The organism is Luteibacter yeojuensis, from assembly GCF_000964085.1.
GTDB classification, from domain to species: Bacteria; Pseudomonadota; Gammaproteobacteria; order Xanthomonadales; family Rhodanobacteraceae; genus Luteibacter; species Luteibacter yeojuensis_A.
Map to the genome: position 1 here is coordinate 1 of NZ_JZRB01000007.1, position 56061 is coordinate 56061.

The window sequence follows — 56061 nt, forward strand, 5'->3', positions numbered from 1 at the left end:
TAATCCGCGATGAACCAAAAAAAAACCCCCGCTTTCGCGGGGGTCGGGGGCTTACCCAAACTCTTCCTGGCGCTCAGTCGTGCAGCGCCACGTCCTTGGTCTCGCGGACGAAGAACAGGCCGATGACGAAGGTCATCAGGGCGACCACCACCGGGTACCAGAGGCCGTAGTAGATATCGCCCTTCCACGCCACCAGCATGAAGCCGATCGTAGGCACGAAGCCGCCGAACCAGCCGTTACCGATGTGGTACGGCAGGCTCATCGAGGTGTAGCGGATGCGGGTGGGGAACATCTCCACCAGCCACGCGGCGATGGGCCCGTAAACCATGGTGACGTAGATGACGAGGATGGCCAGCAGCACCACCAGCATCGGGTAGTTCGCCTGCGCGGCATCGGCCTTGGCCGGGTAGCCCGCGGTCTTCAGCTGGTCATCCAGCTTGCCGGTGAACGCCTTGCTCTGCGCCGTGAACGTCGCCTTGTCTAGGCCGGTGCCCTCGAACGAGTCGATCACCTCGTCGCCCACTTTCACCGTGGCCACGGTGCCCGCCGGCGCGGCGGCGTTGCTGTACGGGATGCCCTTCTTGGCCAGCACGCTCTTCGCCACGTCGCACGAGCTGGTGAAGGTGTGCTTGCCCACCGGATCGAACTGGAAGCTGCAGGCATTCGGGTCGGCGGTGACCACCACCGGCGCGTTGGCCGCGGCGGCTTCGATGGCCGGGTTGCCGAAGTGGGTAAGCCCCTTGAAGATCGGGAACATGGTGAGCGCGGCGATGAGGCAGCCGGCCAGCACCACCGGCTTGCGGCCGACGCGATCGGAGAGCCAGCCAAAGAACACGAAGAACGGCGTGCCGATGAAAAGGGCCGCGGCGATCAGCAGGTTGGCCGTGGTGGCGTCGATCTTCAGGCTTTGGGTGAGGAAGTACAGCGAGTAGAACTGGCCCGTGTACCACACGACGGCCTGGCCGGCGGTGGCGCCAAGCAGGGCGAGGATCACCAGCTTCAGGTTCTTCCACTGGCCGAACGCTTCGGTGAGCGGGGCCTTCGACTGCTTGCCCTCGGCCTTCATCTGCTGGAACACCGGCGACTCGTGCAGCTGCATGCGGATGTACACCGATACGGCCACGAGCAGGGCGGAGACCAGGAACGGGATGCGCCAGCCCCAGGCATCGAACGTATCGCCGCCAAGGCCCAGGCGCGTGCCCAGGATGACAAGCAGCGACAGGAACAGGCCGAACGTGGCGGTGATCTGGATGAAGCTGGTGTACAGGCCGCGCTTGCCGTTGGGCGCGTGCTCGGCCACGTAGGTGGCCGCGCCGCCGTATTCACCGCCCAGCGCCAGGCCCTGCAGCAGGCGTAGCAGGATCAGCAACACGGGGGCGGCCACGCCGATCGTGTTGTAGCCGGGGAGCACGCCCACCAGGAAGGTGGAGGTGCCCATGATGATGATGGTGACGAGGAACGTGTACTTGCGGCCGATGAGGTCGCCGATGCGGCCGAACACGATGGCGCCGAAGGGGCGGACGGCGAAACCCGCGGCGAACGCCAGCAGCGCAAAGATGAACTGGCTGGTGTCGTTGAGGCCGGTGAAGAACTGCTTGCCGATGGTGGCGGCGAGCGAGCCGTAAAGGTAGAAGTCGTACCACTCGAAGACAGTGCCCAGGCTCGACGCGAAGATCACGCGTTTGTGGCTGGTGGCGATGGTGCCATCGGCACGCATGCCGGATGCGGTGGTTGCCATGCGTAGCCTCCGTTAGAAACGGTAGTTGCCGTTGAGGGTGAACTCGTTGCCGGAGGTCTTCTGGCGGCCGAGGCCATTGGTCGTCGTCGAATCGAGCTTGGCGCGGATCCATTCCACGCTGTAATCGAACGGGCCCGTGGTGTACTGCAGGCTTAGCGCGTTCTGGCGGGCACGCAGCAGGCCCGCGGTGTTGGCGGCACGCCAGCGCAGCACGTCGTCCTTGTCCGGCTTGCTCACCGAGGCGAAGCCGTAGACCGTCCAGTGAGAATCGAACTTGTAGCCGGCCTGCAGCCAGCCGCCCTTGTCCTTGATATCGCCGAACTGCGAGAGGTCGCCGAACACCTGGCCAATGGCCTTGCCGGTGTACACCGCACCCTTGAGGATGAAGCTGCCCGGGGTCCACATGCCGCCCAGTTCCGCGGCCGTGCTCTTGATGTTGCTCTTGATCGGCGTGATGGTCTCGCCATCGACGCCATGCAGGTCGAGCTTGCTGTAGTGGCCGGCCACGAAGGCCTGCCAGTTGCTGCCCTTGGCGGTAATGCGGGCCTCCACCTGCGGCTTGAAGCCGGCGTTGCCCGCGGTGAGGTAGTTGGTGGTCAGGCCCGGGCCGCTCCAGCTGCCTTCGAACGCGGCCACGTCGAGGCGCCACTTGGTGCCTTCGGCACCGTGGTTGAGGTCCTGCATCCACATCACGCCCGGGTAGCGCCAGCCGATCACGCCGTTGCCGTAGCCCAGCGGGAACGCGATGTGCGACAGCGATTGCGGCACGTAATCCAGCGGGAACAGCAGGTCCCAGAACTGGCCCACGCGCAGCGTGCTGCCGGTGCTGGCATTGGCGATGTCGAAATAGGCCTGGCGCAGGCGCGGCGTGGGCTGCTGCTGCGAGTAGGCACCGGTACCGTTGAATCCGCCGAAGAAGTCCATCTCGATGCGGCCGCTGCCAGCCCAGTTCTCGGAGATCTTCGCGCCCGAGAAATCGAGCCAGAAGCGGGTGTTGCGCACGTCCACGCCGCTCAGCGAGTCGTTCACGTGGCCGGCGTTGCCCGGGATCGGGTATTCGGCGTTGGCGCCGTTACCGTACTGGTACCCCTTGCTCTGGGTGAAGGCGCTGGCGTTGATGAAGCCATGCAGCGCCACCGAGACGCCCGGCGCGGTGCCGGTGCTGAAGGGCGGCTTGGCCGGCACGGCGGCGACGGTCTTCTCGACCTTGGTCACCTTTTCCTCGGTGGCCTGCGATTGCGTCTGCGCCGCCTGGGCCGTGGCCGTGGCTTCGGTGGTGGCCGATTTCTGCTCCTGGATCATCGCCTTGAGCTCGGCCAGCTGTTGCTCCAGCTGGTTCACGCGCTGCTCGAGCTGCGCCTCGCGGGTGCTCGATTTCTTCGTCTTCGACTGGGCGTGCGCGGTGCCCGGCATGGCCGCCATCGGCAGCATCAGTGCGCAGGCAACGCTGAAGGCGATGGCCTTGCGGCCACCGGAATGCGTGGTGTTCATCAAGTGGTCTCCCCAACCCTTAGGCACGCCGAGAATGTGACAGCCGGGCGCGGGCATCCATTCGCCAAAGGTCTAACCTCGACCAAAGTCGTAAACCGGCCGCATAAATATGCTGCGCCGCGACGCTACACTCAGGGCCCACGCCCCACGAACCTTATGTACGCAGGAGCCAGCATGTCCGAGATCCACCCGGTCGACCCCGCCTTCGCCGAAAAGGCGCGTGTCCGCAAGGACGATTACCAGCGCATGTACGCGGAATCGGTCCAGGACCCGGATGGCTTCTGGAAATCGATGAGCGAGCGGCTCGACTGGGTCACGCCGCCCACGAAGATCAAGAACGTCTCGTACGATCCGGCCGACCTGCACATCCGCTGGTACGAGGATGGCGTGCTCAACGTGGCCGCCAACTGCCTGGATCGCCACCTGGCGAAGCGCGGCGACAAGACCGCCATCATCTTCGAGGGCGACGACCCGAACGAATCGCGCACGCTCACCTACCGCCAGCTGCACGCCGAGGTATGCCAGTTCGCCAACACGCTGAAGAACCTGGGCGTGGCCAAGGGCGATCGCGTCGTCATCTACCTGCCCATGATCCCCGAGGCCGCCGTGGCCATGCTGGCCTGCGCGCGCATCGGCGCCATCCACTCGGTGGTGTTCGGCGGCTTCTCGCCCGATTCGCTGGCCAGCCGCATCGCCGATTCGAAGGCCAAGCTCATCGTCACCGCCGACGAGGGCTGCCGTGGCGGCAAGAAGATCCCGCTGAAGGCCAACGTCGATGAATCGCTGACGCGGCCGAACACCAACAGCGTGGAAACCGTGGTGGTGGTGCGCCGCACCGGTGGCGCCGTGCATTTCCAGTCGCCGCGCGATCGCTGGTACCACACGCTGATGGAAGGGCAGAGCACCGAGTGCCCCGCCGAGCCGATGAACGCCGAGGACCCCCTGTTCACGCTGTATACCTCCGGCTCCACGGGGCAGCCCAAGGGCGTGCTGCACACCAGCGGTGGTTACCTCGTCTATACCAGCCTGACGCACGAGCTCACGTTCGACCTGCGCGAGGACGATATCTACTGGTGCACGGCCGACGTGGGCTGGATCACCGGCCACAGCTACGTCGTCTACGGCCCGCTGGCCAACGGCGCCACCGTGGTGATGTTCGATGGCGTGCCCAACTATCCGGATTTCAGCCGCTTCTGGCAGGTGGTCGACAAGCACAAGGTGACGCTGTTCTACACCGCGCCCACCGCCATCCGCGCGCTGATGCGCGAGGGCGACGAACCGGTGAAGAAGACCTCGCGCAAGTCGCTGCGCATCCTGGGCACGGTGGGTGAGCCGATCAACCCCGAGGCCTGGAACTGGTACTACCGCGTGGTGGGCGAAGAGCGCTGCCCCATCATGGATACCTGGTGGCAAACCGAGACCGGTGGCTTCCTCATCACGCCGCTGCCGGGCGCCACCGACCTGAAGCCGGGCTCGGCCACGCTGCCGTTCTTCGGCATCAAGCCAGCCATCGTCGATGCCGAGGGCAAGGTGCAGGAGGGCGCGTGCACCGGCAACCTCGTCATCGCCGACTCGTGGCCGGGCCAGATGCGCACGGTGTATGGCGACCACCAGCGGTTCATCGATACCTACTTCAAGGCCTACCCGGGCAATTACTTCACGGGTGATGGCGCGCGCCGCGACGAGCACGGTTACTACTGGATCACCGGCCGCGTCGACGATGTCATCAACGTCTCGGGCCACCGCATCGGCACCGCCGAAGTGGAGAGCGCGCTCGTGGCGCACCCCAAGGTGGCCGAGGCCGCCGTGGTGGGTTGCCACCACGACATCAAGGGCCAGGGCATCTATGCCTTCGTCACCCTCAACGCGGGCGAAGAGGGTAGCGATGAGCTGAAGAAGGAGCTGATCGCCGGCGTGCGCAAGGAGATCGGCCCCATCGCGGCGCCGGATTACCTGCAGTGGGCGCCGGGCCTGCCGAAGACGCGCTCGGGCAAGATCATGCGCCGCATCCTGCGCAAGATCGCCGAGAACGCGCCCGACCAGCTGGGCGATGTCTCCACCCTGGCCGATCCGGGCGTGGTGAAGAACCTCGTGGAAGAAAGACTGATCAAGTGAGCGACGTCCTCATCGCCGATGACCATCCGCTGTTCCGCGATGCCCTGCAGCGCGCGGTGGTGGCGGCCGTGCCGGGTGCCACGGTGCACACGGCCGATAGCGTGCCGGCGTTGTTCGCGCTGATCGAGACGATGCCGGAGGCCGACCTCCTGCTGATGGACCTGCACATGCCGGGTGCGCGCGGGTATTCCGCGCTCGCCCACATCCGCGGCCAGTATCCCGGCCTGCCCACCATCGTGGTCTCCGGCCACGAGGAAGCACAGGTGGCGCGGCGTGCGCTGGCCCACGGCGCATCGGCGTACATACCGAAGTCGGCGGCGGTGGACGACATCGTCGAGGCGGTCCGGGCTGTGCTCGATGGCGACGTGTGGCTGCCGCACCAGCTGATGGGCGGCACGGTGGAACTGAAGGCCGACGAAGCCGACGTGGCCGCACGCGTCGCGTCGCTTACGCCACAGCAATTCCGCGTGCTGAACATGATCGCCGAGGGCCTGCTCAACAAGCAGATCGCCTACGACCTCGGCGTATCCGAGGCCACGGTGAAAGCCCATATGACGGCCATCATGCGCAAGCTCGGCGTCTCCAACCGCACCCAGGTGGCACTGGCCGCGTCGCACCTCGACGTGGAAAAAGAAGCCATCCCGGGTAACACGGCCGAGCTGTAACGCGCGGCCGACCCGCACCGCACGACCTACCTGTAACGCACGGCCTACCTGTAGGAGCCCACTCTGTGGGCGACAGGTTCTCGCGAGAAAGCTGTCGCCCACAGAGTGGGCTCCTACATTGGCTGTTTTTATGCGGCGTGGGTGCCTGTGCGTTTTGCCAGCGCCACCAGCATCGCGCGTAGCGCCGCGGGTTTCACGGGCTTGTGCAGCAGGGGATAGCCGAGTTCGCGTGCGCGTTGCTTCAGCTCGGTGCTGCCATCGGCGGTGACCATGGCGGCGGGCGGCATGGGTGACACCTCCGTGCCGATGATCTGCAACGCGGCCAGGCCGTCCATGTCGTCGCTGAGGTGGTAGTCGGCCAGGATGAGGTCGACGCGGGTATCGCGCAGCACCGCCAGCGCCGCAGGCACGTCGACAGCCACGCGGCAGTCGACGCCCCAGCGGCCGAGCAAGGCCCGCATGCCGTCTAGGATGGTCTCGTCGTTGTCGAGGCACAACACCGTGAGCGGCAGCTGTTCGCCGCCACCGGGGCGCGCGACAGTAGCGGTGCGCTTGCGTGCCGTGGCCTCGGTGCGCGGCACGCTGATGCTGAAGCAGCTGCCGTGGCCCACGCGGGAACGCAGGCCCAGGCGGTGGCCGAGGATGCCCGAGAGGCGGTCGCAGATCGAAAGGCCCAGGCCCAGTCCTTTCTCGCCCCAGGGCGAGGGATGGTCGATGCGCTGGAACTCACCGAAGATGCGCGCCTGCTGTTCCGTCGCGATACCCGGGCCGCTATCCCACACTTCGATGCGCACATCCTTTCCATCGCGTCGCACGCCGAGTACGGCGCCGCCCGCGCGCGTATAGCGCAACGCGTTCGAGAGGAAGTTGGCGACGATGCGGCGCAGCAGCTGCGCGTCGGAGCGCACGGCGACCGTCGTCGGCACCACGTGCAAGGTAAGGCCGCGCTGCTCGGCCACCACGGCGAATTGCTGCTTCAGCGAATCGAACAAGTCGGCCAGGGCGAAGGGCGCCACTTCCGGCCGGTAGCTGCCGGCATCCAGGCGGGAGACATCGAGCAGGGCGTCGAGCAGGTCTTCGGCGGCGCGGAATGACGCATCGATGCGCTCGGCCAGCAACGTCGCTTCACCATCGAGCCCCGGGTGCTGCCTTAGCGCGGACGTGAACAGGCGTGCCGCGTTCAACGGCTGCAGCAGGTCGTGGCTCGCCGCCGCGAGGAAGCGCGTCTTCGAGGCATTGGCGGTTTCCGCGTCGCGGCGCGCGGAGGCGGTGGCCACCAGCGCGTCGGAGAGCTCCGCGGTACGGTCGATGACGCGTTGCTCGAGCGTTTCGTTCGCCTCGATCAACGCGAGCTCCGCGTGCTTGTACGCGGTCACGTCGGTGAAGGTGGTGACGAAGCCACCACCGGGCAAAGCGCGCCCGCGCATTTCGATGACGGTGCCGTCGGGTCGGATGCGTTGGAAGAGGTGCGGCGAACCCGCGCGCATGTAGCGGATGCGCTTCGCCACGTGCTCGTCGACCTCGCCGGGGCCGCATTCCCCGTGCTCCGCGTTCCAGCGGATGAGGTCGGCGACAGGCAGGCCGACGTACACCATGCCCTCGGGGTAATCGAACAGCTCCAGGTAGCGACGGTTCCAGGCCACCAGGCGCATGTCGCCATCCACCACGCTGATGCCTTGCGAGACGTTTTCGAGGGTGGTGGAGAGCAGCTCGCGGTTGAAGCGAAGTTCCTGCGAGGCTTCGTCCATCAGCGCCATGGCCTCGGCGATGTCGAGGCCGGTGCCGCTCAGCGCACCCATGAGGATGCGCCGTGCGCTGGCCGCGCCGACCGCGCTCGCCAGCAGGCGCTCGGTGAACTGGATCAACGGGCGGTCGGCGGCGTCGGTGGGGGAGAGCGCCACGCCGTGGCGCACGCCATATTCGTGGAAGGCGCGCTGCGTGACACGGTCGCCGACGATGCGGCCGGCGATGGTGCCGAGGTCGCGCACGGTGACGCGGCCGCGCCAGTCGCCCGCGCCGCTGGCACTGCGCACAAAGGGGTCGACGAACAGCGCGGCGTGCAGGCGCTCGGCGACACTGGGCCGGAAGCGCAACGAGATGAAGACCAGGCAGGCCACGTTGACCAGCAGCGACCAGAACGTGCCATGCGTGACCGGTTCCCAGCCCGAAAGATGGAACAACTCGTTCGGCTTGAGCCATCCAAACCCGAAGGGGCCGTCATCCATCCACGCATTGTTGATCCAGCCCGCGCGGGTCATGGCTGGCAGCAGCAGCGTGTAGGCCCACGTGACGAAGCCCGCGAGGAGGCCCACGTAAACACCGACGCGGCTCGCGCCACGCCAGTAGAGCGCCGAGACGATGGCCGGCGCGAACTGCGCGACGGCGGCGAACGAGAGCAGGCCGGTGGCCGCCAGGTTCTCCTGGTCGGCGATGATGCGGTAATAGACATACGCCATGCCCGCGAGGCCGACGATGGCGATGCGGCGGATGGCGAGCACGAGCTGGGAGACATCGCCGCGCTGCTCGAGGCCCAGCGCGCGGATGCGCAGCAATGCCGGCATCACCAGGTCGTTGCTGATCATGGTGGCCAGCGCCACCGCGGCGACGATGACCATGCCCGTGGCGGCGGAGAAACCGCCGATGAAGGCGACGAGCGCCATGCCGTGGTTGCCGAGGGCGATAGGCAGGTTCAGCACCCACGCATCGACGTGGTTGCTGGTGACCGAGGCGTGGCCTAGCCCGGCGCTGACGATGGGCAGTACGCCGGCGGAGATCAGCACCATGTAGAGCGGGAACAGCCAGCGCGCACGACGCAGATCGCGCGGGTCCTCGCACTCCACGACACCGATCTGGAACTGGCGCGGCAGGCAGAACATGGCGCAGAACGCGAGCAGCGTCTGTGCGACGAAGCCCGGTGGCATGCTGCCCTGGTCGATCTGGGCCAGCGGCGCACGAAGGGTCTCGACCAGGCCGGGGCCGTGCAGGTACGCATAGACAGCGATGCCAACGAAGGCCACGAGCTTGACCAGGGATTCCACGGCGACGGCGAGCATCATGCCGTGGTGGTGTTCGGTGGCATCGATGGTGCGCGTGCCGAAGAGGATGGCGAAGATGGCGAGCAGGGCGGCGCACCACAGCGCGGTATCGCCGAACCGCCAGTTGGTGCCATCGCCGAGCACGTTCACCGACATGGCCACCGCTTTGAATTGCAGTGCGATATACGGAATGATCGCCACCACGGCGATGATCGCCACGAGCGCCGCCAGGCCGTGCGACTTGCCGAAGCGCGCGGCGATGAAGTCGGCGATGGACGTGATGTTGCGTTCGCGCGCGACCAGCACCAGGCGCTCGAGCAGGCCGAAACCCAGCACGAAGAGAAGCAGCGGGCCGAGGTAGATCGGCAGGTACGCCAGCCCGGACCGTGCGGCGGTGCCCACCGCGCCGTAGAACGTCCACGACGAGCAGTAAACGGCGAGCGCAAGGCTGTACACCAGCGGGCGGAGCCGCGGCTGGCGGGGGTAGAGTGGCCGGCGGTCGCCCAGGTACGCGATGCCGAACAGCAAGCCGACGTACAACAAGGCGACCAGCAGCAGAAGCCAGCCTGCGATCACGGTAAAGGGTCCCTGTATGGCACGGCGTCAGGCTAGCATGGGCGGATGGCCTTCGACGTTCCCCCGCTGCCCGCCGACGAGATCCACGTCTGGCGCCTCCCCTGGTCCACCGACGCGAGCCAGGCGCCGCCGTTCCTCGCGCTGCTGGCGGGGTATGCCGGCCCGGGCGCTCCGGAGGTGCTCCGCGGCGAGCACGGCAAGCCGCATTTCGGCGGGTCTGCGGGGGCGCTTGGTTTCAGCTGGTCGCATAGCGGCGATACCGCGCTCTTTGCGGCAGGGCGGGGGCCCATAGGTTTCGAGGTCGGCGTGGACGTCGAGCGGGTTCGGCCCCGTGCCCGTGCGCTGGAGCTGGCGGCGCGATTCTTCGCCCCGGATGAGACGGCATGGCTGTCAGGCCTTCCGCCCGAGCGCGTGCTCGCTGGTTTCCTCGCGCTTTGGACCGCGAAGGAAGCGGTGCTCAAGGCCCACGGCGGCGGGCTTTCCTACGGGCTGCACCGCGCGGCGTTCATCCTGGGAGCGGATGGCACGCCCGTACCGCACGCGTTCGACGGCGATATCGCGCCCGCGGCCGGCTGGCAGGTCCAGCGCCTGGCCATGGGCGAAGGCCTCGTGGCTGCCGTCGCGTGGCGCGGTGAGCCGCGCAAGGTCCGCGTCTTCACAATTGCGCTTTGAACCTTTCCGCGCCGGGGCGTGTCTGACTTAGCGTGTGTGTGTGTGTGTGAGCCGTGGAGTGCGCCACAGGGATGTGGCGCGTTATGCTGGGACGACAGTCATTGCGCACGTCGCGCTTGGTGACGTGCGCATTTTTTTGGACCGTCGATGACCCTACTCAGCGTTAACCTGAACAAGATCGCCGTGCTTCGCAATTCCCGTGGCGGCGACGAACCTTCCATCGCCACCGCGGCGAACACCTGCATCGACGCCGGCTGCGGCGGCCTCACCGTCCACCCCCGTCCCGATATGCGCCACGTCACCCCGGCCGATGTCCGCACGCTGGCCGGGCTTCTGCGCGGGCGGGTGGAATACAACATCGAAGGCAACCCGTTCGCCGCGGCGCGCGGGGCATACCCCGGGCTTATCGAACTCTGCCGCGAGGTAAAGCCGACCCAGGTCACGCTGGTGCCCGATGGCGATGGCCAGATCACCTCCGACCACGGGTTCGACCTGACGAAGGACATCGAAACGCTGAAGCCGGTGGTGGCCGCGTTCCGGGAAATCGGCTGCCGCGTCAGCGTGTTCGTCGATGCCGGTGCGCAGGGCTTCGCCGACGCACTGGCCATCGGCGTCCAGCGTATCGAGCTCTACACCGGCCCTTACGCGAAGGCGTTCCACGATGGCGACGCCCGCGCGGAGCTTGCAGCCTTCGCCGATACGGCTCGCCGCGCCCAGCAGGCCGGGCTGGCGGTGAATGCGGGGCACGACCTTAGCCAGGCGAACCTGGGTACGTTCAAGTCGGCGATTCCCGGGTTGGCGGAAGTGTCGATTGGCCACGCGCTCATAGGTGAGGCGCTTTACCAGGGGCTGTCGAGTACGGTGCGGTCGTATTTGCGGATCTTGGCGTAGGGGCATCGCGCGCAAGCGCGCTCCCACATTTGGTAGCTCCCGCATCTAGTGGATAAAAAAACCCCGCCGTGAGGCGGGGTTTTTGGTCTTACCGGACAGACCTGATCGGTTACTGCGCGTTGACGAAACCGATCTTGGTCAGGCCCTGGCCCTTGGCGTCGGAAAGCACGCGTGCCACGACCTCGTACTGTGCCGCGTCATCCGCGTCGATCTGCAGTTCCGGCTGGTTGGACTGCTGGGCGATCACCGCGATCTGGGCGCGGAGGCCCAGCTCGTCGACCGGCGTATCGTTCCAGTACAGCGAACCATCCTGGCGGATCTGCAGCCGGACGGGATCCGGCGGGTTTTCTGGGTTCACGATGTTCGGATTCGGCTGCGGAAGATCGATCTTGATCTTATGCGACAGCATCGGAGCCGTGATCATGAAGATGATCAGGAGCACCAGCATCACGTCGACGAGCGGCGTGACGTTGATGTCGGCCATCGGGCCACCAGAGTTGCCTGAGCTGAATGCCATGTTCGTTACTCCTTGCCAGTCGACATGAAGCCGACGTGGACCATGCCGGCGTCCTTGGCATCGCCAAGGATCTTCTTCACCACCTTGTACTCGGTGGTGCGGTCGGCGCGGATCTGGAGTTCCGGCTGCGGCGACTTCGCCGCCGCAACCGCGAACTGGGCCTTCAGTTCAGCCTCGCTGACTTCGTTGTCATTGAGGAAGTACGTACCGTCCGGCTTGACCGCGAGATCCATCGGCTCGACCGGGGTGTCATCCTTAACGTTCGGATTCGCCTTCGGCAGGTCGATCTGGACCTTATGGGACATCAGTGGCGCCGTGATCATGAAGATGATCAGCAGAACCAGCATCACGTCGACGAGCGGCGTGACGTTGATTTCCGACATCGGCCCACCGGAGTTGCCCCCGCTGCTCATAGCCATGGGTCAATTCCTCTAGCGATTCTTACTTCGTGCCTTCGACACGGGCGCCGGTGGCGAAGAAGTCGTGCAGGTCGTGCGCGAATTCGTCGAACTGGGCGTAGGTCAGGCGGTTCGAGCGCATGAAGAAGTTGTACGCAAGCACGGCCGGGATAGCGGTGAACAGACCGAACGCGGTCATGATCAGCGCCTCACCGACGGGGCCGGCGACCTTGTCCATCGACGCGGAGCCCGAAGCGGCGATACCGATCAGCGCGTGGTAGATACCCCACACCGTACCGAGAAGACCGATGAACGGGGCCGACGAACCGACCGTGGCGAGCAGGGTCAGGCCGCCTTCGAGGCGCAGGCTCTCGCGAGCCACGGCCTGGCGAAGGGCGCGGTCGATGAATTCCGAACGCGACAGCGATTCGGCGAGGCGACCGCCAGCAGCCTGCTGGTGGTGGGCAACGGCCGAGGCGGCGTCGAGCGCGATCTTCGAGAACGGTTCGCCCTTCGGCTGCTCTTCGAGCATGCGAATGGCTTCCTGGGTCGACTGGGTGTTCCAGAAGCCCTGGATCACCTTGTCGGCGCGCGAACGCACCAGGCTGTTACGGATGAAGTTGGCGACGATGAAGTACCACGACAGGATCGACATCGCGACCAGCACCACGAACACAATCCAACCAAGTGCGTCGAAATTGTGGATGAGGTGGTCGAAGCCCATCTGCTTGAGGGCGTCGGCATTGGAGTTACCTGCCGGAGCAGGCTGAGCGGAGGTGTCTTGCAACATAACGCTACCCTTGGGAAGTCAAGCGTGAACTTAAAAAGTTATAAGCCGTGGGGGGCTTACAGCTGGTTTAGGTTGAACGTAACGGGGACACGTGCATAGCCTTCGACGGCCTGACCGCCTCGCTTGCCCGGGTTGAAACGCCAGTTCCTGGCCGCATCCTGCGCTGCCTTGTCCAGTTCGCGGAAACCGCTCGACTGGTCGACCTGGATGTCTTTCGGCGTACCGTCGACTGCCACGAGGACCAGAAGTACCACCGTACCTTCATGCCGCTGGCGAACCGCCTGCGGCGGATACTTTGGCGGGTTGCGCTGACGGTACGACAGATTTTCGCTAGGCGCGATATCCGCGGGCGGAGCCGGGGGCGCGGGAGGCGCCGGCGGCGGTGCCGGAACGGGATTCGAGCTCGCCTCTTCAACAGCCGGCGGCGGCGGAGCCGGCGGCGGCGGTGTCGGCGGCGGCTTCACCTGCTGGATGATTTTCGGCGGCGGCTGCTTCGGGGGTTCCGGCGGCGGCGGCGGGGGCGGCGGGGGCGGCGGCGGCGGTTCGATGAAGTCGACCTGCACAACCTTATCCGTCTTCTTCTCCTGGGACTTGGGCGGCGCCATGGGCGCGACCAAGACCAGGAAAGCGAACGAATGCAGCGCGATGGCTACTGCCAACGCACTTGTGCGCCCCCAACTGAACGGCGCTTGGCCGGTTGATTCGTTACTTGAGGCCATCAGTCACTATCAAGAGCTAATCAAGCGGAAGTGAGCCCGCTGCTTCCCGGCGCTCGGCGGTTGACATTGCCTGAACGCAGGTTTATGCAAGCGGAAAATATGCAAGTTACACCAGCATATGGCGTTTGTATAGCACCTGAAGGGAAGATTTATGGCTTGCCACAAGCCCCCCTTCCGGCACTTACAACGCCTTACTGGTTACCTGCGGTTTTCAACCAGGCGTTGGCCTTGGCAGACGTCTCAGGATCCTGCGCCGCGAGCTTCATGTCCGCGATAGCACCCTGCTTGTTCTTCTGACCACGCTTGGCTTCCGCGCGCACCATATAGGCCTGGCCCTTATGCTGCACGCCCTTGCTGATGGCGTCCGTCGCTGCCTTTTCGGCCGCGGCGTATTTGTTTTCCTGGAGGTTCACGCGGGCCAGCTTGAGGGCTGGCTCGCCGTTCGTCGCGACCTTGGCAGCCTCGGTGTAGGCGCCAACGGCACTGTTCATGTCGTCGCTGGTGACATACGAATCACCCAGCAGGTTGTAGTTGTCGCCGGTCTTCTGGACGACGCCCTTGTCCATGCCTTCCTTGATGATGGCGGCGGCCTTCTGGGCGTTGCCCTTCTGGCGGGCTTCGTTTTCCTGGCCGTCGATCAGGTAGACCTTGGCGAAATTGACGTACTGCTTTTCATCCTTGATGGCGCCGGCCGTGTGGGCCTTCTCCATCAGCGCGATGGCTTCCGGGTACTTCTGCGCCTGGATGAGGGCCGACGACGCGTTGTTCAGCGCGGTGGCATCGTTCGGGTTCTTGGTCACTTCATCGGTGGCCATCTGGGCGGCCTTGTCGCCCTGGCCGGTTTCCGAGTAGCTGGCCATCAGGATCTGGTCCCACGCCGGCTGCGGCTTGGCATCGGGCATCGACTTCGCCTTGGTGATGGCGGCGATGGCTTCCGGGTACTTCTCGAGGCGGTAATCGATGTTGCCCTCGAGGCCGTAGGAATCAGCCGTTTCCTTCTTGCCTTCGCTGCGCCACTCCTGCAGCGACTGCAGCGCCGGCGCGTACTGCTCGTCGGCGACGAGGAACTGGGTGTACATGTACTTGAGCTGGAAGTACGTGTCGTTCGGCATGACGCCGATATCGAGCGCCTGCTTGAGCTGCGCGATGGCGCCCTTAACGTCGCCGTCGTTGTACTTCATGTTCGCAAGGCCCTGCAGCGCGAGCGCCTGGGCGTACTTGCTGCTCGTGCCCGAGCCATCGGCGAGCGGGGTAAGGATCTGCGTGGCCTTTTCCTTGTCGCCATTGTTGGCGGCATCGAGGCCTTCGTTCAGGGCCTTCTGGTCCTTCTCGCTCTTGAGGTCGAGCTTGGGTTCCTGGCGAGTGGCATTCGGATACAGCGCTTCTTTCTTGTCCGCCGGGGCTTTGTCTTTGGCAACGACAGCGCCGCTGGCGAGGGAAAGTGCGATCGCGACTGCGAACGCCAACTTGGAGAAGGAACCCTGTTTCATTGACTGCCCTCGGTTGATTGAGTCGTCGCACCAACGGTGCTTCGGGGGGACTAGAGAGGTTACCCTGTTTTTATTCCTAAGAACAAGTCGCAGTGCGTCAAAAAATAAGAGTCAAAACAATGACTTGTTAGAAAATAGTTGGCGCTTACGAATTAGGGGTGAATTTTGGCCCTTGAAAACCCTGTTTTCATCCACCCTACGCCCCCGCACGTCGTGGATACGAAAACGCCCGGCTTCCTGCGAAGCCGGGCGTTTCTTTTAGCACGATTGAAACCGGGAGGTATCAGATATCGAGGTTGGCGACCTTCAACGCGTTCGATTCGATGAAGTCGCGACGTGGCTCCACGGCCTCGCCCATCAGCATCGAGAACATCTGGTCGGCCGCGACGGCGTCTTCGATGCCCACCTGCAGCATGCGGCGCGTTTCGGGGTTCACCGTGGTTTCCCACAACTGCTCGGGGTTCATTTCGCCGAGGCCCTTGAAGCGCTGGATGGTACGGCCCTTCTTCGCCTCGTCGAGCAACCAGGTGCGCACGTCGCCGAAGCTGGTGACGCCACGCGAACCGTTGCCGCGGCGGACCACGGCGCCCGGCTTGAGGCTGAGCTCGGCAAGTTGTGTAGCGATCGATGCAATAGCGCGGTAGTCACTGCCACCGAAGAACGCCTGCGGCATGATCCAGGTGTGGCTCAGGCCGTGCTGCATGCGCTCCACCTCCACGGCCGCGCCCTGCTCGTTCAGCGCAGGGCGGAAGCGCAAGGCGTACGTGGGCTTGCCCAGGCCGCTCGCGCTGAGGCGCGTGGCGATGCCATCAAGCCATGCCTGCATGGCGCCGGCGTCCTTCCAGAACCCTTCCTCGAGCGGCTTGTGCTCGATGAGCGCGGTGAGCACCGAGCTATCGAAGCGATGCGACATGCGCTCGATCTGGTCCAGCGCGGCCTGGTAATCGCGCAGCAACTTCTCGAGCGTTTCACCGCCGATGCCCGGCGCGCCCTCTTCCGGCTCCAGCGACGCGTTGTCGACGGCGCTCGAAATCAGGAACTCGTTCAGGACGCTGTCGTCCTTAATGTAGAGCTCCTGCTTGCCCTGCTTCACCTTGTAGAGCGGCGGCAGGCCGATATAGACGTGGCCCCGCTCGATCAGCTCCGGCATCTGGCGGTAGAAGAACGTCAGCAGCAGCGTGCGGATGTGCGAACCGTCCACGTCCGCGTCGGTCATGATGATGATGCGGTGGTAGCGCAGCTTGTCGGGGTTGTATTCCTCCTTGCCGATGCCCGTGCCAAGCGCGGTGATCAGCGTGCCGACTTCGGCGGAGGAGATCATCTTGTCGAAGCGAGCCTTTTCGACGTTAAGGATCTTGCCCTTCAACGGCAGCACTGCCTGGGTACGGCGGTTGCGGCCCTGCTTGGCGGAGCCACCTGCCGAGTCACCCTCGACCAGGAACAGTTCGGACAGCGCCGGATCCTTCTCCTGGCAATCGGCCAGCTTGCCGGGCAGGCCTGCGATATCGAGCGCGCCCTTGCGGCGGGTCATCTCACGGGCCTTGCGGGCGGCCTCGCGGGCACGGGCCGCGTCGACGGCCTTCGAAGCGATGTTCTTGGCTTCGGTCGGGTTCTCGAGGAGGAACTCGGCGAGCTTGTCGTTGACGACCTGCTCCACCGCCGTCTTCACTTCGCTCGAAACCAGCTTGTCCTTGGTCTGCGAGGAGAATTTCGGATCGGGCACCTTGACCGAGAGCACCGCGATCATGCCTTCGCGCATATCGTCGCCCGAGAGCGCCACCTTGGCGTTCTTGGCGATGCCTTCTTTCTCAATGTAATTCTGCAGCGTACGGGTCAGCGCCGCACGGAAGCCCGTGAGGTGGGTGCCGCCATCGCGCTGCGGGATGTTATTGGTGAAGCAGAACATCGTTTCCTGGTAGGCATCCGTCCACTGCATGGCCAGCTCGACCGTGATGCCATCGGTCTGCGAGCTGAAGCTGATGACCGTGGGGTGCAGGGCCGTCTTCAGCTGGGCCAGGTGCTGCACGAACGACTTGATGCCACCCTCGTAGGCGAAGATGTCCTTGCGGTCGTTGCGCTCATCCACCAGCTCGATGGTGACGCCCGAGTTCAGGAACGCCAGCTCGCGAAGACGCTTGGCGAGGATGTCGTAGTGGAACTCGTTGTTGTTGGTAAACGTGAGCTTGCTGGGCAGGAACCGCACCATGGTGCCGCGGCGCGAGGTGTCGGCCGTGGCGGCGATGGGTGCCACCGGCTCACCGTGGCTGTATTCCTGGGTCCATTCCTTGCCATCGCGCCAGATCGTGAGCCACAGCGTTTCGCTGAGTGCGTTTACGACCGAGACGCCCACGCCGTGGAGGCCGCCGGAGACCTTGTACGAGTTCGCATCGAACTTGCCGCCCGCGTGGAGCACCGTCATGACCACTTCGGCCGTGGAACGGCCCTCTTCCGGATGCGTATCCACCGGAATGCCGCGGCCGTTGTCGGCCACGCTGGCCGAGCCATCGGTGTGGATGGTGACCGTGACGTAGTCGCAGTAGCCGGCCAGGGCTTCGTCGATGGCGTTATCCACGACCTCGAACACCATGTGGTGCAGGCCGGTGCCGTCGTCGGTGTCGCCGATGTACATGCCGGGGCGCTTACGGACCGCCTCCAGGCCCTTCAGGACCTTGATGCTGCCGGAGTCATAAGCGTTCGAGTTCGTCGGATCGAGAGGTTCGTTCATGCGATGCCTGGTGATGACGCAGGAGGCCCCGACACGCGCAGGACGCAAGGCCGGGACAGTCGGTCGATTATAGCAAAGCCGTCACACCACCCTGTTCCACGTGGAACACTGTGACGGGCTGGTCGGTGAGGGCGTGCGGAACCTCGGTGCCGGTCACCAGCACCTGCACATCGCGCCCGAGAAGTTGGGCAACCACCCACTCTTGATGGGTGCGATCAAGTTCCGAAGCAAGGTCATCGAGGCACACGACCGGCCATTCCCCGCGCAGCGCGGCGTGGAGCGAAGCCTGGCCAAGCAGGCACGCGAGGGCGCAGAGCTTCTCCTGGCCGCGTGACAGGTGCTCACGCAGGGGCGCGTGCTCAAAGGCGATGGAAAAGTCCGCGCGGTGAGGCCCCGCGGTGGTGTGGCCACGGCCAAGGTCCCGGCCCCGGCGCTCATGGAGGGTGGCAGCAAGGTCCATCGCCTCGTCCCACCCGGCTTTGTAGCGGAGCGAAAAGGCGCCGAGTTCAGGAAGCACGTTCCCCATGAAACCCTGGATGTGCGGCACGAGGCGATCAAGATAGCTCTTGCGGTAACCGGAGAGTGCCTCACCCGACAACGCCAGCTCCGACTCCCAGGGATCCATGAGACCCCCGTCCAAGGGTGCCCCAGTTCTCAGGAGCGCGTTGCGCTGCTTCAACGCCCGTTGATAGCGCCGCCACTGGTTAACGAAGCCATGTTCCACGTGGAACAAGCCCCAGTCGAGGAAACGACGCCGCTCGTCGGAGGCACCGGCGATCAGGTCGTGCGACCCGGGCTCGAAGCACACCACTGCGCACTCCTGCACGAGTGAACCAAGCGACACGGCGTCACCATCCACCCTCGCCTGCCAACGACCGCTCTCGCGGCCCAGCCCGAGGCGCCTCGCCCTGTCGTCACCGGCACGGACTTCCGCAAACACCGAGAGCGACGTGGCGCCGCGCTTGAGTAATACATCCCGCGAGCCCGCGCGGAACGAACGGCCATGGGAAAGCAGGTAGGCCGCCTCGAGCACGCTCGTCTTGCCGGCGCCATTGGCACCAACGAACACACTGATACCGGGCGCGGGCGTGATCGCCACGCCATCCAGGCATCGCAAGCCAGCGATACGCAGCGACTCGAACTTCATTGCCCGCCTTTAGCCATGCCAGAACGAACGACGCCGGGGTGTCGAAGACATCCCCGGCGTCGTGGGCCGAACTTTACCTTGCCGAGCGGTCAGAGGCGAAGCGGCATGACCACATGGCGTGCTTCATCGTTGCCCTCCTCCTGCAGGAGGCAACTGGACTGGGCATCACGCAGGTTCAGTCGAACCTTCTCGCCACGCAGGGCCCCAAGCGCATCGAGCAGGTAACCCACGTTGAAGCCCACGGCCAGGTCGCTGACCGCCGTCTCGGCTTCCACTTCTTCCTGGGCTTCTTCCTGTTCCGGGTTGTGAGCCACGATCTTGATGTGGCCCGGCTGCAGTTCCAGCTTGACGCCGCGATACTTCTCGTTGGAAAGGATGGCCGCGCGCTGCAGGGCGCTACGCAGCACGTCGCGCTCGATGGTGGCCGATTTATCGGCGCCGAGCGGGATGACCGCCTCGTAATCCGGGAAACGGCCGTCGATGAGCTTCGACGTGAACTGGACGCCGCCGCGGCGGACGCGCAGGTGGTTACGGCCAAACTCGAGCTCCACCGTGCCCTCGCCCGACTCAAACAGGCCGATGAGCTCGTTCACGCCTTTACGCGGGATGATGATCTGGCGGCGCGCCGACACGGAGCTATCGAGGCGCGTTTCCTTCAGCGCCAGGCGGTGGCCATCGGTGGCCACGCAGCGCAGGGTGTGCTCCTGCAGATCGAGCAGCATGCCGTTGAGGTAATAGCGCACGTCCTGGTTCGCCATGGCGAAGGCCGTGCGCTCCATCAGGTCGCGCAGCACCTCTTCCGGCAGCGTGACGCGCTCGACCAGCTCGATTTCGTCGATCGTCGGGAATTCGGTGGCGGGCAGCGTGGCCAGCGTGAAGCGGCTGCGGCCGGCGTTCAGCGCGATGCGATCGCTGTTGAGCTTGATATCGATCTTCGCGCCATCGGGCAGGGCGCGAACGATATCGAACAGCTTGCGTGCCGGGATGGTGATCTCACCTTCCTGTACGCCATCCGCCGCCGTGGTGGCCACCATCTCGACTTCGAGATCGGTACCGGTGAAGGAAACCTCGCCACCGGAGGCGCGGACGAGGAGGTTCGCGAGCACCGGCAGGGTCTGGCGGCGTTCGACGACACCCACCACCTGCTGCAGGGGCTTGAGCAGTACTTCCCTCTGGATGCTGAATTGCATGCGTCCCCTACTCCTGCTTTTAATGTTTTTAAGATTTATATGGTGGTTGTAGTTAGGGCGGTGGATATCTTGAAAAGTGCTTTTTTCGTCTACTTTTCAATCATTTACTGATTTATATCTACTGCCAAACCACGACGGTTTCATGTGGGTGCTCTGTGGATAACTTCGAGGGTCGAAACCATCCTCTGTCCATGCACCTATTATCCACAGGTTCTCAGCCCGTCAAGATACGGATGAGCTGTTCCCAATCCTGTCGCATACGCACGTCTTTCTCGCAGAAGCCACGGATGGTGCGGCACGCATGCAGCACCGTCGTATGGTCGCGGCCGCCAAAGGCCTCGCCGATCTCGGGCAGGCTGTGCTCCGTCAGTTCCTTGGACAGGGCCATGGCCACCTGCCGCGGACGCGCCAGGGAGCGTACGCGGCGCTTGGAGAGCAGGTCGGACAGGCGCACCTGGTAATAGTCGGCCACCGTCTTCTGGATGTTCGGCACGGTGACCGCCTGCGCGTGCGTGTTCAGCAGGTCGCGCAGGGTCTCTTCGGCGAAATCGGTGGTGATGGCACGGCGATAGAAGTTGGCGCGGGCAGCGAGCGTGTTGAGCGCGCCCTCGAGGTCGCGCACGTTGGAGCGGATGCGGCGCGCGAGCAGCATCGCCACGTCCTCCGACAGCGCCATGTCCTTGTCGACAGCCTTCGAAAGCAGGATGGCCGCGCGCGTTTCGAAATCCGGTGGCTCGATGGCCACGGAGAGGCCCCACCCCAGTCGCGATTTCAGCCGCGGCTCGAGCTTGTCGAGCTCCTTGGGGTAGCGATCGCAGGTGAGGATGATCTGCTGCTTCGCCTCGAACAGCGCATTGAACGTATGGAAGAACTCTTCCTGCGTGGTGTCCTTGCCGGCGAAGAACTGGATATCGTCGATAAGCAGCGCATCCACCGAGCGGAAGCGGCGCTTGAAATCGTCCATGTTCTTTTGCTGCAGGGCCTTCACCATGCCGCTGACGAACTGCTCCGAACGCAGGTAGAGCACCTTCGCACCGGGGTTGTTCTGCAGCAGCAGGTTGCCAGCGGCGTGCATCAGGTGCGTCTTGCCCAGGCCAGTGCCGCCATAGAGAAGGAGTGGGTTGTAGGCGCGGCCGGGGTTCATGGCGACCTGCATCGCCGCCGCCTTGCCCAGCTGGTTCGACTTGCCTTCCACGAATGTCTCGAACGTGTAGTGCGGATCGAGGTTGTGCTGGTGCGGGGGCTCCGGTGCGACCGGCGCGTGCACGGCGGGCGTGGCCATGGGCGCCGCGGCCGCCGGCATGCTCGCGGCCACCGCCGATGCGGGCCGCGCGGGCGCCGGGCGGCCACCGTGCGAGCCCACTTCGAGGCGGACGGGCAGGGGGTGGCCGGCAAGGTGTTCGATGATCGCTTCGATGCGCACCAGGAACTGGCTGCGCACGGTGTCGAGCGAATACGGGTTCGGCGCGTACAGGTACAGGCCCGTGCCGTCTTCCCGGGCCTGCAAGGGCATGAGCCAGGTATGGACGTCTTCGGGGCTCAATTCGCCATCAAGACGCTCGAGACAGCGCCTCCAGAGATCACTCATCGGGTATTCTTTGCCACAGCGTGAAGGGGCGCTTGCGCGCGGGGTGGACGATGAAGTCTACCAGCCTTCCGCCCCGCCCTCGGTGCCTGCCCAGCTCGGCCGCCGCTGTCATCGTCTGGCCAAGCGCTTGACATCCCTCGTGAATGTCCCGCATACTTTTGGGCCAATTTTTATCTTCACCCGGATGTTAGCGCCATGAAGCGTACTTACCAGCCCAGCAAGCTCAAGCGCGCCCGTACCCACGGCTTCCGCGCCCGCATGGCCACGGCCGACGGCCGCAAGATCCTCAACGCGCGCCGCGCGAAGGGTCGCAAGCGCCTCATCCCGTAAGCGGCTCGCCGGTCGTGCGTGCCGCAGCCCTGCCGCGCGATGCGCGGCTTCGCCGCGCCGCCGACTTCGCCGCCTTGCGAAATGTCAGCGGTCGCCTCGGCGGCCGCTGTTTTCTTTTGCGCTTCGGAAATAACTCGGCGGGCACAGCCCGGCTTGGCCTGGCGATCTCCAAGCGCTGCTCCAAGCGTGCCGTCGATCGGAACCGCATCAAGCGCCTCGCCCGCGAGGCGTTTCGTCGTGCCCGGCCCGAGCTGCCGCACGTCGACATCCTCGTCATGGCCCGCGATTGCGCGGTCGAGGCCCCCGGCGACGCCCTCCTGGCGGAGCTCGATGCCCTCCTCCGACGCATCCGGCCGTTGAAGCGCGAGGGTGCCGACGGCACAATCGCGCGTTGACCTCTTTCCTGCCCGTCCTGCCGTCCTCATATCGGCCGCGGTGCCTAACGGATCTGGCTTAAGCTAATGAATCAAACGCGCACGCTCCTTCTCTTCGCGCTCATGTTCGTGGCGTACGTGCTGTTCACGCAGTGGGAACAGGATTACGGCCCAAAGCCGCCCGCCCAGGCCGCGCCCACCGCGCAGGCCGATGGCAAGCCGGCCGCCGATGGCAGCGTGCCGGGCGCCGCGTCGCCCGCCAGCGTGCCGACCGATTCCGCCGCCGCGCCCGCCGCCAAGGCCGAGCTCGTCACCCTGCAGAACGACGTGCTCCGCCTCACCATCGATACGCGCGGTGGCAGCGTCGTGCGTTCCGAGATGCTGGCCTACCCGAGCGAACCGGTCACCCGCAAGGACCCGACCCCGCCGCCGGCGCGCCTCCTCGATGACGACCCGGCCTCGTTCTTCGCCGCCCAGGATGGCCTGGTCAGCAACAACGGCGCCGCGCCCGATCATCGCGCCCTCTTCGCCGCCGCGAAGACGGAAGCCAAGCTGGCCGATGGCGAGAAGTCCGTCAGCCTCGACCTCACCTGGGCCGATGCATCCGGCGTGAAGGTGGTGAAGCGCTACACGCTCAACCGCGCCGACTACGTGGTCAACCTCGACCAGCGCATCGAGAACGGTTCGCAAGCCACCTGGTCGGGCAATGCCTACCAGCAGCTGCAGCGCGCCCCGATGCCGAAGGCCAACTGGTTCAAGTCGTACACCGACCCGGCCCAGCACAGCTTCTTCGGCGCCGGCTGGTACAGCCCGGATTCGAAGTTCGAATCGCTCGGCTTCCTCGATTTCCAGAAGAAGCCGCTGAACCGCGCCATCACCGGCGGCTGGATCAGCATGCTGCAGCACTACTTCTTCGTCGCCTGGATCCCGCCGGCCGACCAGAACATCACCTACAGCACGAACATCGTCGACCCGAACTCCGCGTCGCCCCGCTACCTCGTCCGCGCCTTTGGCCCGGCGATCAGCGTCGCGCCCGGCCAGGCCGCCGACAGCAACGCCCGCCTCTATGTGGGCCCGAAGCTGCAGGGCACGCTCGACGCCATCGCGCCGGGCCTCGACCTCACCGCCAACTACGGCTGGCTCACCATCGTCGCCACCCCGCTGCACTGGCTGCTCTCGCAGCTGCATAGCATCAGCGGCAACTGGGGCGTGGCCATCATCCTGCTCGTGCTCATCATCAAGGGCTTCCTTTACAAGCTCACCGATGCGCAGTTCCGTTCCGGCGCGCGCATGCGCAAGCTGCAGCCCCGCGTCCAGGCGCTGAAGGAGCGCTACGGCGACGACCGCATGAAGATGCAGCAGGCCATGATGGAGCTGTACAAGAAGGAGAAGGTGAATCCGATGGCGGGCTGCCTGCCCATCCTCATCACCTTCCCGATCTTCATCGGCCTGCTCCGCGTGCTGTCGGAATCCATCGAGCTGCGCCACGCGCCGTTCTTCGGCTGGATCCACGACCTTTCCGCGCCGGATCCCTGGTACGTGCTGCCGGTGCTGTACTTCCTGGTCACGCTGCTCACCCAGCGCATGATGCCCACCGCGGGCATGGACCCGACCCAGGCCAAGATGATGAAGGTGATGCCGCTGCTGTTCGGCGTCTTCTTCGCCTTCTTCCCGTCCGGCCTGGTGCTGTACTGGACCGTCAACGGTGCGACCAGCCTGCTCCAGCAGTGGTACATCAACCGTAGCGTCGACCGGGCGCACGAAAAGGCGCGCACCGCCTAAACGCCATGAACCACGGCGCCGACACCATCGCAGCCATCGCCACCGGCGCCGGCGCGGCCGGTGTCGGCGCCGTTCGCGTTTCCGGGCCCCTGGTTCCGGCTATCGCGGCGAGCATGCTCGGCCGCGAGCCCCGGCCACGCCATGCGCACTTCGCGGCGTTCCGCGATGGCGCCGGTGAGTTGATCGACCGCGGCATCCTGCTCTACTTCCCGGGCCCCGCGTCGTATACCGGCGAACACGTGCTGGAGTTGCAGGGCCACGGCAGCGCGGTGTTGCTCGACGCCCTGCTCCGCCGATGTATCTCGCTCGGCGCCCGGCTCGCCCGCCCCGGCGAATTCACCGAGCGCGCCTTCCTCAATGGAAAGTTGGACCTGGCGCAAGCCGAGGCCGTGGCGGATGTCGTCAGCGCAACCTCCGAAGCCGGTGCGCGCGCGGCGTTACGTTCGATGGAAGGTGTGTTTTCCGCGCGCGTGGATGATCTGCTCGGCGAGCTGATCGCGCTGCGCGTGCATATCGAAGCGGCCATCGATTTTCCGGAAGAGGAAATCGACTTCCTTGCGGACCCGGTGATTGGTGAGCAGCTCGCTGCGCTGCGTACGCATCTCGACGAGCTCCTCGTCGAAACCCGCCGTGGTGTCAGGTTGAACGACGGCATCGCCGTCGCCATCGTCGGGCGCCCAAATGCCGGCAAGTCGAGTTTGCTCAACGCGCTCGCAGGCTCGGACCGTGCGATCGTCACCGATATAGCCGGCACCACGCGTGACGTGTTGCGCGAGGCGATCACCCTCGACGGCGTGACGCTGGAGCTCGCGGATACCGCGGGGTTGCGAGAGTCGGATGATGTCGTGGAGCGCGAAGGCATCCGGCGCGCACGTGCGCAACTCGAGCGTTGCGATGTAGCGATCCTGGTGACGGACGAAGCGCATGCTGCTGTGGATGTCGCGTTCTTTGAAGGAACGCCATCGCACGCTGCGCGCATCGTAGTGGTGAACAAGATCGATCTTGGATCGTCGCCTGCGCATGATGAATCTGCCGACGGAGTCGCGAAGCTTTGGCTATCGGCGCTGACGGGCGAAGGCCTCGATGCACTGCGTGGGTTGCTTCGCACGCTGGCAACGGCGGGTGCCGGTGAAGGTGCGTTTAGCGCGCGGCGACGGCACGTCGTTGCGCTTGAGATTGTGCATGAACATCTGACGCGGACCGCAACGGCGTTGCACGATTCGCATGCCGGTGAACTGGCTGCCGAGGAGCTTCGCCAGGCGCAGCAGGCGCTTGGTGAGATTACGGGTACGTATTCGTCTGACGACCTATTGGGTGCGATCTTCAGTTCGTTCTGTATTGGTAAGTAGATAGATCGCGCCGCTCCAAGATCGCGCTTTCCGAATCGATATCGATGCCACCGAGTACTTCAATCCGCCAGCGAAACTCATTGACGAGCTGATGGGTGTGAGCGGGACGGAAAAAGCTCCGAAGAATCTCTACCACCAAGTCCTCCGGATCGCGCCCGGTAATACCCGAAAGGTTGTCGAGATCAGATAGAAGTGCGCCGTCGGTAATGATCATGCGCAAGAGTCTATCGGTCGAACTTGGATGTGAAATAGGCGATCGCCTCACAAACAGGTAGGGCTTCGCCGACATCTGTGTAGGTATTGGATTTACTTGCGATCGATATCGGTCCGTACGGGTGCAGAGATTCGCAATCGGGATATCATCGGGCGCACGTTGCGCCGTGCGCGCAACGAAGCCCTCTTACGAAGGATCGCAGTGCCGTACACCAAAGGATGGAAGAGCTACGCGGATCAGGTCGATCAGCTAGAAGCGCGAGGATTGGAAATCGGAGATCGGGAATCCGCAATCAGGTACATGAAGCGGATAGGCTACTACCGCATCAGCGGATACTGGTTTCCTCTCCGGAAGCGAACCGGACCCGTTGTGCTTCTCAATGATGCTGGACAGCGACCGCAGCGTATTCGCGAGGTACGCATTCCTTTGGATGAATTCCTAGACGGGGCCCGCCTTGCTGATGCCATCGAACTCTACGTGTTCGATAAGAAGCTTCGTATGCTCACGCTGGATGCACTTGAACGAATCGAAATTGCGCTGCGAGTCGATATCTCGCACACACTCGGGGCGATCGACGCTTTTGCTTACTTGCGGCCCGCGTGCCTACACCCAGACTTTAGCGAGTCGATTGATCAAACTAGAGGTGTGACGCGCCATCACGAGTGGCTTGGTCGTCATGCACGCCTTGTAGGACGATCTCGGGAAGATTTCGTTCGTCACAACAAAGAAAAATACGGATTGCCTCTCGCAATCTGGGTAGCCTGTGAAGTCTGGGACTTCGGGACATTGTCGACGTTGTTCGGAGGCATGCGCGAGTCGGAGCAAGACGCAATCTCGCAGCTCTATGGCGTGAAGAATGGGCGAATATTCGCCACATGGCTCCGCAGCCTCAACTACCTCCGCAACATATGCGCTCATCATAGTCGCCTCTGGAACCGTAACATCATCGACCAACCGAAGCTTCCCCCACTCGGAGAGGTCCCGGGTCTTGATCGCTTCCGACACGACGCGCACGCCAGAGCACGTTGTTATCTTCTGCTGTTACTGACGAAGCATCTGATGGACGTCATCAACCCTGGTTCCACCTAGTCACATCGCATGAAGGCGCATCTGGTGACGTTTCCAGCCTTGACGCACTTGGGCATCGATCTACATGCGGCGGGTGTGCCGTCGGACTGGGCAGAGCAGTGGTAAAAAAAACCCCTCAGCGTCTAAGCGCATCCTAAGATGCACCCGGACGAGAGGGGCCGTGTTGAACACATGGTACCGAGTATCTCCGAGCTCGGTCAAATCGACCGTCCCGGCACGTTTAGCCTAGCAATTCGCGTTGCACGGCCCGCCGGCCTGCGCGGCTGTGGCATTCCGTTCGACAGCCACCGACACACCCCAAAGCAGCAAGCCACCCAACGCCAACCCGCTACCGACCCAGCCCGGCGAGGTCCAGCCGTAGCCGTTCGCAATGGCGAGGCCGCCCAGGAAGGGCCCGAGTGCGTTCGCGGTATTGAACGCCGAGTGGTTCAACGCGGCGGCCAGCGCCTGCGCATCACCGGCGACATCCATCAGTCGCGTTTGCAGCACGGTGCCAAGAGCGCCGCTGACGCCGATGAAGAACACGGCGACGCCGAGCGTCCACACATTGCCTGCGGTGAACGGGAAGATGGCGAGGACGATGAGCGCCCACAGCAGCAGTGCACCGGCCGTGCGCATCAGCGCCTTGTCGGCGAAGACGGGTATGACCATGTTGCCGAGCGTCATGCCGACACCGAAGATGCCCATCACCCAGGGCACGGTGGACAACGGCATGTGGGTGACGCTGAGCAGGATATCCGCGAGGTAGGTGTACACCGCGAACATGCCGCCGAAGCCGATCGCGCCGATGCCGAGCGTGATCCACACCTGCGAACGCTTCAGCGCGCCCAGTTCACGCAAGGGGCTGGCGTTCGGGTTGGCGGGCGTGTCTGGTGCGAACGCGAGCACGGCCGTCATCGTCGCGACGCCGAGCAAGGCGACCAGCGCGAAGCTCCAGCGCCACCCCACGAGCTGCCCGAGCCAGGTCGCCAGCGGCACGCCAACGATCGTGGCGACGGTAAGGCCGAGGAACATCTGGCCTACCGCGCGGGTGCGGCGGTTGGGCGGTACAAGTGAGCTCGCGACCAAGGCCGCCACGCCGAAGTACGCGCCATGCGGCAGGCCGGCCAGGAAGCGGAATACCAGCATCCAGTGGTAGCTCGGCGACAGCCCGGTGAGGCCATTGAACACCGTGAACATCGCCATCAACAGCAGCAACAGGCGGCGGCGCGGCATGCGGGCGCCCAGCACGGTGATGATGGGGGCACCGACAACGACACCGAGGGCATAGGCGCTGATGGCATGGCCGGCGGTGGGCGCGTCGATGCCGAGCCCCTGCGCGAACAGGGGCAGCATGCTCATCGAGGCGAACTCGGTCGTGCCGATGGCGAAGCCGCCGACGGCGAGGGCAAGGATGACGAGCCCGACGTGGGGCGCGCGGACGGGCGGGGTGCCCGGATCGAGTGCGGGGGCGGCGGAGGTCATGGGGAGGCCTGGGACGTGGGCGGGCGTCGCGTTGTGCGGCGCAGCAATGGGGTTAGTCTACGCCTCAAGGGGTGGGTGGTGCTAGCGCTTGCAACCGTGAAGTACACCCAATCGCGCGCAAGCGCGCTCCTACAAGGGATTGATCCAAATGACTTTTTAGGCGTGGTCGCGGAGGTATTCGATGAAGGCGCGGAGGGCCGAGGTGACGCGGCGCTGGCGGGGGTAATAGACCATGAAGCCCGGATAGGGCGGGCACCAGTCTTCCAGGACGCGTACGAGCCGGCCCTCGCGGACGTACTCATCCACCTGGTCGTCCAGCACCAGGGTGATGCCCACGCCGGCGATGGCGGCGTCGATGGAGATGCACAGGTCGCCGAAGGTGCAGCGGCCCCGGACGTCGAGCTCGAGCTTGGTCTCGCCTTGCTCGAACTCCCACTTATAAAGACGCCCACTGGGGAAGCGGAAGCGGATGCAGTCGTGCTGCATCAGGTCATAGGGGTGTTGGGGCACGCCGCGGCGGGCCAGGTAGTCCGGCGAGGCGACGCAGGCGCCCTGCTGCATGCCGCCGAAGGGCACGGCGATCATGTCCTCGGGCACGGCCTCGTGGAAGCGGATGCCCGCGTCATAGCCGGACGCCACGATGTCGATCATGCCGTCGTCGTCCACGCCCTCGAAATGGATGTCGGGGTACGCTGCAAGAAACCCCGGTAACAGCGACGGTAGGAAGAGCTGGCCAGCCACCCTGGGCATGTTCAGGCGCAACGTGCCGGCGGGATGCGAGCGGAAGTCGTTCATCTCCTCCAGGGCGTCGCCTACATCGCGGAGGGCCGGCTGCAGCCGTTCGAGAAGCCGCTGCCCCGCCTCGGTCAGCGAGACGCTTCGCGTGGTGCGATGGAACAGCGTGACCCCGAGCCGTTCCTCCAGCCCGCGGATGGCGTAGCTGATGGCCGACGTGGAAAGGGTTAATTCGGCCCCCGCCTTGCGAAAGCTGGCGTGGCGGGCGACGGCGGCGAAAGCCGCGAGATGGGAAAGATTATCTGGCCGCATGATTATCAAGGATACCTCAATGATTCATCCCAATAATCCCGTTGGCGCACTCGATTATTAAGGTTTATGGTTCCCGGCTTTCCCGCACCCCTGTAGAGGATGACACCCATGTTCGAAGTCCACGGTTTTGCCGCCAAAGACGCCACGTCGCCCCTCGTCCCCTTCACGTTCAAGCGCCGCGATATCGGCCCGCACGACGTCCACATCGAAGTCCTCTACAGCGGCGTCTGCCACTCCGACCTGCACCAGGCCAAGGGCGACTGGGGTAACTCCACGTTCCCCATGGTCCCCGGCCACGAGATCGTCGGCCGCGTAAAGGCGGTTGGCTCGGAAGTGAAAAAGCTGAAGGTCGGTGATTTCGCCGGCGTGGGCTGCATGGTCGATTCGTGCCGCACCTGCGAGTCCTGCCAGAAGGACCTCGAGCAGTACTGCACGGTGCATACCAGCTTCACCTACAACGGCACCGAGCAGGACAAGAAGACCCCGACCTACGGTGGCTATTCCACCGACATGGTGGCCGAAGAGCGCTTCGTGGTGAAAATCTCCGAAAAGCTCGACCTCAAGGCCGCCGCGCCGCTGCTGTGCGCCGGCATCACCACCTACTCCCCGTTGCGCCACTGGAACGTGGGCCCGGGCCAGAAAGTTGGCGTCATCGGCCTGGGTGGCCTCGGCCACATGGGCGTGAAGTTCGCCAAGGCCATGGGCGCCCATGTCGTGATGATCACGACCTCGGAAGCCAAGGGTGCCGACGCCAAGCGCCTTGGCGCTGACGAAGTGCTCGTGTCGAAGGACCCGAAGCAGATGCAGGCCGCCGCCGCGTCGTTCGATTTCCTGCTCAACACCGTGCCGGTCAGCCACGACATCCTGCCGTACCTCGCGCTGCTGAAGCTCGATGGCACGATGGTGCTCGTCGGCGCCCTCACCCCGCTCGATGCGTTCCCGGGTGGCGCGCTGATGATCCCGCGCCGCACCGTGGCCGGCTCGGCCATCGGTGGCATGGCCGAGACGCAGGAGATGATGGATTTCTGCGCCGAGCACAACATCGTTTCCGACGTTGAAATGGTGAACATGGCCGACATCAACGAGGTGTACGAGCGCCTGGTGAAGAACGACGTGCGCTATCGCTTCGTCATCGACATGGCGACGATGCCAAAGCACTAAGGCAGTACCTTGTGGGAGCGCGCTTGCGCGCGATGGGGGTTACGATCACCCCATCGCGCGCAAGCGCGCTCCCACAGTTTTTTCTGCCGCATCGAAAAGGAAGCCTGCTGCTTGAAACGGTTCTTGCGGTACCTCGGCTATACCGGCCTGCTCCTGCTTGCCTTCCTGGTGTTTGTCGCCATCAGCGCATGGCCCAACATCGGCACGCTGCCGAAGGGCGAATTCCTCGCCCGTAACGAGCAGTCGCCCGAATGGCATGGCGGGCAGTTCCAGAATCCGCAAGCCATGTTTTCGAACCTGCGCGGCGGCATCCTGCAGATCTTCGAATCGAAGCCGGGCGAAGTACCTGACCGCCCCGTGCCGACCATGGATTCGTCCGCGCTGTACAAAACGCCGCCTGGCAGCGGGTTGCGCGTCACCTGGTTCGGCCACTCGTCGATGCTGCTCGAGCTCGATGGCACGAACATCGTCGTTGATCCGTTCTGGAGCGAGCGCACCTCGCCGTTCGGCTGGCTCGGCCCGAAGCGCTGGTACCCGCCGCCGGTCCCCATCGATCACCTGCCGCGCATCGACGCGGTGGTGATTTCGCACGACCATTACGACCATCTCGACCGTGCATCCGTGCAGGCGCTGTATGCACGCGGTGCGCGCTTCATCGTGCCGTTGGGCATCGCCTCGCATCTCGTCGGCTGGGGTATCCCCGCCGACCGCATCACCCAACTCGACTGGTGGCAGGAAGCGAAGGTGGGCGCACTAACCATCGTATCCACGCCGTCGCGCCACGCCTCAGGGCGGCTTAGCGCGCGTAGCGACCAGACCCTGTGGACCGGCTACGCGCTCATCGGCCCGAAGCATCGCGTCTTCTACTCCGGCGACACCGGCATGAACGACAGCTACGCCGAGGTGGGCGAGAAGTTCAGCCCCTTCGACGTGAGCCTCATCGAATCCGGCCAGTACGATGCGCAATGGCCCGACTGGCACCTCGGCCCCGAGCAGGCCTTGATGGTCCACAAGGAAGTCCGCGCCCGTACGCTCATCCCCGTGCACTGGGGCCTGGTGAAGCTTGCGCACCATGCGTGGACCGAGCCACCGGAGCGCATCCTGGCCGCCGCCCGTTGCGTGGGCGCCGAAGTGCTGATCCCCGAGCCCGGCCAGGCCGTGGAACCCACGATGCATCCCGTGGTCCCACGCTGGTGGCCGTCCCAGCCATGGTCCACGCCGGCGCAGACGCCCATCGTTGCCACGAAGGACGGTGTCGCCAGCCATACTTACACCCAGCCGGCCTGCCACTGAGCGGCCCGGCACCTCATGGAGGGGAAGCCCATGCAGCACCTGTTCGTTCGTCGCGCCACCCTCGCCGCGTTGTTCCTCATGGCATCGGGCACGGCGTTCGCCGATGCGAAGGATGATGCGGTGGCGGCGAAATGCCCCGCCGTGGGTACATGGGGCGAGAAGATGAAGAAGGCGCACCCCGCGCTTTCGGAAGCGGGCATGCAGCGCGACGACGCCGCGGGCGGCTTCTCCGATACCGACCTGCGGGCCGAACTGCTGAAGCGCGTCAAGGCCGACCAGGAAACCCGAAACGCCTGGATCGGCACCCCGCAGGACCAGGCCCGGGCGCAGGCGATGCAGAAAGTGGATGCCGACAACCTTGCATGGATGAAGACGCAGTTCACGCAACACGGCTTCCCCCATGCGAACGCCGTGGGGCTGCGCGGCGTGCAAGCGGCGTTCCTTCTCGTCCAGCACGCGGTTTCCGACGTACCGTTCATGCAGGCGATGTTGCCGCAGGTGATGGCGCGCGGCGAAGCGGGCGAACTGGACAAGGGCAACGTGGCCATGCTGGTCGACCGCCTGCTCCGCCAGGAGGGCAAGCCGCAACGCTACGGCACGCAATACGCAGGGACGAACATGAAGGATCTCTCCGACATGAAGATGGACCCGGTCGAAGACCCCGCCCACCTCGACGAGCGCCGTGCATCGATGGACCTGATGCCGCACGCGGACTATGAGTGCGCGCTGCGCATCTTCTACGCGCCGGATGCGAAACCGGCCACGGCGTCTACGACGGCGCGTTAGCCGCGCGCGAATCGCACCGTCTTAAGCAGGCATCACCAGCCGCATGTTCGCTGCGGTGAGCGCTTCCCCGGTGGTGCGGTCGATCACCACCGGGTCCACTTTCTGCCCCGTCGCGGGGTTCACCAGCTGGCTCAGCTTCCCGGCGCCGTTATGGCGCCGACCCCATTCGCCCAACACCGCGAGGATAGGCAAGAACTCCACGCCGGCCGGGGTCAGGATGTACTCATCACGGGGCGGCCGTTCGCTGTAACGCCGTTTCTCCAGCACGCCGGCCTCGGTCAGGGCCTTCAGGCGCCGCGACAGGATGTTCGGGGCGATGCCCAGGCTCGTCCGGAACTGGTCGAACTGGGTCATGCCACGGGCCGCGTCGCGGAGGATGAGCGCGCTCCAGGCATCGCCGACGAAGGCCAGCGCGCGGGAGATGGGGCAGGTGCCCGACGAAAGCTTCTCGGTGTCCATTGCAAAATGATAGTAGCACCCCTATCGTAGGGCAACCTAGTTACTATCACTATGCAACCTACTACCATGGAGACGCGTCATGAGCATTGATTCCAAAGGGTTTGCGCTGGTTACGGGCGCCTCGTCGGGCATCGGCGAGGTCTACGCCCAGCGCCTGGCCGAGCGTGATTACGACCTGATCCTGGTCGCCCGTCGCCTCGACCGCCTCGAGGCCCTGGGCCGGAAAATCACCGAGCGCACCGGTCGCAAGGTCGAGGCCCTGCAGGCCGACCTGACCCAGCGCGCCGACCTGGCGAAGGTGGAGCAGCGCCTGGCCAGCGACGCCTCGATCACCCTGCTGGTGAACAACGCCGGCATCTCGCTCGACGGCAGCGTGCTCGAGAACGGCGCGGCCAACATCGAGAAGATCCTCGCCATCAACACCATCGCCCCGACGGTCCTCACCGCCGCCGCGGCGAAAGAATTCGTCAAGCGCAACCAGGGCGGCATCATCAATATCGCCTCGGTGCTCGCCTTCGCGCCCGAGATGATGGATGGCATCTACAGCGGCACGAAGGCCCACCTGCTGAACGTGACGCTGGGCCTCGCCTCGAAGCTAAAGGACACGAACGTGCGTGCGCAGGCCGTGCTGCCCGGTGCGACGAAGTCGGAGATCTGGGAGAACTCCGGCAAGGACCCGGAGACGATGCTGCCCGGCATGGTGATGGAGACAGCCGACCTGGTCGACGCCGCCCTGCTCGGCTACGACCGGGGCGAAGTGGTCACCATCCCGCCGCTGCATGACGAAGGGCAGTACCAGGCCTACGACGCGGCGCGCGTGGCGATGGGGCCGAACCTTTCGCGGAAAGAGGTGGCGCCGCGGTATCGGGGTTGAGAGCATCGCCCGCAAGCGGGCTCCCACATCAGTGGTGTCACCACTTTGTGGGAGCGCGCTTGCGCGCGATGTCCTTGCCTCAGGTCTTCGGCATGATCTTCCGCAACATCCCGTCGCCGCCGCCGCGGATGTACCAGATGCTGCCGTTGAACGGGTTCACCTTGATGGCGCGGACGCTGCCGGTATACACGCCATTCGCATCGCGGCCGTAGCGTTCCACGCCGGTGACGTTGCCCGCGGCATCCAGCACCACGCGGTACAGCGCGATGGATGACGTCGAGCCCAGCAACGCCGACCCGCGCCACTGCGGGAACTGCTTGCCCTTGTAGAACACCAGGCCCGACGGTGACATCGAACTGGTGGTCGGGAACCAGCCCCAGTACGCGGACGGCGCCACGAACTGGGGTGCCGTATCGTGGCGGGGATAGGGCTGGCCCGGCATGTAGGCATCGCCGGGGTAGTGGTTGCCGTTGCTCACCAGCGGCCAACCGTAGTTGCCGCCCGGCACGATCTGGTTGAACTCGTCGCCCGAGGCCGGGCCCATCTCCGTTTCCCACAGCTTGCCGTCTTCGCTGAAGGCCAGGCCGTAGGGGTTGCGGAAACCGGTCGCGTAAACCTGGCCCGCCACGCCTGGCGCGGTCGCATTGGGGTTATCCGCCGGCGTGCTGCCGTCGAGATTCAGGCGGATGATCTTGCCCAGGCCGCTGTCGGGCAGCTGCGCGGTGAAGCCGCGATCGCCCTTCGCGTCCGGGATGTCGCCGTCGCCCACCGAGAGGAAGACGTGCTGGCCACCGGGATCAAATGCAATGCGTGCGCCGGGCTGGCCGCGCACCGAATACGCCGACGGTTCTTGCCAGATGATCTTGAGGTTGGTGAGGCGCGCGGTTCCGGGCGTCTCGACGAGGCGCGCGTTTGCCAGCGTCAGGTGGTTGTTGCCATCGGCCGCCTTCACCACGTAGCTAAACCACAGCGTGTGGTCCTTCGCGAAGGTGGGCGACGCGGCCACGTCGTGGAAGCCACTCTGGCCACCACCGCCGTTCGCACCCACCGACGCGGGCACGCCGCTCACCGGGGTCTTCGTGCCGGCGGCGACGACGATATACATGTGGTCGCTCTTCTCGGTGACGACGATGCGGCCGTCGGGCAGGAAGTCGAGCCCCCACGGGTTGTCGAACGGCACCAGGTCGGTGATGACGAAGGGAGCGGGCGGCTCGGTCTGGGCACCGGCGACACGGGCGTTGTACGAATTCGTGGACGTCTGCGCATCGGCAATGGACGCAGCGCAGACGCCAGCGAGGAGGAAAACCGCGGGCATGGGGGGACGCATGGTGGGCTCCGGGGGCGGGTGGTCGCAAAAAGCTACGTCGCCTGCGCGTCCGGTTGTGTGTCGCAATCGCCGTAATCCGTGGAAGCCCGCCGAGCCGCGCACTCTGCCAACCCGGCCAGCGGGTTACGCCACCTTTGCACATCATTTCGCACGAAGGGGCGCTAAACTATCGCATTCGCTCGGTTCTTGCGGTTCGGCATGCTTTCATTCGTGTTCGGCGCCTTCGGGCTGTCCACCCTCTGGCTGCTCCCCCTCCCCTGGCGTGTCGTCGCTGCCCTCATCCGGCGGCGGCGCCCGCCCGCGGTGGGCCCCGGTGCCATCCGCTTCTGGGCGGGCCTTGCCCTCGTGCTGCTGTCGAGCAGCCTTATCGAGGGCCTGGTCGTGGCCCATTACACCGACGACCCGGCCGTGGGCGGCTTGGTGTGCCGCGCGCTTGCAGCGGTGTTCGCGGGTTCGTCGGGTGGCTACGTCGCGGCCGCCATCGCGCTGGGCATCATCGTCGTCGCCCTGCCGTGGTACCTCGGCGTGGGCTGGCGTGCCGCGCTCGCCGGCACGACGACGGTGCTGGAACCGGTCGGCGCGCTGGCCATCGAAGGCGTCCGCCGTCTGTTCATCCGCGGCACCGAGCGCGCCACGGGCCGTCGTGCCGCGGGTGCCGTGCGCCGCGCCGACCGCGCGCCCGCGCGCCGCCGCGCCGCGGTCGCCGCGTCGAAGCGAGTTGCCCCGCCGGCGCCCTCGCCTTCACCCGCGCATGCGCCGCAGCCCGCGCCATCATCGGCATCGTCATCCATCGGCATGGGCACGGTCCGCGGCGAGCCGCTGCACGGCACGCGCGTGCGCCCGTCGGTGAGCACCCCCGTGCCGCCGCGGCACCGCGTGCGCCCCGACACCGTCATCAGCGAGCCATGGCTGGCGCCGCGGGCACAAGGCCAGGCGACCGAGTCGCCTCCTGCGTCCCAGCACGCACCGACGCCCGCCGTAACGGTCGCGTCGCGCACGCCCGTGGACACGACGGCTGGCCATGACGCCGAGCCGTCGTCGCCCATGCTCATCGGCCGGCGCCGCCCGATGGAAAGCCAGGCGTTCCTCGCCCCCACGCAGCGCACGCGACCGGGTGAAACGCGTTCGCGCGCATCAGCCGCGCGTGATGTCGCCGACGAAACCGGCGTGCAGCACGGGGAATCGCCCGTGGCCCGCGCACCTGCCATCCCCACGCCGCCCACCGTCGCACCGGTGTCGCGCTTCGCCGTGGCGGCGAACGACGAATCGCCTGCCGTCGAAGTGCGCATCGAACCACGCATCGAAGCCCTCGTCGTGCCGAAGCCGCCGCGCTCGCCGCAGCCGAACGCGATCAGCCTGCCGCCCCTGACCCTGCTGGCGGCAGCGTCGCACGACGAGCTCGCCATCTCCGAACACGAGCTGGCCGGGACCGGCGAGCTCATCGAGCAGCGCCTCAGCGAGTTCAAGGTGCCGGTGCAGGTCGTGGGTGCGTCCGCCGGCCCGGTCATCACGCGTTACGAAGTCGAACCCGCCGTCGGCGTGCGCGGCAACCAGATCGTCGCGCTGATGAAGGATCTTGCGCGTGGCCTCGGCCGAACCACCATCCGCGTGGTGGAAACGATCCCCGGCAAGACGTGCATGGGCCTGGAGCTGCCGAACGAGCAGCGCCAGATGATCGCGCTGTCGGAGATCCTGGATTCCAGCGAATACCGCGACAGCGATTCGCTACTGACGCTGGCGATGGGCAAGGGCATCACAGGCGAGCCCGTGGTGGCCGACCTCGCGAAGGCGCCGCACATGCTGGTGGCGGGCACGACGGGCTCGGGTAAGTCGGTGGCGGTAAACGCCATGATCCTGTCGATGCTGTACAAGGCCACGCCCGAAGACGTGCGCATGATCATGATCGACCCGAAGATGCTCGAGCTCTCGGTGTACGAAGGCATCCCGCACCTGCTGGCGCCCGTGGTCACCGACATGAAGCTCGCGGCCAACGCGCTCAACTGGTGCGTGGCGGAGATGGAGAACCGCTACAAGCTCATGTCGGACCTGCGCGTGCGCAACCTCGCCGGCTACAACCAGAAGGTGCGCGAGGCGCGTGCCGCCGGCAAGCCGCTGTTCAATCCATTCCCGGCCCACCCGGAGATCCCCGAGCACCTCGACACGATGCCGATGATCGTGGTGGTCATCGATGAGCTGGCCGACCTGATGATGGTCGCGGGCAAGAAGATCGAGGAGTTGATCGCGCGCCTGGCGCAGAAGGCCCGAGCGGCGGGCATCCACCTCATCCTCGCCACGCAGCGGCCCTCGGTGGATGTCATCACCGGCCTCATCAAGGCGAATATCCCCACGCGCGTCGCGTTCCAGGTGTCGTCGAAGATCGACTCACGCACCATCCTCGACCAGATGGGCGCGGAGAGCCTGCTCGGCCAGGGCGACATGCTGTTCCTGCCGCCGGGCACGGGTTATCCCCAGCGCATCCACGGCGCGTTCGTGGCGGATGAGGAAGTGCACCGCATCGTTGGCTGGCTGAAGCAGTTCGGCGAGCCGGATTACAAGGACGAGATATTGCAGGGCCCCGCGAGCGAAGCCAGTGATGGCGAAGGCGGCGAGGACGGCATGGATGCCGAGCTGGATCCGCTCTACGACGAGGCCGCCGCGTTCGTGCTGCGCACGCGCCGCGCATCCATCTCCTTCGTGCAGCGCCAGTTCCGCATCGGTTACAACCGCGCGGCACGCCTGGTGGAAGCGATGGAAAACGCTGGCATCGTGTCGCCGATGGGCATCAACGGCCAGCGCGACGTGATCGCGCCGGCACCGCAGGAATAAGAGCCTTGCCCTGAATGGTAGGAGCCCACCCCCGTGGGCGACAGCTCTTCGCGAAAAGCTGTCGCCCACGGGGGTGGGCTCCTACAGGTGATGCGCGCCGCAGATGCGGCGGCCTTATTCCTTCGTCAGCAGCTTCAGCGGCACGGCGATCGATTTGTCGACCGGCTGCTTGTCGATCAGCTTCTTCGCGGTCTCGACGCCGAGGCGGCCGATCTCTTCCGGCTGCTGGGCGACGGTGGCGGCCATCTGGCCATCCTGCACGGCCTTCTTGCCATCGGGCGTGCCGTCGAAGCCCACCACTAGCACCTTCTTGTTCTTGCCAGCCAGCGCCTGCACGGCACCGAGAGCCATCTCGTCGTTTTGCGCGAAGATGGCCTGCGCATCGCTGTTAGCCTGGAGCAGGTTCTCCGATACCGAGAGGCCCTGCGCGCGGTCGAAGTTCGCCGGCTGCTGCGCGACCACCTTCATGCCCGTCGTGGCGATCTCGTCGTCGAAGCCCTTGCCGCGCTCGCGCGCCGCCGAGGTGCCGGCCACGCCCTGCAGTTCGATGATGTTGCCCTTGCCGCCGAGCTGCTTGGCGAGGAAATCGGCCGCCATCTTGCCGCCGGCGATGTTGTCGGAGGCGATGTGCGAGGCCACTTCGGCGCCATCGACGCCGCGGTCGAGCGTCACCACGGGGATGTTCGCGCGCTGCGCGGACTGCACGGCGCCGGCCAGCGCCGATGAATCGGTCGGGTTCAGCAGGATCACCGAGACGCGCTTCTGGATCAGGTCTTCGACGCTGGAGATCTGGCGGGCGGGATCATCCTGCGCGTCGACGACGACGAGCTGCACGCCGGCGGCGTCGGCGGCCTTCTGCGCGCCATCCTTCAGTTCGACGAAGAACGGGTTGTTCTGGGTGGAGAGCGCCAGGCCCACCACGGGCTTGCCACCGGCGGCGGCACCGCCCGCGGTGCCGGCGGCAGCGGGTGCGGATTCGCCGGGGCCTTGCTGCGAGCACGCGGCAAGGAGGGTGGCCGCGGCGGCGGCGAGGAAAGTCAGTTTGCGCATGGTATGTGCCTCGTGGTGTTCACTGCCGCCTGTCGAGCAGGACGGCGATCAGGATGACGATGCCCTTGACCACCTGCTGGTAGAACGAGCTCACGCCCAGCAGGTTCAGTCCGTTGTTGAGGAAGCCGATGAGCAACGCGCCGATCAGCGTCCCGAAGAGCCAGCCGCGGCCGCCCGCGAGGCTGGTGCCACCCAGCACCACCGCGGCGATCGCGTCCAGCTCGTAACCCGCGCCGGCCGTGGCCTGCGCCGAATACAGGCGCGAGGTAAGCACGATGCCCGCGAACGCGGAGAGAAGGCCGGATAGGCCGTAGATGGCCACCTTCATCGGCGAGACGCGCACGCCCGACAGGCGCGCGGCTTCTTCGTTGCCGCCGATGGCGACGACGTGGCGGCCAAACACCGTGCCACGCAGCAGGAAGCCGCACACCGCGAACGCGATGAACATCCAGATGACCGGCAGCGGGATCAGATGCGCGACGTAGCCACCGCCCATCAGCGCGAAGCCCTGGTCGGTGACCGGGATGGGGCTGCCCTGGGTGTATGACAGCGTGAGCCCGCGCAGCAGGGTCATGGTGCCCAGCGTCGCGATGAACGGCGCGACCTTGCCCCACGACACCAGCACGCCGTTGACCATGCCGAGCACCAGGCCCAGGCCGAGGCCGGCGCCCATGGCGAGCACGATGCCGTGGCCCGAGGCCATCAGCCCCGCGGTGATCGCACCGGTGAAGGCCAGGATGGCGCCGACGGAAAGGTCGATGCCACCGGCTAGGATCACGAAGGTCATGCCGAAGGCGATCAGCGCGTTGATCGACACCTGGCGCAGCACCGTCAGCAGGTTGCCCGTGGTGAGGAAGTCGGGGCTCATCACCGAAAGCACGATGAAAAGCAGCAGCAGGCCGATCACCGAGCCCAGCCGCTGGAGCAGCGTGCCTGCCCGGCTCCAGTTCATTTGCAGCGTCATGTCACTTGCCTCCGGTCGCGGCGGTCATCACGGCTTCCTGGGTGGCGCCGTGGGCATCGAGCAGGGCCGTCGCATGGCCTTCGTGCATCACCAGGATGCGGTCGCTCATGGCGAGCACCTCCGGCAGTTCCGACGAGATCATGAGGATGGCCACGCCCTGCTCCGCGAGTTGGTTGATGATGTGGTAGATCTCGGCCTTGCCGCCGACGTCGACGCCGCGCGTGGGTTCATCGAGGATGAGCACGCGCGGCTTCAGGGCCAGCCACTTGGCCAGCACCACCTTCTGCTGGTTGCCGCCCGAGAGCGCGCGCACATCGAGCTCCATGTCGCGCGTGCGGATCTTCAGCGCGTCGATGAGGCCGGCGGTCTGCTTTTTCTCGCCACCGCGATCGACAAGGCCCGCATGCGCGGGGACACGCGGCAGGCTGACGTTCTCGCGCAGGCTGAGGTCGAGCACCAGGCCCTGCGCCTTGCGGTCCTCGGTGACGAAGCCGAAGCCGGCGTGGATGGCCTCGGTGGGTGTCTTCGGCGTCACGGCCGTGCCATCGAGCGTGACCTTGCCTGATTCGAGCTTGTCGAGGCCGAACAGCAGGCGCGCCATTTCGGTGCGGCCCGCACCGAGCAGGCCGGCCACGCCGAGCACTTCGCCCGCGTGCAGCTCGAAGCTGATGTCCTTCACCATGCCGCCGCTGATGTGCTCCACCTTCAGCCGCACCTCGCGGATGTTGGGCGTGCGCGTTGGGTAGCGCGCATCGAGCGTGCGGCCCACCATCATCTTCACCACCTCGTCGAAGGCAAGGCCGGGAACATCGCGCGTGCCGACGAACTTGCCGTCGCGCAGGATCGAGATGCGATCGCACAGCGCGAAGATCTCCTCCATGCGGTGCGACACATAGACGATGCCGGTGCCCTGCTCGCGCAGTTCGCGGATGAGCTTGAACAGCGTGGTGGTTTCGCTTTCGGTCAGCGCGGCGGTGGGCTCGTCCATGATCAGCACGCGCGCCTTCTGGCCAAGCGCGCGGGCGATCTCCACCATCTGCTGCTGGCCGACGCTGAGGCGTTCGATGCGCGTGGACGGGTCGAGCCTGGACATGCCGACGCGGTCGAGCCATTCCTTCGCACGCGTTGCCATGGCCTTGCGGTCGAGCAGGCCGAAGTGGTGCAGTTCGCGGCCCAGGAAAAGGTTATCCGCGATGCTGAGCGCCGGGATGAGGTTCAGTTCCTGGTGGATGATGGCGATGCCGTGCTTCTCGGCATCGGCGGGCGACGTGATCGACACGGCCTGGCCATCCACCTCGATGCTGCCCGAATCAGGTGCATAGATGCCCGTCAGGATCTTCATCAGCGTGGACTTGCCGGCGCCGTTCTCGCCCATCAGGGCGTGGACTTCACCGGCGCGCAGTTCGAAGTCGACGCCTTCAAGCACCTGCACGGGCCCGAAGGCCTTGTGGATGCCGTGCATGCGGATGAGGGGCGCGGCCATCAGAACGTGACGCCGGCATGCAGGATGATGTTGGCATAGGGCGAGGTTTCGCCCGTGCGCACTACCGCGACCGCGCGGGCCGTGGCGTTCTTGAAGTCGTCGTGGGTGAGTTCGCCGACCGGCACGCCTTCGTTTTCGAGGCGCCGCTTCAAGGCCACCATGGCGGCGTTGTGCGCATGGATCTCGCTGGCCACCGTGGCGCTTTCCACCGCCAGCTCGCCGAACACGGCTTCGAACACCGTGGCGAACGGCGGCGTGCCGGGCAGCACGGCCAGGTCGATGCAGGGCACGCCAGGCGGCACGGGCAGGCCGACGTCGCCGATCACCAGCGTGTCGGTGTGGCCCATCGCCGCGATGATGCGGTTGAGTTCGGCGTGCAGTAGGCCGCTACGTTTCATGCGTGGCTCCCGAGGAAGGCCGCGACCTCGTCGGCGCGGGGCATGCCGCCCTGCGCACCGAGCCGCGACACGGCGATGGCGGCGGTGGCGCAGGCCTTGCGCACCGCCACCTCGAGGCCTTCGCCCAGGTACACCGCGAGCGCGGCATTGAAGGTATCGCCGGCACCGGTGCTATCCACCGCGTCGACCTTGAAGCCGGGCTGGTGGCGTGGCTCGTCATCCATGTCGCGGAACCACGCGCCGTCTTCGCCGCGGGTGAGCACCACCGGGCACGGCGCCTGGCGCATCAGCTCGCGGAAATCGGTATCGGCGGGCGCGCCGAGCACCATGGCAAGCTCGTGCTGGTTGGGCGTGATGAAGCGAACCCGTTGCAGCCATTCGCGTGGCAGCTTCTGCGCGGGCGCCGGGTTCAGGATGACGGGTACGCCCTCTTCCTGCGCGATGCGCAGCGTGGCGTCGACGGCGTCGAGGGGAATCTCCAGCTGCACCAGCAGCGCGTCGGCACCGCGGATGACCTCGCGCGCGGCATCCACCTGCGCCGGCGTGACGCGGCCGTTGGCCGCCGGGATGACGACGATGGCGTTCTCGCCCCCGGCCACCGTGATGCTGGCGGTGCCGCTGCCGATGCCATCCACCTTCGTGACGTGGCTGACATCGATGCCTTCGGCCTTGAGGCCGTCGTACAGCGATTGCCCGAAAGCGTCGTCGCCGATGTTGCCCACCATGGCCACCTGCGCGCCGAGGCGCGCCGCGGCCACGGCCTGGTTGGCGCCCTTGCCGCCGGGGATGGTGAGGAAGCGGTCACCGGTGATGGTCTCGCCCGGGCCAGCGAAGCGCGGGGCCAGGGTGACGAGATCCATGTTGATGCTGCCGACGACAACGATGCGCGTCATGCCACGGGGCTCCCTTCGATGGTCTGGAGTGGGGATGGCGCGCAAATATACGCCTTGCTAGCGCGCGATGCTTTCATGCGCGTGCTGTTTGTTCAGCGTTCGAGGCCTTTCGCTTCGAGCTCGGCAAGGTAAGCGGGCCAGGCGGTGTCGTGAGCGCGCCCCAGGTCGTGCAACGTATCCCAGCCAAAGATGCCGCTGGCATGGCCGTCGTCGAAGCGGATGAGGATGCCGTAATGGCCGGTGGGCTCAATGGCGTCGATGCCGACATGGCGCTTGCCCGCGACCAGCACCTTCTGCCCCCTGCCGTGGCCTTGCACCTCGGCGCTGGGCGAATTCACCCGCAGGTATTCATAGGGAAGGCGGAACTGCTCACCGTTGTCGAAACTGACCTCGAGGACGCGCGAGGCCTGGTGCAAGGTGATGTCGAGGGGGCGCGGGCGGGTCATGATTACCTGGCAGCGTACGTGTAGGAGCCCACCCGTGGGCGACATCTCTTCGCGACAAACCCACAAGCCACTGCTACATCATCGCGAAAAGCTGTCGCGCACGCGGTGCGCTCCTACCTATGCCTGCGTGAAGTGTCCGGATCAGGTGGCGTGGCCGAAGCCGCCGCCGGTACCTTGCTCGAGCGGCGGCGGATCGCCTGCCACGGCCAGCAGCGACATGGCGTAGGCATCTTCCATGCTGACGGTGGAGACTTCATCCCAGCTGAAGAACGACGGCTCGCGCAGCCATTCCGCGTCGGGGGTGATCTCCTGCATGTTGAAGCCGTCTTCTTCCACGCTGACCAGGCGGCCGATGTAGCAGACCTCGGCTTCGTCTTCGCTATCGACATGCACGCCGATGACCGGCGCATGCGCGGAGGCCGCCTTCACCACCTGCGTGATGTCGTCGAGCGGGAAATCCGCCGGCGGCGTGGGCGCGATGCCCTTGAGCGCGAGCGCCTTCACGAGGAAGCCGGCGTGCTTGTCGGGGGCCTCGAACTCGGAGATGTCGCGGTGCCGCATGATGTACATGCCGTCGTAGCTGACACCGTCGCCGATGACCCACAGCAAAAAGAATTCACGGCCGACACCGCCCACGTAGCCGCAGAAGCTGCCGTGTTCGAGTTCGCCGCGCCAGATGCGAACGAGCTGGCCGTTGTCCTGTGCTTCGCGCAGGGACGCCCGCTGGCCGTTCGTTTTGAGTTGGATAACCTTGCCCATAGTGGTCAATAGTTTACCGGAGGGAGGCCCCTCCGGTGTTTAGAGGATGTAAGTTCACAGGATGTAGCGGCTGAGGTCTTCATCCTTGACCAGCGAACCAAGGTTTTTATCGACATATTCAGCGTCGATCACGTAGTTTTCGCCGGATTTATCGGCCGCCTCGAACGAGATCCGCTCCAGCAGGCGCTCCATCACCGTGTGCAGGCGGCGGGCGCCGATGTTCTCGGTGCGCTCGTTGACCTGGAAGGCCACGTCCGCGAGCCGGTCGATGCCCGTCTCAGTGAAGTTGAGCGCCACGCCCTCGGTATGCAGCAGCGCAACATACTGCTTGGTGAGGGCGTTGTTCGGCTCGCGCAGGATCCGCTTGAAATCGTCCACCGACAGGGCATTCAGCTCCACGCGGATCGGCAGGCGGCCCTGCAGCTCGGGGATGAGGTCCGACGGCTTGGCCAGCGAGAACGCGCCCGAGGCGATGAACAGGATGTGGTCGGTCTTGATCGAGCCGTACTTGGTCGACACGGTGGAGCCCTCGACCAGCGGCAGCAGGTCGCGCTGCACGCCTTCGCGGCTCACGCCCGCGCCGCCCCATTCGGAGCGCTGGGCCACCTTGTCGATCTCGTCGATGAAAACGATGCCATTCTGCTCGGCGCTATCGACCGCGCGGGCACGCAGCTCTTCGTCGTTGATGAGCTTGCCGGCTTCTTCCTCGACCAGGAGCGGGCGCGCCTGGCGGATGGTCATCTTGCGCTTCTGCGACTTCTGGCCGCCCAGGTTCTGGAACATCTTGCCCAGCTGCTGGCTCATCTCCTCCATGCCCGGCGGGGTCATGATCTCGACACCCACGTTCATGGCGAAATCAAGTTCGATCTCGCGATCATCCAGCGCGCCCTCGCGCAGCTGCTTGCGCAGCTTCTGGCGGGTGTCGTTGTCGATGGCGGGCGGGCTGCTACCCGTGTCGTCCCAGCCGGTGGGCTGGCGGCGCGGCAGCAGGGCGTCGAGCAGGCGGTCCTCCGCGGCGTCTTCGGCCTGGCTCTTCACCCGGCTCTTGGCCTGCTCGCGGACAAGCTTGTACGACACATCGGCCAGGTCGCGGATGATGGATTCCACGTCCTTGCCCACGTAGCCCACCTCGGTGAACTTGGTGGCCTCCACCTTCACGAACGGTGCGTTGGCCAGCGTGGCCAGGCGGCGGGCGATCTCGGTCTTGCCGACGCCCGTGGGGCCGATCATGAGGATGTTCTTAGGCGTGACCTCGTCGCGCATGCCCGGCTCGAGCTGCATGCGGCGCCACCGGTTGCGCAGGGCGATGGCCACGGCGCGCTTGGCGTCCTGCTGGCCGACGATGAAACGGTCGAGTTCGTTGACGATCTCGCGGGGGGTCAGTTCGGACATCGCTCAGAGCTCTTCGATCGAAACGTTGTGGTTGGTATAGATGCAGATATCGCCGGCGATCTTGAGCGCTTTTTCGGCGACCGTGCGTGCATCCAGCTCGGTGTTCTCCAGCAGGGCCAGCGCCGCGGACTGCGCGTAGGGGCCGCCGGAGCCGATGGCGATGAGGCCGTGCTCGGGTTCGAGCACGTCGCCATTGCCGGAAATGATGAGCGAGGCGTCCTTGTCGGCCACGGCCAGCATGGCCTCGAGGCGGCCCAGGCGGCGGTCGGTGCGCCATTCCTTGGCCATCTCCACCGCCGCGCGGGTGAGGTTGTAGCCGTGCTTCACCAGCTTCTCTTCGAACAGCTCGAACAGGGTGAACGCATCGGCCGTGGCGCCGGCGAACCCGGCGAGCACGTCGCCGCGGCCCAGGCGGCGCACCTTGCGGGCATTGGCCTTCATCACCGTGTTGCCAAGGGTGACCTGGCCGTCGCTGCCGATGACGACCTTGCCGTCGCGGCGGACGCAGACGATGGTCGTTGCGTGCATCGGATCCATTGGGGGGGCTTCGCTGCTGGAGGGGAACGGAAAAGGTGGGGGACGGCGGGGCGGGAAGCAAGAGAGCGGAGATTCTTAGCCCTTGCGCTTCGCCCGCGGGTGCGCCGCGTCATACACCTTCGCCAAATGCTGGAAATCCAGGTGCGTGTAAATCTGCGTGGTGGCGATATCCGCATGGCCCAGCAGCTCCTGCACCGAGCGTAGGTCGCCCGAGGATTCCAGCATGTGGCTCGCGAAGGTGTGACGGAGCATATGCGGGTGCACGCGCTTGGCGTGGCCGCTGGACAGCTTGGCCAGGCGGCTCTGGATGGTACGGGGGCTGATGGGGCCGCCCTCGCGGCCCTTGAACACCGCTTGCTCCGGGCTGGCGCCGCCGGCGGCTTTCAGCGCCGCCAGCGCGGTGACGGCGAAGCGGCCCACCGGCAGGATCCGGGTCTTGTTGCCCTTGCCGAGCACCCGCACCAGGCCGTCGTCCAGGTCGAGGTCGCCCCAGCGCAGGCCGCACAGCTCGGCCAGGCGCAGGCCGCTGGAATAGAACAGCTCCATCATGGCGGTGTCGCGCGGGGCCAGCGTGCCGCCCAGGTTGGTCTCCACCAGGGCCTTGGCCTCGTCGGCATCCAGCACCTGGGGCAGCTTGCGGCGCACCTTGGGCCCGCGGACGGCGGCGGCCGGGTCGTGGCCCAGCTGGCCCTCGCGGCTGAGGTAGCGGAACAGGGTGCGGCACGCCGAGAGCAGGCGCTGCAGGCTGGCGGGCTGGAGGCCATCGGCCTTGCCCTTGCCGCTGCCGCGGTGTGCCCGGGCAACCATGCTGCGCAGGCGGTCAGGCGTGAGGTCGTCGAACGAGCCGATGCCCTCGGCGGCCATGAAGGCCAGCAGCTTTTCGAGGTCGCGCCGGTACGCGGCCAGCGTATGCGCCGAAGGCGCCCGCTCCGCGGCGAAGTGCCGGAGGAACGCCTCGACGCCGTCGCGGGGGGTCACGCGGCCTTCCGGGCCCGTTCGATCGCGGAGCCCACGGTGGTGCTGATCATGTCCAGGAACAGCGTGCCCATGCCCGGGTGGAAGCGGTTGCTGTCGCCGCTGCCGATGGCCAGCAGCGCATCGGGGCCGATGCGCATCAGCGCGGCCGAGCGCACGTCGGGCGCGGCGTCGCCGAACAGGCGGTGCAGCTTGTCGGGGGCCAGGCGCCCGGCGACCGGGTCGCCATGCGCGAGGAACGAGGCGAATTCCGGCAGGCCCGAGGCGCCGCGCGGCTCGCGCAGCAGCCAGGGCTCGTCGGGCAGGCCGGCCAGGTCGCCGAAGAACACCAGGCGCACGCGCTCGGATTTGAAATCGTCGGTGAGGCGGCGCACCACGCTGCGCACCGTTTCCTCGATGTCGGCCGCGCCCAGCAGGGCCAGCATGAGGCCGTGGACGCGCCGCATCAGCGTCTCGTTGTCGCCGGCGATGGACGAGAGTTCACGCAGGCGGGTTTCCAGCTCGGCGTTTTTCTCGCGCAGGGTGCGCAGCTGGTGCACGGCCAGCGAGGCGGCCGGGCCGTTGGCGCTGGGCAGCACCAGCTGGTTGGCCAGCTCGGGGTATTCGGTGAGGAACTCCGGGTGCCGGCGCAGGTACGACGCCACCGTGGTTGGCTTGATGTCGCCGTCGATCGCGGTGTCGGTCATGGCGCGGGTGTCCTTCGTGATGCTTTGCTGCCGCTGAGTGTGCCGCGTTCGCGTGCCCGCGTCACACTTCGCCTTCGAACACGAAGGCGGCGGGGCCGGTCATCCACAGCGTGTGGCCCGGGCCGTGCCACTCGATGGTAAGCGTGCCGCCGGGCAGTTCGACGGCCACGACGGGGGCGGCCAGGCCCAGTGCCTGGCTCACGGCGGCCGCGGCGCAGGCGCCCGTGCCACAGGCCTGGGTCCAGCCCGAACCGCGCTCGTGGACGCGCAGTTTCAGCCGGTCGGTGGCCACGCGCTGGACGAAGCCGATGTTGGCACCCTGGGGGAAAATGGGGTGCGCGGTGAGCAACGGGCCGAGGTGGTCGATGCGTGGGTCGGCCAGGTCATCGACGAACACCACGCCATGCGGGTTTCCCATGGACACGGCGCCGAAGCTCACTTCCTCGCCGCCCGCGTGCAACGTGTAGGTGGCGTGCGGCGCGTGGTCGAGCGGCACGCGCGCCGGGTCGAAGTCAGGTTCGCCCATGTCGACGGTGACGTTGTGGTCGTCGAGCACCCGCACGGTGACCGGGCCGGAGGGGCTTTCGAGCCGCACTGGCTCGTTGCGCTCGATGACGCCATCGCGGTAAAGCCACGCCGCCACGCAGCGCACGCCGTTGCCACACTGCGCCGCGGGCGAACCATCGGCGTTCCACAGGCCGTAATAAAACGCGCACGATGCATCGCGCGAGGGTTCGATGCTGATGAGCTGGTCGAAGCCGATGCCCGTGTGCCGGTCGGCCAGGGCCCGGATGCGGGCGGCGTTAGGCACGCGCCCGGCATCCTCGCGCCAATCCACGATGACGAAATCGTTGCCGATCCCATGCATCTTGGTGAAGCGCGTGGCCATGGCGGGTTACTGGTGGATGATGGGATTGAACGGGGTCATGGACGAGCTGGCCGGGGCCGGCGAATCCACGGTGGACGCGCGCGCCGGCTGCACCGCCGGGTTGGTGGCGTCCTGCAGCGACTGGCCCTGGTGGCCCTGCGGCGCCGGCGTGGGCGCGGGCTTGGCCGTGGTGCCGGGCGCGGGCGGCGGGGGCATGAACAGCGGGCCCTTCTGGCCGCAGCCCTGGAGGCTGGCGGCAGCGGCGCAGGCGATGGCGAGCGGCAGGATCAGTCGGCGCATGGGCTTCTTCCCGGAAACGGAGGCCAGTATAGCCCTGCGTGCCGTCAAAGCGCCTTCTCGAGGCGCAGGGCGTCGGCGCCGTCGCCGTAGTACCTCGCGTACTCGCCAATGCGGTGGTAACCCAGGCGCTCGTACAGGCCGATGGCCACGCCGTTGTCCTTGCGTACCTCGAGCCGGAGCGCGCGGCAGCCCCGCAAGCGCGCGGCATCCTCGGCGGCTTCGATCAGCGCCGAACCCACGCCCTTGCCACGGGCCTGCGGCTTGGTGGCGATGGAATACAGGCGCGCCACGGTGGTGCCCTTGCGGTAGAACACGACGGCGGTACCGAGGAACCGGCGGTGGTTGGCACTGGCCACGAGCACCTGCGCGGTTTCGCTGTCGAGGTGCTTGCGGTATTGGGCGCGGCTGAGGCGGTCCGTGTCGAACGTCGCCTCTTCGAGGGCGACCAGGTCGTCGAGGTCACTGACCTCGGCGCGACGAACGCGTACCGCGGCGGTTACCGGGGGTGGACGCATGCGCTTTGGGGACTCCGGCGCGAAGGGTGGGGGTATTGGGGCAAGCGCGGCACTGTAGACCCGTGGGCACGACGGATCAATGACTTTTTCCTAAACCTGCCCGGAAACGCGCCCTGCGTCGCCTTGTGCGCCGCCACGGGCAGGAACACACTGCGCCACCGGGATACACCGTGGAATTGAGGTCACATGAGCCGGCTCGTCATCGTCGTGGAGAAAGCCTCGGACTGGGGCTCGTACTACCCGTCCGCCGATGTCGTCACCGCCATGGATTACCTCCGCGAGCCGGTGGGTGGCGACGATGAACGCACGCACGTCATCAACCTTTGCCGCAGCTATAAATACCTGGGCACGGGTTATTACGTGTCGCTGCTGGCCGAGGCGCGCGGCCACAAGGTGATCCCCTCGGTGCGCACGGTGAACGATCTGCGCCGCCGTTCGCTGTACGGCTTGCAGATCGACGACCTCAACGACAAGCTCGCCAGCTTCCTGCCCGCCGGCGGCCGCGACACCACCGATTTCGGCATGCTGGTGTACTTCGGCGAAACCGCGCACCCCGACCTGCAGGATCTTGCGCGGCAGATCTTCGATATCTTCCCGTGCCCGCTCATGCGCATCGAGTTCGAGCGCGAGCGTGTATGGCAGATCGCCGCCGTGAAGCCGGTGGGCCTGCACACGCTGGACGACGCCCAGGAAGACGCCTTCGCCGCCACGCTGGAAAAATTCTCGCGCAAGATCTGGCGCCGCCCGCGTGCGCGCAAGCAGTACCGTTACGACATCGCGATGCTGGTCGACCCGAACGAGGCCATGCCGCCATCGAACAAGAAGGCGCTGAAGCACTTCATCGAAGCGGGCAAGCACCTCGGCATCGAGGTGGATCCCATCAACAAGAACGACTACCAGCGGCTCGCCGAGTACGACGGCCTGTTCATCCGTGAAACCACCGCCAGCGACAACCACACCTACCGCTTCGCGCACCGCGCGGAGCGCGAAGGCATGGTGGTGATGGACGACCCCACCTCGATCCTGCGCTGCACGAACAAGATCTTCCTCAACGACTTGATGGTGTCGCGCAAGCTGGCCACGCCGAAGACCGAGATCCTCTACCGCGACGATATCCGCCGCCTGCGCGACCTGCCCGAGCGCCTGGGCCTGCCCATCGTGCTGAAGATCCCCGATGGCTCGTTCTCGCGTGGCGTGGTGAAAGTGGAGACGCCCGAGGCGCTGGAGAAAGCGGCGGTCGACCTGTTCTCGCACAGCGCCCTGCTCATCGCGCAGGAATACCTCTACACGGAATTCGACTGGCGCATCGGCGTGCTCAACCACGAGCCGCTTTACGCGTGCCAGTACTTCATGTCGCGTGGCCACTGGCAGATCTACAACCATGGCGCGAAAGGCACCGCCAAATCCGGCGGCTTCCGCACCGTGCCCGTGCGCGAGGCGCCCTCCGACGTGGTGAAGCTGGCGCTGAAAGCCACGCAGACCATCGGCGATGGCCTCTACGGCGTGGACCTGAAGCAAGTGGGCGAGCGCCCCGTGGTCATCGAAGTGAACGACAACCCCTCGATCGACGCCGGCGTGGAAGATGCCTACCTGGGCGAAGACCTCTACCTGCGCATCATGCAGGAGTTCCTCCGCCGCCTGGAACTAAAGCGCCTGGGCATCCAGCCCTGATAACCCTTACCCTAACTGTGGCCCTACCTGTGGCCCTACGTGTGGGAGCGCGCTCGCGCGCGATTCACTAAAACGCCAGCGCGTGGCTCTGTAGGAGCGCACACCTGTGCGCGACCCCCTGGCCTCACCGCCGAAACAACCCCAAGAGCAATTCAACAGGCAACCGCGGCCGCAAAGCCACCAACACACTCATCGGCGCCAACAGCAGCCAGAACGTGGCCGACCACCCCAGGGCCTCACTGCGCCCCGAAAGCGGCGTAAGCAACAGCAAAAGCATGCCCCCGGCCAGCCAGGCCAGGGCGATGAGGGCGACGGTACGGCGAGGGGTCATCTCGTGCATGGCAGGCTCCGGGCGTGGTGGCATGGGGCGATCCTGACCGCCCCCTGTCTCAGAACCCGCGACCGTTGACCGCGCCTTGATGTGGTTAGTCGCAGCCTGCCCCCATGAACCGTATCCCTGCCGCGTTGATCCTCATGGCTGGCGTCGCCGCGGCGGGCTGCGCGGCCGACGCCCCGCTCAAGACCGTCAATCACGTCGACCTGCCCCGCTACATGGGCACGTGGTACGTCATCGGCGCCATGCCCAACATGTTCGAGAACGGCAAGGTCGCCACGGCGGACGAGTACCAGCTGCGCCCCGACGGCACCATCGACAACTGGTACCACTACCGCAAAGGCTTCGACGCCCCGCCGAAGAAGTGGCACGGCAAGGCATGGCTGCCCGACCCGAAGGACGCCAGCCGCTGGAAGGTGCAGCTGCTTTGGCCGTTCCGCTCCGACTACACCATCCTGGCCCTGTCGGACGATTACCGGGTGAGCCTGGTGGGCCTGCCCTCGCGGAAGCTGCTGTGGGTGCTGTCCAAGGATCCGGTCATCGACGACGGCGCCTACCACCAGTTGCTCGAACAGGCCCGCGCCCAGGGTTTCCCGGTGGAGAAAATGCGCAAGGTGCCGCAGCGGCCGGAAGATGCCGGCAAGCCGGGTTACCTCGAGTAGGCCTTGGTAGAATCGCCCGGCCGGGCACGGGCCCGGCGACGAGCCAGGAGAGTCCATGAGCGCTGAAGCGCAACGTTTCGCCGTCTTCGGTCACCCCATCGCGCATTCGCTCTCGCCCGAGATCCACGCGGCGTTCGCGAAGCAGCTGGGCATTCGCCTTGAATACACGACCGTGGATGCCGCGCCGGGCGAGTTCGACGCCGCCGTGCGCCGCTTCTTCGCCGATGGTGGCATGGGTGCCAATATCACCCTGCCGCACAAGCAGGCCGCGCTGGCCCTGGCCAGTGAGGTGAGCGAAGCCGCCCAGCGCACGGGCGTGGCCAACACCCTCACCCGCCTGCCCGGCGGCGGTATCGCCGCCCACAACACCGACGCCGGCGGTTTCGTCCGCGATATCACCGAGCGCCACGGTTTCGACCTGCGTGGCCACGACGCCCTGCTGCTCGGTGCCGGTGGTGCCGCCAAGGCCGTGGCCTGGGCGTTGATGGATGCCGGCGTACAGACGCTCACCATCATCAACCGCACGCCGGAGCGCGCCGACGAGATCGCCGATGCCATTGGCGAGCCGGCCCGCTGCCATACGCGCTACTGGGACGGCCTGGACGGCGAGTGCTTCGACCTCATCGTCAACGCCACCTCCATCGGCGTCACCGGCGGCGATTTCGACCTGCCGATGTCCATCGTGCAGGACCACTCCACCGCCTACGATCTCTGCTACGGCGCCGCCGCCGCGGGCTTCAAGGGCTGGGCACTGGCCGCCGGCGTGCGCCCCGACTGGTTCCGCGACGGCCTGGGCATGCTCGTGGAGCAGGCCGCCGACGCCTTCGAACGCTGGCACGGCCAGCGCCCGGACACCGACCCGGTGTACCGCGAGCTCCGCCAGCGCTACTGATGGCCCTCGCCTGCCGCCCCGGCTGCGGGGCGTGCTGCATCGCCCCGTCGATCAGCTCGCCCATCCCCGGCATGCCCCACGGCAAGCCGGCGGGTGTCCGCTGCATCCAGCTCAGCGACGACAACCGCTGCAAGATCTTCGGCCACCCCGAGCGGCCGAAGGTCTGCGGCGGGCTGCAACCCGAGGCGGTGATGTGTGGCGCCGATCGCGAACATGCGATGGCGTGGCTGGGGGCGTTGGAGCGGGCGACGGCGGCTTGAGCTAGCCGCGTGGCGCGCGGATCACTTCACCGCGCTGGCATCAAAGTGCGGATTCTCGATGATCCCCACGCGATTACCAAATGGATCCTCGACAGCCGCCACCTTGATGCCGCCACCTACTTCCGTCACCGCATCGATCACGTTTCCGCCAAGCTCGACAAGCCGCGCGAACGCCACGTCGATATCCGCCACGCCCCAGAGCGGCTGTGCACCGGCGGTGCCAGGCTCGCCATCCGGAATCAGGCCCAGCTCGAACCCACCGACGTTGAAGCCCACGTAGAACGGCTCATCGAAGTACGGCTGGCGCTCCAGCACCTCGGCGTACCAGGCCTTCGCCTTCGCCAGGTTGGTAACGGGGTAAATCGCGGTGCGCAGTCCGAGCATCATGGGGCCGTTCCTCGAGGTGGGCTTCGAGTATAGGCGGCCATCGACCGCTTATTGGGGCGCCGCGACCAGCGTGCCGGAACCTTTCGTCGGGCACACATACGTGGCCCGGTATTGATAGCTGGCCTTGTCCCCCTCCTGCTTCGCGAGCAGGAGGGGGATGGTGTCGACGGCGGCCGTCGGGCAATCGTGCCGGGCCGCGGCCAGGCAGGGCGAATCGCTGATCGCGCTTTCGGTGCAGGCCACCGCGATGGCCCCGGCGGCGGGCATGGCCGCGACGGGTTCCGGGGGCGCGGCCGCGCAGCCGGCGAGGCTCGCCAGCAGCAGGGCGGGGCAAAGGACTCGCAGCGGGCTTCGCATCGGGCACCTCCTTGGTGCGGAGGCTAGGGTGGCCCGATGACGCGCAGGTGTCAGCGAACCAGTTGGCGAATCCCAAGCGCCAGGATCACCGAGCCGCACACCCGGTCTATGCTCTTCTTCCACTGCCGGTACCGGGTGGCCACGCGTGGCGTGGCGAACAGCACGGCCACCAGGCCGTACCACGACGACGCCACCACGGCCACGGTGCCGAGCATGCACAGGAACGTGGGCACGTTGACGTGCTGGGGCGCGGCGGCGGCGAACACGGCGGCGAAGAAGGCCATGGACTTGGGGTTGGCGATATTGGTGGCGATGCCGGCGCGGAACGATTGCCACGCCGTGGGGCCGCCCTCGTCCACTGTCGCGGTGCCGCCGGCACCGGCCTTCACGATGAGCCGGCCGCCGAACCAGATGAGGTAGGCGGCGCCCGCGACCTTCACGGCCAGGGCGATCCACGGGAAGGTGGCGAAGACGATGCCCACGCCGAGGATCGAGCACGTGGCCCAGAACAGGTTGACCACGACGATGCCGGCGACCATGGCCAGCGCATCGGCTGTGTGGGTGGAGGCGGCCTTGTGCGCCACGGCCACGAAGTTCGGCCCGGGGATGACCACGCCTACGACGTAGACGGACAGGACGACCGCGATGGCGTGGATATCGAGCATGGGGCGATGGTAACGCGTGCGTCATACGCGCGGGCGAAGATGGCGCGCCCGCAGGGGCCGTCCGACAGGGGGCCGGCCTGGTTGCGGGCCGTGCCACCGGATCCCCCCCATGATCACCGCATCCCGTATCGCCGCGGTTCCCCGCCGCGCGATCATCGTTGTTGTCGTCACCGCCGTGCTGCTGGTGGCGGCCCTTGTGCTGGGCGTTCGCCAGACCCACCAGGCGGCCGAGGCCGATGCCGTCGCGTCGATCCCTGAGCCCACACCCACCACGGGCGCCTCGCCCGAAGTGAAGATCCTCCTCGACCTGGCCCGCGACGCCACCAGAGAGGGCCGGCTCATCGCGCCCCAGGGCAACAACGCCTACGAGTATTACCTCTCCATCCTGCAGCTGGATCCGAAGAACGGCACCGCCCAGGACGCCCTGCGCGAGACGCTGCCGTTCGCGTCGCAGGAGATCGAGCGGCAGATCAACCGCCGCGAGCTGGAAGAAAGCCGCCGCGAGATCGCCCTGCTGCGCGACTTCGACCCCACCAACTACACGCTGATCATCCTGGGTGCCAAGCTCAATGCCCAGCAGCAGGTGGTGACCGCCGAGAACGAGGCGAAGGCCGCGGCCATGCAGCGCCGCGCGGGGGCCTGAGCCGCGCCTGCGACCCGGTTCATGGTCCAGCGGCCAGGGGCGCGCCATAATCGGCGCTCCCCCAAGGCAAGGAGCCTGCCCCATGTCCCGCATCGGTACATTGTTTTTCATGGCCGTCCTCGGCGGCGCCGCCCTCAGCGCCTGCCAGACCGCCCCCGCCTCGTCGTCCGCGGCCCCCGCGCCGGTCAAGGGTTTCGTCACCGATACCAAGGCCTTTGACGCCTTCATCGCCACGAAGCCCACCGCCGACCAGTTCAAGGCGGCCTACCCCGATGTCCTGCTGGTGATGCCGAACACGCCCACCACCATGGAAATCCGCATGAACAACAGCCGCTATTTCCCCCAGTGGGACGCCACCGGCCACATCACCGGCGGCAAATTCCAGTAGGAGCGCACCCCTGTGCGCGACGCCTCTCGCCCCACCGCCACAGGGTGACCCAACCATGGGGGCTACAATGCCCCCATGGCCAACAACATCCGCCCCTTCAAAGGCACCCTCCCGCGCCTCGGCGCCCGCGTCTATGTCGACCCCGCCGCCACCGTCATCGGTGATGTCGAGCTGGCCGACGACGTCTCGATCTGGCCCGGCGCCGTCGCCCGCGGCGATGTCCACCACATCCGCATCGGCGCCCGCAGCAACCTGCAGGATGGCGCGGTCATCCACGTCACCCACGACGGCCCCTACAGCCCCGGCGGCTTCCCCACGATCATCGGCGAGGACGTCACCATCGGCCACGGCGCGGTCATCCACGCCTGCACCATCGAGGACGGCTGCCTCATCGGCATGCATGCCACGGTGCTC

The 56061-nt window shown here is 66.1% G+C and carries 56 protein-coding genes (1 of these 56 only partly in view); 21 read left to right on the forward strand and 35 right to left on the reverse strand.

Annotated features, from left to right (window positions below):
- Positions 1–73: 73 nt before the first annotated feature.
- On the reverse strand, positions 74–1738 hold the full coding sequence (locus VI08_RS03820; RefSeq protein ID WP_045828228.1) for an MFS transporter: 1665 nt from the start codon (positions 1736–1738) through the stop codon (positions 74–76).
- Positions 1739–1750: 12 nt separating this feature from the next.
- Complete coding sequence (locus VI08_RS03825) at positions 1751–3229, reverse strand: carbohydrate porin (RefSeq protein WP_045828229.1); 1479 nt, start codon at positions 3227–3229, stop codon at positions 1751–1753.
- Between the two features lie 174 nt (positions 3230–3403).
- Here VI08_RS03825 and acs point away from each other — a divergent pair, with 174 nt between their 5' ends.
- Together acs and VI08_RS03835 are read left to right on the forward strand one after the other, a co-directional pair.
- The gene (gene acs / locus VI08_RS03830; protein ID WP_045828230.1) at positions 3404–5344 is read left to right on the forward strand and encodes an acetate--CoA ligase; all 1941 of its coding nucleotides are present in this window, start codon (positions 3404–3406) and stop codon (positions 5342–5344) included.
- Positions 5341–6009: a response regulator transcription factor gene (locus tag VI08_RS03835; RefSeq protein WP_045828231.1), complete on the forward strand. Its 669-nt coding sequence runs from the start codon at positions 5341–5343 to the stop codon at positions 6007–6009. Before acs ends, VI08_RS03835 begins: the two co-directional genes overlap by 4 nt.
- 128 nt (positions 6010–6137) lie before the next feature.
- Here VI08_RS03835 and VI08_RS03840 read toward each other — a convergent pair whose 3' ends face one another.
- Positions 6138–9620, reverse strand: a complete 3483-nt coding sequence (locus VI08_RS03840) for a PAS domain-containing hybrid sensor histidine kinase/response regulator (protein WP_045828232.1) — start codon at positions 9618–9620, stop codon at positions 6138–6140.
- Positions 9621–9665: 45 nt separating this feature from the next.
- On the opposite strand from VI08_RS03840, the gene VI08_RS03845 reads away from it, so the two are divergent.
- Positions 9666–10292, forward strand: a complete 627-nt coding sequence (locus VI08_RS03845; RefSeq protein WP_045828233.1) for a 4'-phosphopantetheinyl transferase family protein — start codon at positions 9666–9668, stop codon at positions 10290–10292.
- A gap of 147 nt (positions 10293–10439) precedes the next feature.
- The gene (locus tag VI08_RS03850; RefSeq protein WP_045828234.1) at positions 10440–11183 is read left to right on the forward strand and encodes a pyridoxine 5'-phosphate synthase; all 744 of its coding nucleotides are present in this window, start codon (positions 10440–10442) and stop codon (positions 11181–11183) included.
- 109 nt (positions 11184–11292) lie between these two features.
- On the opposite strand, the gene VI08_RS03855 is transcribed toward VI08_RS03850, so the two are convergent.
- The 9 genes from VI08_RS03855 to dnaA all read right to left on the reverse strand — a co-directional run bounded on the left by VI08_RS03855 (position 11293) and on the right by dnaA (position 21747).
- Positions 11293–11700, reverse strand: coding sequence for an ExbD/TolR family protein (locus VI08_RS03855; protein ID WP_045828235.1), 408 nt, complete (start codon positions 11698–11700; stop codon positions 11293–11295).
- A gap of 5 nt (positions 11701–11705) precedes the next feature.
- Complete coding sequence (locus VI08_RS03860) at positions 11706–12119, reverse strand: ExbD/TolR family protein (RefSeq protein ID WP_045828236.1); 414 nt, start codon at positions 12117–12119, stop codon at positions 11706–11708.
- A 22-nt stretch (positions 12120–12141) separates the two neighbouring features.
- A complete protein-coding gene (locus VI08_RS03865) occupies positions 12142–12888 on the reverse strand; it encodes a MotA/TolQ/ExbB proton channel family protein (protein WP_045828237.1) in 747 nt (248 codons plus the stop codon).
- A gap of 56 nt (positions 12889–12944) precedes the next feature.
- A complete protein-coding gene (locus tag VI08_RS03870) occupies positions 12945–13547 on the reverse strand; it encodes an energy transducer TonB (RefSeq protein WP_428992128.1) in 603 nt (200 codons plus the stop codon).
- A gap of 251 nt (positions 13548–13798) precedes the next feature.
- Positions 13799–15097, reverse strand: a complete 1299-nt coding sequence (locus VI08_RS03875) for a tetratricopeptide repeat protein (protein ID WP_045828239.1) — start codon at positions 15095–15097, stop codon at positions 13799–13801.
- A 283-nt stretch (positions 15098–15380) separates the two neighbouring features.
- Positions 15381–17822, reverse strand: a complete 2442-nt coding sequence (gyrB, locus tag VI08_RS03880; protein WP_045828240.1) for a DNA topoisomerase (ATP-hydrolyzing) subunit B — start codon at positions 17820–17822, stop codon at positions 15381–15383.
- A gap of 67 nt (positions 17823–17889) precedes the next feature.
- Positions 17890–18969 (reverse strand): DNA replication/repair protein RecF, encoded by a 1080-nt coding sequence (gene recF, locus VI08_RS03885; RefSeq protein ID WP_045828241.1) that lies wholly within the window; start codon positions 18967–18969, stop codon positions 17890–17892.
- An 89-nt stretch (positions 18970–19058) separates the two neighbouring features.
- Positions 19059–20159, reverse strand: coding sequence for a DNA polymerase III subunit beta (gene dnaN, locus VI08_RS03890; protein WP_045828242.1), 1101 nt, complete (start codon positions 20157–20159; stop codon positions 19059–19061).
- 214 nt (positions 20160–20373) lie between these two features.
- Complete coding sequence (dnaA, locus tag VI08_RS03895; RefSeq protein WP_045828243.1) at positions 20374–21747, reverse strand: chromosomal replication initiator protein DnaA; 1374 nt, start codon at positions 21745–21747, stop codon at positions 20374–20376.
- 195 nt (positions 21748–21942) lie between these two features.
- On the opposite strand from dnaA, the gene rpmH reads away from it, so the two are divergent.
- The 4 genes from rpmH to mnmE all read left to right on the forward strand — a co-directional run bounded on the left by rpmH (position 21943) and on the right by mnmE (position 25582).
- Positions 21943–22077: a 50S ribosomal protein L34 gene (rpmH, locus tag VI08_RS03900; RefSeq protein ID WP_045828244.1), complete on the forward strand. Its 135-nt coding sequence runs from the start codon at positions 21943–21945 to the stop codon at positions 22075–22077.
- 14 nt (positions 22078–22091) lie between these two features.
- Positions 22092–22472, forward strand: coding sequence for a ribonuclease P protein component (rnpA, locus tag VI08_RS03905; protein ID WP_052697676.1), 381 nt, complete (start codon positions 22092–22094; stop codon positions 22470–22472).
- Positions 22473–22538: 66 nt separating this feature from the next.
- The gene (gene yidC / locus VI08_RS03910) at positions 22539–24233 is read left to right on the forward strand and encodes a membrane protein insertase YidC (RefSeq protein ID WP_045828245.1); all 1695 of its coding nucleotides are present in this window, start codon (positions 22539–22541) and stop codon (positions 24231–24233) included.
- A gap of 5 nt (positions 24234–24238) precedes the next feature.
- On the forward strand, positions 24239–25582 hold the full coding sequence (mnmE, locus tag VI08_RS03915) for a tRNA uridine-5-carboxymethylaminomethyl(34) synthesis GTPase MnmE (protein WP_045828246.1): 1344 nt from the start codon (positions 24239–24241) through the stop codon (positions 25580–25582).
- Here mnmE and VI08_RS21625 read toward each other — a convergent pair.
- Positions 25557–25796: a hypothetical protein gene (locus tag VI08_RS21625; RefSeq protein ID WP_157006316.1), complete on the reverse strand. Its 240-nt coding sequence runs from the start codon at positions 25794–25796 to the stop codon at positions 25557–25559. The two genes, mnmE and VI08_RS21625, sit on opposite strands and share 26 nt — an antisense overlap.
- Before the next feature lie 201 nt (positions 25797–25997).
- On the opposite strand from VI08_RS21625, the gene VI08_RS21155 reads away from it, so the two are divergent.
- Positions 25998–26885 carry an Abi family protein gene (locus VI08_RS21155; RefSeq protein ID WP_198148832.1) on the forward strand — a complete coding sequence of 296 codons (888 nt, stop codon included), beginning with the start codon at positions 25998–26000 and terminating at the stop codon, positions 26883–26885.
- A gap of 225 nt (positions 26886–27110) precedes the next feature.
- On the opposite strand, the gene VI08_RS03920 is transcribed toward VI08_RS21155, so the two are convergent.
- Together VI08_RS03920 and VI08_RS03925 are read right to left on the reverse strand one after the other, a co-directional pair.
- Entirely contained in the window at positions 27111–28349 is a 1239-nt protein-coding gene (locus tag VI08_RS03920; RefSeq protein ID WP_045828247.1) for an MFS transporter, read from the reverse strand.
- Between the two features lie 156 nt (positions 28350–28505).
- On the reverse strand, positions 28506–29396 hold the full coding sequence (locus tag VI08_RS03925; protein ID WP_045828248.1) for a LysR family transcriptional regulator: 891 nt from the start codon (positions 29394–29396) through the stop codon (positions 28506–28508).
- A 108-nt stretch (positions 29397–29504) separates the two neighbouring features.
- On the opposite strand from VI08_RS03925, the gene VI08_RS03930 reads away from it, so the two are divergent.
- The 3 genes from VI08_RS03930 to VI08_RS03940 all read left to right on the forward strand — a co-directional run bounded on the left by VI08_RS03930 (position 29505) and on the right by VI08_RS03940 (position 32636).
- Positions 29505–30557: an NAD(P)-dependent alcohol dehydrogenase gene (locus tag VI08_RS03930; RefSeq protein ID WP_045828249.1), complete on the forward strand. Its 1053-nt coding sequence runs from the start codon at positions 29505–29507 to the stop codon at positions 30555–30557.
- 111 nt (positions 30558–30668) lie between these two features.
- Positions 30669–31850 (forward strand): MBL fold metallo-hydrolase, encoded by a 1182-nt coding sequence (locus VI08_RS03935; protein WP_052697677.1) that lies wholly within the window; start codon positions 30669–30671, stop codon positions 31848–31850.
- 30 nt (positions 31851–31880) lie between these two features.
- The gene (locus VI08_RS03940) at positions 31881–32636 is read left to right on the forward strand and encodes a DUF6624 domain-containing protein (RefSeq protein ID WP_052697678.1); all 756 of its coding nucleotides are present in this window, start codon (positions 31881–31883) and stop codon (positions 32634–32636) included.
- Between the two features lie 21 nt (positions 32637–32657).
- Here the strand turns inward: VI08_RS03940 and VI08_RS03945 are convergent, their stop codons facing one another.
- Positions 32658–33095: a winged helix-turn-helix transcriptional regulator gene (locus VI08_RS03945; RefSeq protein ID WP_045828250.1), complete on the reverse strand. Its 438-nt coding sequence runs from the start codon at positions 33093–33095 to the stop codon at positions 32658–32660.
- Positions 33096–33174: 79 nt separating this feature from the next.
- On the opposite strand from VI08_RS03945, the gene VI08_RS03950 reads away from it, so the two are divergent.
- Positions 33175–33969 carry an SDR family NAD(P)-dependent oxidoreductase gene (locus VI08_RS03950; RefSeq protein WP_045828251.1) on the forward strand — a complete coding sequence of 265 codons (795 nt, stop codon included), beginning with the start codon at positions 33175–33177 and terminating at the stop codon, positions 33967–33969.
- A gap of 79 nt (positions 33970–34048) precedes the next feature.
- On the opposite strand, the gene VI08_RS03955 is transcribed toward VI08_RS03950, so the two are convergent.
- The gene (locus VI08_RS03955) at positions 34049–35296 is read right to left on the reverse strand and encodes a PQQ-dependent sugar dehydrogenase (protein WP_084621240.1); all 1248 of its coding nucleotides are present in this window, start codon (positions 35294–35296) and stop codon (positions 34049–34051) included.
- 198 nt (positions 35297–35494) lie between these two features.
- On the opposite strand from VI08_RS03955, the gene VI08_RS03960 reads away from it, so the two are divergent.
- Positions 35495–38122, forward strand: coding sequence for a DNA translocase FtsK (locus VI08_RS03960; RefSeq protein WP_045828253.1), 2628 nt, complete (start codon positions 35495–35497; stop codon positions 38120–38122).
- A 114-nt stretch (positions 38123–38236) separates the two neighbouring features.
- Here the strand turns inward: VI08_RS03960 and rbsB are convergent, their stop codons facing one another.
- The 14 genes from rbsB to VI08_RS04030 all read right to left on the reverse strand — a co-directional run bounded on the left by rbsB (position 38237) and on the right by VI08_RS04030 (position 49388).
- The gene (rbsB, locus tag VI08_RS03965) at positions 38237–39172 is read right to left on the reverse strand and encodes a ribose ABC transporter substrate-binding protein RbsB (RefSeq protein ID WP_045828254.1); all 936 of its coding nucleotides are present in this window, start codon (positions 39170–39172) and stop codon (positions 38237–38239) included.
- Positions 39173–39191: 19 nt separating this feature from the next.
- Positions 39192–40136, reverse strand: coding sequence for an ABC transporter permease subunit (locus tag VI08_RS03970; RefSeq protein WP_198148833.1), 945 nt, complete (start codon positions 40134–40136; stop codon positions 39192–39194).
- Between the two features lies 1 nt (position 40137).
- Positions 40138–41619: a sugar ABC transporter ATP-binding protein gene (locus tag VI08_RS03975; protein WP_045828255.1), complete on the reverse strand. Its 1482-nt coding sequence runs from the start codon at positions 41617–41619 to the stop codon at positions 40138–40140.
- Positions 41619–42017 (reverse strand): D-ribose pyranase, encoded by a 399-nt coding sequence (gene rbsD, locus VI08_RS03980; protein WP_045828256.1) that lies wholly within the window; start codon positions 42015–42017, stop codon positions 41619–41621. The genes VI08_RS03975 and rbsD overlap by 1 nt, the downstream gene beginning before the upstream one ends.
- The gene (gene rbsK / locus VI08_RS03985; protein ID WP_045828257.1) at positions 42014–42910 is read right to left on the reverse strand and encodes a ribokinase; all 897 of its coding nucleotides are present in this window, start codon (positions 42908–42910) and stop codon (positions 42014–42016) included. Before rbsK ends, rbsD begins: the two co-directional genes overlap by 4 nt.
- A 92-nt stretch (positions 42911–43002) precedes the next feature.
- Complete coding sequence (locus VI08_RS03990; protein WP_045828258.1) at positions 43003–43356, reverse strand: gamma-butyrobetaine hydroxylase-like domain-containing protein; 354 nt, start codon at positions 43354–43356, stop codon at positions 43003–43005.
- 141 nt (positions 43357–43497) lie between these two features.
- On the reverse strand, positions 43498–44115 hold the full coding sequence (locus VI08_RS03995) for a hypothetical protein (RefSeq protein ID WP_045828259.1): 618 nt from the start codon (positions 44113–44115) through the stop codon (positions 43498–43500).
- Between the two features lie 54 nt (positions 44116–44169).
- On the reverse strand, positions 44170–45507 hold the full coding sequence (hslU, locus tag VI08_RS04000) for an ATP-dependent protease ATPase subunit HslU (RefSeq protein ID WP_045828260.1): 1338 nt from the start codon (positions 45505–45507) through the stop codon (positions 44170–44172).
- 3 nt (positions 45508–45510) lie between these two features.
- Positions 45511–46044: an ATP-dependent protease subunit HslV gene (gene hslV / locus VI08_RS21630; RefSeq protein WP_045828261.1), complete on the reverse strand. Its 534-nt coding sequence runs from the start codon at positions 46042–46044 to the stop codon at positions 45511–45513.
- Positions 46045–46119: 75 nt separating this feature from the next.
- Positions 46120–47022 (reverse strand): tyrosine recombinase XerC, encoded by a 903-nt coding sequence (locus tag VI08_RS04010; protein ID WP_045828262.1) that lies wholly within the window; start codon positions 47020–47022, stop codon positions 46120–46122.
- On the reverse strand, positions 47019–47705 hold the full coding sequence (locus VI08_RS04015) for a DUF484 family protein (RefSeq protein WP_045828263.1): 687 nt from the start codon (positions 47703–47705) through the stop codon (positions 47019–47021). The genes VI08_RS04010 and VI08_RS04015 overlap by 4 nt, the downstream gene beginning before the upstream one ends.
- 61 nt (positions 47706–47766) lie before the next feature.
- Positions 47767–48594 carry a diaminopimelate epimerase gene (gene dapF, locus VI08_RS04020; RefSeq protein WP_045828264.1) on the reverse strand — a complete coding sequence of 276 codons (828 nt, stop codon included), beginning with the start codon at positions 48592–48594 and terminating at the stop codon, positions 47767–47769.
- A gap of 6 nt (positions 48595–48600) precedes the next feature.
- On the reverse strand, positions 48601–48873 hold the full coding sequence (gene lptM, locus VI08_RS04025) for an LPS translocon maturation chaperone LptM (RefSeq protein ID WP_045828265.1): 273 nt from the start codon (positions 48871–48873) through the stop codon (positions 48601–48603).
- A 44-nt stretch (positions 48874–48917) separates the two neighbouring features.
- Entirely contained in the window at positions 48918–49388 is a 471-nt protein-coding gene (locus VI08_RS04030; protein WP_045828266.1) for a GNAT family N-acetyltransferase, read from the reverse strand.
- Between the two features lie 186 nt (positions 49389–49574).
- On the opposite strand from VI08_RS04030, the gene VI08_RS04035 reads away from it, so the two are divergent.
- Positions 49575–51059: a RimK family protein gene (locus VI08_RS04035; RefSeq protein ID WP_045828267.1), complete on the forward strand. Its 1485-nt coding sequence runs from the start codon at positions 49575–49577 to the stop codon at positions 51057–51059.
- Positions 51060–51183: 124 nt separating this feature from the next.
- Here the strand turns inward: VI08_RS04035 and VI08_RS21950 are convergent, their stop codons facing one another.
- The gene (locus VI08_RS21950; RefSeq protein WP_045828268.1) at positions 51184–51399 is read right to left on the reverse strand and encodes a hypothetical protein; all 216 of its coding nucleotides are present in this window, start codon (positions 51397–51399) and stop codon (positions 51184–51186) included.
- Positions 51400–51503: 104 nt separating this feature from the next.
- Here VI08_RS21950 and VI08_RS04045 point away from each other — a divergent pair, with 104 nt between their 5' ends.
- From VI08_RS04045 to VI08_RS04055, 3 genes are read left to right on the forward strand one after another with little or no spacing between them, the layout of a single operon-like run.
- The gene (locus VI08_RS04045) at positions 51504–52055 is read left to right on the forward strand and encodes a lipocalin family protein (RefSeq protein WP_084621242.1); all 552 of its coding nucleotides are present in this window, start codon (positions 51504–51506) and stop codon (positions 52053–52055) included.
- A gap of 55 nt (positions 52056–52110) precedes the next feature.
- Positions 52111–52947 carry a shikimate dehydrogenase gene (gene aroE, locus VI08_RS04050; protein WP_045828269.1) on the forward strand — a complete coding sequence of 279 codons (837 nt, stop codon included), beginning with the start codon at positions 52111–52113 and terminating at the stop codon, positions 52945–52947.
- On the forward strand, positions 52947–53207 hold the full coding sequence (locus tag VI08_RS04055; protein WP_045828270.1) for a YkgJ family cysteine cluster protein: 261 nt from the start codon (positions 52947–52949) through the stop codon (positions 53205–53207). Before aroE ends, VI08_RS04055 begins: the two co-directional genes overlap by 1 nt.
- A 21-nt stretch (positions 53208–53228) precedes the next feature.
- Here VI08_RS04055 and VI08_RS04060 read toward each other — a convergent pair whose 3' ends face one another.
- From VI08_RS04060 to VI08_RS04070, 3 genes are read right to left on the reverse strand one after another with little or no spacing between them, the layout of a single operon-like run.
- Entirely contained in the window at positions 53229–53594 is a 366-nt protein-coding gene (locus tag VI08_RS04060) for a VOC family protein (RefSeq protein ID WP_045828271.1), read from the reverse strand.
- A gap of 48 nt (positions 53595–53642) precedes the next feature.
- A complete protein-coding gene (locus tag VI08_RS22340) occupies positions 53643–53951 on the reverse strand; it encodes a hypothetical protein (protein WP_045828272.1) in 309 nt (102 codons plus the stop codon).
- Positions 53952–54001: 50 nt separating this feature from the next.
- Positions 54002–54616, reverse strand: a complete 615-nt coding sequence (locus tag VI08_RS04070) for a LysE family translocator (RefSeq protein ID WP_045828273.1) — start codon at positions 54614–54616, stop codon at positions 54002–54004.
- 109 nt (positions 54617–54725) lie between these two features.
- Between VI08_RS04070 and VI08_RS04075 the strand changes: the two genes are divergently transcribed.
- The 3 genes from VI08_RS04075 to VI08_RS04085 form a co-directional block, all read left to right on the forward strand.
- Positions 54726–55259, forward strand: a complete 534-nt coding sequence (locus VI08_RS04075) for a hypothetical protein (RefSeq protein WP_045828274.1) — start codon at positions 54726–54728, stop codon at positions 55257–55259.
- 82 nt (positions 55260–55341) lie between these two features.
- A complete protein-coding gene (locus VI08_RS04080; protein ID WP_045828275.1) occupies positions 55342–55647 on the forward strand; it encodes a hypothetical protein in 306 nt (101 codons plus the stop codon).
- A gap of 75 nt (positions 55648–55722) precedes the next feature.
- Positions 55723–56061, forward strand: the 5' portion of a protein-coding gene (locus tag VI08_RS04085; RefSeq protein ID WP_045828276.1) for a gamma carbonic anhydrase family protein. The gene runs 204 nt beyond the window's last position; the window shows 339 of its 543 coding nt (coding positions 1–339); the start codon lies at positions 55723–55725; its stop codon lies beyond the right edge, outside the window.

Excerpts from the sequence above, each read along its gene's own strand:
- VI08_RS03820 (WP_045828228.1), bottom strand. The coding sequence starts at position 1,738 with ATGGCAACCACCGCATCCGGCATGCGTGCCGATGGCACCATCGCCACC.
- VI08_RS03825 (WP_045828229.1), bottom strand. The coding sequence starts at position 3,229 with ATGAACACCACGCATTCCGGTGGCCGCAAGGCCATCGCCTTCAGCGTT.
- acs (WP_045828230.1), top strand. The coding sequence starts at position 3,404 with ATGTCCGAGATCCACCCGGTCGACCCCGCCTTCGCCGAAAAGGCGCGT.
- VI08_RS03845 (WP_045828233.1), top strand. The coding sequence starts at position 9,666 with ATGGCCTTCGACGTTCCCCCGCTGCCCGCCGACGAGATCCACGTCTGG.
- VI08_RS03850 (WP_045828234.1), top strand. The coding sequence starts at position 10,440 with ATGACCCTACTCAGCGTTAACCTGAACAAGATCGCCGTGCTTCGCAAT.
- VI08_RS03855 (WP_045828235.1), bottom strand. The coding sequence starts at position 11,700 with ATGGCATTCAGCTCAGGCAACTCTGGTGGCCCGATGGCCGACATCAAC.
- VI08_RS03860 (WP_045828236.1), bottom strand. The coding sequence starts at position 12,119 with ATGGCTATGAGCAGCGGGGGCAACTCCGGTGGGCCGATGTCGGAAATC.
- VI08_RS03865 (WP_045828237.1), bottom strand. The coding sequence starts at position 12,888 with ATGTTGCAAGACACCTCCGCTCAGCCTGCTCCGGCAGGTAACTCCAAT.
- VI08_RS03875 (WP_045828239.1), bottom strand. The coding sequence starts at position 15,097 with ATGAAACAGGGTTCCTTCTCCAAGTTGGCGTTCGCAGTCGCGATCGCA.
- gyrB (WP_045828240.1), bottom strand. The coding sequence starts at position 17,822 with ATGAACGAACCTCTCGATCCGACGAACTCGAACGCTTATGACTCCGGC.
- recF (WP_045828241.1), bottom strand. The coding sequence starts at position 18,969 with ATGAAGTTCGAGTCGCTGCGTATCGCTGGCTTGCGATGCCTGGATGGC.
- dnaN (WP_045828242.1), bottom strand. The coding sequence starts at position 20,159 with ATGCAATTCAGCATCCAGAGGGAAGTACTGCTCAAGCCCCTGCAGCAG.
- dnaA (WP_045828243.1), bottom strand. The coding sequence starts at position 21,747 with ATGAGTGATCTCTGGAGGCGCTGTCTCGAGCGTCTTGATGGCGAATTG.
- rpmH (WP_045828244.1), top strand. The coding sequence starts at position 21,943 with ATGAAGCGTACTTACCAGCCCAGCAAGCTCAAGCGCGCCCGTACCCAC.
- yidC (WP_045828245.1), top strand. The coding sequence starts at position 22,539 with ATGAATCAAACGCGCACGCTCCTTCTCTTCGCGCTCATGTTCGTGGCG.
- mnmE (WP_045828246.1), top strand. The coding sequence starts at position 24,239 with ATGAACCACGGCGCCGACACCATCGCAGCCATCGCCACCGGCGCCGGC.
- VI08_RS21625 (WP_157006316.1), bottom strand. The coding sequence starts at position 25,796 with ATGATCATTACCGACGGCGCACTTCTATCTGATCTCGACAACCTTTCG.
- VI08_RS03920 (WP_045828247.1), bottom strand. The coding sequence starts at position 28,349 with ATGACCTCCGCCGCCCCCGCACTCGATCCGGGCACCCCGCCCGTCCGC.
- VI08_RS03925 (WP_045828248.1), bottom strand. The coding sequence starts at position 29,396 with ATGCGGCCAGATAATCTTTCCCATCTCGCGGCTTTCGCCGCCGTCGCC.
- VI08_RS03930 (WP_045828249.1), top strand. The coding sequence starts at position 29,505 with ATGTTCGAAGTCCACGGTTTTGCCGCCAAAGACGCCACGTCGCCCCTC.
- VI08_RS03940 (WP_052697678.1), top strand. The coding sequence starts at position 31,881 with ATGCAGCACCTGTTCGTTCGTCGCGCCACCCTCGCCGCGTTGTTCCTC.
- VI08_RS03945 (WP_045828250.1), bottom strand. The coding sequence starts at position 33,095 with ATGGACACCGAGAAGCTTTCGTCGGGCACCTGCCCCATCTCCCGCGCG.
- VI08_RS03950 (WP_045828251.1), top strand. The coding sequence starts at position 33,175 with ATGAGCATTGATTCCAAAGGGTTTGCGCTGGTTACGGGCGCCTCGTCG.
- VI08_RS03955 (WP_084621240.1), bottom strand. The coding sequence starts at position 35,296 with ATGCGTCCCCCCATGCCCGCGGTTTTCCTCCTCGCTGGCGTCTGCGCT.
- VI08_RS03960 (WP_045828253.1), top strand. The coding sequence starts at position 35,495 with ATGCTTTCATTCGTGTTCGGCGCCTTCGGGCTGTCCACCCTCTGGCTG.
- rbsB (WP_045828254.1), bottom strand. The coding sequence starts at position 39,172 with ATGCGCAAACTGACTTTCCTCGCCGCCGCCGCGGCCACCCTCCTTGCC.
- VI08_RS03970 (WP_198148833.1), bottom strand. The coding sequence starts at position 40,136 with ATGACGCTGCAAATGAACTGGAGCCGGGCAGGCACGCTGCTCCAGCGG.
- VI08_RS03975 (WP_045828255.1), bottom strand. The coding sequence starts at position 41,619 with ATGGCCGCGCCCCTCATCCGCATGCACGGCATCCACAAGGCCTTCGGG.
- rbsD (WP_045828256.1), bottom strand. The coding sequence starts at position 42,017 with ATGAAACGTAGCGGCCTACTGCACGCCGAACTCAACCGCATCATCGCG.
- rbsK (WP_045828257.1), bottom strand. The coding sequence starts at position 42,910 with ATGACGCGCATCGTTGTCGTCGGCAGCATCAACATGGATCTCGTCACC.
- VI08_RS03990 (WP_045828258.1), bottom strand. The coding sequence starts at position 43,356 with ATGACCCGCCCGCGCCCCCTCGACATCACCTTGCACCAGGCCTCGCGC.
- VI08_RS03995 (WP_045828259.1), bottom strand. The coding sequence starts at position 44,115 with ATGGGCAAGGTTATCCAACTCAAAACGAACGGCCAGCGGGCGTCCCTG.
- hslU (WP_045828260.1), bottom strand. The coding sequence starts at position 45,507 with ATGTCCGAACTGACCCCCCGCGAGATCGTCAACGAACTCGACCGTTTC.
- hslV (WP_045828261.1), bottom strand. The coding sequence starts at position 46,044 with ATGGATCCGATGCACGCAACGACCATCGTCTGCGTCCGCCGCGACGGC.
- VI08_RS04015 (WP_045828263.1), bottom strand. The coding sequence starts at position 47,705 with ATGACCGACACCGCGATCGACGGCGACATCAAGCCAACCACGGTGGCG.
- dapF (WP_045828264.1), bottom strand. The coding sequence starts at position 48,594 with ATGGCCACGCGCTTCACCAAGATGCATGGGATCGGCAACGATTTCGTC.
- lptM (WP_045828265.1), bottom strand. The coding sequence starts at position 48,873 with ATGCGCCGACTGATCCTGCCGCTCGCCATCGCCTGCGCCGCTGCCGCC.
- VI08_RS04030 (WP_045828266.1), bottom strand. The coding sequence starts at position 49,388 with ATGCGTCCACCCCCGGTAACCGCCGCGGTACGCGTTCGTCGCGCCGAG.
- VI08_RS04035 (WP_045828267.1), top strand. The coding sequence starts at position 49,575 with ATGAGCCGGCTCGTCATCGTCGTGGAGAAAGCCTCGGACTGGGGCTCG.
- VI08_RS21950 (WP_045828268.1), bottom strand. The coding sequence starts at position 51,399 with ATGCACGAGATGACCCCTCGCCGTACCGTCGCCCTCATCGCCCTGGCC.
- VI08_RS04045 (WP_084621242.1), top strand. The coding sequence starts at position 51,504 with ATGAACCGTATCCCTGCCGCGTTGATCCTCATGGCTGGCGTCGCCGCG.
- aroE (WP_045828269.1), top strand. The coding sequence starts at position 52,111 with ATGAGCGCTGAAGCGCAACGTTTCGCCGTCTTCGGTCACCCCATCGCG.
- VI08_RS04055 (WP_045828270.1), top strand. The coding sequence starts at position 52,947 with ATGGCCCTCGCCTGCCGCCCCGGCTGCGGGGCGTGCTGCATCGCCCCG.
- VI08_RS04060 (WP_045828271.1), bottom strand. The coding sequence starts at position 53,594 with ATGATGCTCGGACTGCGCACCGCGATTTACCCCGTTACCAACCTGGCG.
- VI08_RS22340 (WP_045828272.1), bottom strand. The coding sequence starts at position 53,951 with ATGCGAAGCCCGCTGCGAGTCCTTTGCCCCGCCCTGCTGCTGGCGAGC.
- VI08_RS04070 (WP_045828273.1), bottom strand. The coding sequence starts at position 54,616 with ATGCTCGATATCCACGCCATCGCGGTCGTCCTGTCCGTCTACGTCGTA.
- VI08_RS04075 (WP_045828274.1), top strand. The coding sequence starts at position 54,726 with ATGATCACCGCATCCCGTATCGCCGCGGTTCCCCGCCGCGCGATCATC.
- VI08_RS04080 (WP_045828275.1), top strand. The coding sequence starts at position 55,342 with ATGTCCCGCATCGGTACATTGTTTTTCATGGCCGTCCTCGGCGGCGCC.